We start from the raw sequence: 57167 nt of genomic DNA, 5'->3' as shown, positions 1-57167 counted from the left end.
ATTCAGGGTTTAGGGTTTAATGGATCTTATAACTTCCTTGCACCAGCCTTTAAGCTTTCTGAGTTGAGTTTTAGTGGACGTTCACAGTTTACAGATAAATTCGGGATTACTTATGATGGATCGTTTAACCCTTATGCGGTAGCGGATTCAACAATTAATGGGGTTTATCAAACTAAAAAACTGGTTGACAGGTATACGCTTCCAAGGTTAACAAGGTTTAGTGTTTCTTTTGGCTATAGTTTAAATGCGGAGGCTTTCCGCAAGCGTAATGAGAGTTTGGATAAGACTACTAAAAAAGTACAGCAAAATGGGATGACGCCTGAGCAGGCTGCGCAATTGGCAGAAGTGAGCAAGGATCCTAATGCCTTTGTCGATTTTAAGATTCCATGGAATTTTACTTTTTCTTACCGTTTTGACTATTCCAAGCAAGCAACTGGTTTGTTGCCGACAGCAACCAATACGCTAAACTTTAATGGGGATTTTAATGTTACCCCTAAGTGGAAAGTACAGTTTACCTCTGGATATGATTTTAAAAGTGCGGGTTTGTCACCTACTTCTTTTGCGATATACAGAGATTTACATTGCTGGGATATGAGTATTAACTGGATTCCTATTGGTCCCTACAGAAGTTATAATTTGACAATTAAGGTGAAAGCTTCGATCTTACAAGATTTGAAGCTGAGCAAGCAACAAGCTTATTATACACGTTTTTAACGAATTTTTATGTTAGCTGAGATTATTACGATTGGCGATGAAATATTAATCGGCCAGATTGTGGATACAAATTCTGCATGGATGGCCAAACAACTGAATGCTGCGGGCATTAAAGTGAAACAAATAACCTCAGTGTCTGATGATGCTGATCATATTATAGAGGCGCTGGGACAGGCGGAGCAAAGGGCGAAGATCATTTTAATTACTGGTGGATTAGGACCGACTAAGGACGATATCACCAAATATACATTGGCGAAATACTTTAATATGGGTATGCGCCGTGATGCTGGGGTACTGGCGCAGGTGGAAGAGATTTTCAGACGTTTTAACCGCCCGATGATTGAATCAAATATCAAGCAGGCTGATGTGCCTGATGGTTGTACAGTGATCCCAAATAAAAACGGAACGGCACCTTGCATGTGGTTTGAGCGTGAAGGAACCATTTTTGTTTCTATGCCGGGTGTGCCTTTTGAAATGATGTATTTAATGGATGAAGAAATCCTGCCAAGATTGAAGCAGGCTTTTGAATTGCCTTTTATATATCATAAAACTATACTTACTGCAAATTTAGGGGAGTCTTTCCTGGCACAACAGATTGAGGATATTGAAGATAGTTTGCCGCCTTCTATCAAGCTTGCTTATTTACCGAAACTTGGACAGGTAAGGTTGAGGTTAAGTACATCTGGTACTAATGAGGCTCAATTGAAGGAAGAAGTAGAAGTGTATGCGCAGCGGATTATTGAAAAAATCAAGCCTTATATTGTTGCTGAGGATGATATTGCGATTGAGAAAGCAATTCTTGATCTCATGGATAAAAAGGGATTGACGCTTTCTACTGCGGAGAGCTGTACTGGTGGCTATATTGCACAGTTAATTACCCAGCATCCGGGTTGTTCGTCGGTTTATGCAGGTGGTGCGGTTGTTTATTCTTATGAATTGAAGCAGTCTGTTCTAGGGGTAAAAGCGGAAACGCTGGCAAAATATGGTGCGGTTAGTGAACAAACTGTAAAAGAAATGGCTTCTGGCGCAATTACTCATTTTAATACGGACTATAGTGTTGCGGTAAGCGGCATCGCCGGACCTGATGGCGGAACTGCCGATAAACCAGTCGGAACTGTCTGGATAGCAGTGGCAAACAGGAATGGGGTAGTGGCTAAGTTATTTACTTTTGGTAGTAAAAGAGCACAGAATATTGAGCGTTCAGCTATAGCTGCATTAACAATGATTTTGAATCTGCTGAAAGAAGATAACAATTAACTGCAAAAAAGCCTTACTTTTGCATCCGATAGGAAATACCAAATTTACTGTAAACTAAATGGCACAATACGAATTATTATTACCTAAAATGGGAGAAAGTGTTGCAGAAGCAACCGTCATCAAGTGGTTAAAACAACCTGGTGATATGATCAGTTTGGATGATACCCTGTTAGAAATCGCAACGGATAAAGTGGACTCAGAAGTTCCGTCACCAGTGGCTGGAAAATTGATCCAACAATTATATAAAGAAGATGATGTTGTTCAGGTTGGTGCTGTAATTGCAATAATCGAGACGGACGCTGCTGAAAGTAAAACTGCTGAAAAGCAAGAGCAGCCAGTAATGGCTGAACAGGCTCCTGCAGCTGAGCAATCGGTAAATATTCCGGGAACAGAACAATTGAATGACACGCCGGTAAATTCTGCGCAGCATAGCAGTGATCCGGATCGTTTTTATTCTCCTTTAGTGAAGAGCATTGCTGCTCAGGAGCAGATTAGTGTAACTGAACTTGATGATATTGCTGGTAGTGGTGCTGATGGCCGTTTAACTAAGGATGATCTGTTAAATTATATTCAGAATGGTCGTAAAAGTACGGGAGCTGTATTAGCTAACCGTGCTGCACAAAGCCAGCCTGTTGCTGTTAAAGAAGCGCCAGTTAATACTAGTGCTGCACCGGCGCCTGTTGCGGCTGCAAAGTCTGCCAGTGCGCAGCCGGTAGTGAGTGTAAGTGGTGCTGATGAGATCATTGAAATGGATCGCATGGGTAAAATCATTGCGGATCATATGGTGATGAGTAAGCAGACTTCTGCGCATGTAACTTCATTCGTAGAGGCCGATGTGACGAACATGGTGCTTTGGAGAGATAAAGTGAAGAAAAACTTCGAGAAGAGAGAGAACGAAAAGATCACCTTTACGCCAATCTTTATTGAAGCGGTAACCAAAGCAATCAAAGATTTTCCAATGATCAATGTTTCTGTTAATGGAACTAAGATCATCAAGAAAAAAGATATAAATATTGGTATGGCTGCTGCTTTACCTAGTGGCAACTTGATCGTTCCTGTAATTAAAAATGCAGACCAGCTGAATCTTGTGGGATTGACTAAATCTGTAAATGATCTGGCAAACCGCGCCAGGGGTTCTAAACTGAAACCTGATGAAACGCAGGGTGGTACTTTTACTTTGACTAATGTAGGTTCATTTGGAAACGTAATGGGAACACCTATTATCAATCAGCCTCAGGTAGCAATTCTTGCGGTAGGGGCTATTAAAAAGAAACCAGCTGTTTTGGAGACTGAATACGGTGATGTAATTGCAATCCGCCATATGATGTTCCTTTCGCTGTCTTATGATCACAGAGTGGTTAATGGTGCGCTTGGTGGTACTTTTGTACGCCGGGTGGCAGATTACCTGGAAAACTGGGATATCAACAGAGAGATCTAATTCCTGAAAGGGGAAAATAATTAAAGGGGTATCCGGTTAACCGGATACCCCTTTATCGTGAATTACGTTTGGGCTCAGGCTTCACTCAGTCTGAAGTATTTTCCACCGCTATAAAGTTCCGGATCTACTACCCGGTCTTTTAAGTTAAAGCTGGGCGTGTATTCTTCAAAATCCTGTAGTTTTTTAATTTCTTCAATACGCTGCTTTCCGGTAACGGTATTTTCAATTATTTTCAGGAGTTGGGTGTCATCTTTTTCAAAGTCGGCAGGTGTGATTGCCTTTTCAGTGAGTAGTTGTTTAATTATTGTTGTCAGTTTCCCGTTGGCATAAAGGTGTTCTTTTTTGGCGAAATAGTCCTTGTTCAAAATCTCAAATTTGCTTTTAAACCATTGTGCCGCTGCTGTGGAAGTCAGCATGATTCTTCCTTTATGAATGGAGAGTGCTGAAATAAAGTCGCTAACTTCTTCTTTGTTAATAAACCCGGCATAAAACAGGTCTCTCAAAGCATAATCTACCCGGTCTGCGCAAAGATTAGGGAGGGGTTGCTCCAGAATATTAAAGTCTTGATCCAGCGCTGAAAGTGTGTATCCATGTTTGTTGAGTATTTCCGGGATTTCAGAGTCATTTAAAATTCTCTGATAGATTTCTTCGTGGTAATCTTCTCCGGGATGTTCAAATACATAGTCAATAACGTGAGAAAATGCTGTATGCGAAATATCATGAAGTAGTCCAGCTACTTGTTCTATTTCAGTTCCTCCCAGTAGTTTAATCAATAACATGACCCCGATAGAATGTTCATGCCTGGTCAACGTTAGTTTTGGGTTAACCAAAAATATTCCACCACCCTGATGTATTCCTTTAAGCCTTTCAAAAGGCCTGGAGTTAATTAATTCATTGATAAGGGGAGAAATACTGAATTTGCCGTATAAATTGTCTTCTATCATATCCATAAATAGCTGCTTTTATCTTCGAAAATATCTGCCGTAATTTACGTAAATGAGTGTATAGTCAATATATTTGACTAACCTAAAAAACCATAAAACCATGAGTAATCAGACTAATGCTGCTGTTGTAACTGAAACAGTAGCCCATAATGTATATTTTGAAGGCAAAGTTCAAAGCCTTGGACTGGAAACCGAGAAGGGTAAAGCTACGCTAGGCGTGATGAAGAAAGGAACCTATGTTTTTTCGGCTTCTTCGCCAGAAAGGATGATCGTGATCACAGGTAGTATGAAAGTGAAGTTAACGGATACTTACCAGGTCTACGCTGCGCAAGAAGAATTTGATGTTGCTGCAGGTACTTCATTTGAGGTGATCTGTGATCAGGATGCAGCTTATTTATGTTATTACGGCTAAGTTTGTCTGATAACGGTTAAGTCCCTGTGCTTAGTAAGCTGATGATATTTACGGTCTGCTATGTTTGATTACTATGAACAATTTATTAAGTTTTTCTGAACGTATAAAAGTTTAACTTAAATCACTGATCTTTAATTTATCTATTCATCAATAAATAACCATTAAAAAAAGATCTATGAAAAACTTTAAAATTTTATTCGCGCTGCTAACCTTTGGTTTGCTGTTTTCATCTTTCACGAAAGACAGCAATTCTTCCTTAGCTTTAGTAAACTCGCTGCAAGCAACAACAGTTAGCCTTGCAGGTCATACTACTCAACAGGCAGCGGTAACAGTTCCACAAAAAGCTTATACGGTTGCTGATTATGTAGCTAAAAATGGAAAAGCTCCTCAAGGATATGTGGGAGGGACAGTATTCCAGAATCGTGAAGGTTTGTTGCCACAAGGAGTAGCTTATAAAGAATATGACGTCAATCCAAAAGTGAACGGTCAAAACAGAGGAGCGGAACGTATTGTTCTTGGTAACGATGGCAGCCGATATTATACAGGAGATCACTATGCATCATTTACCGCATTCTAACAGGTAAAAAAACATAAACGAGAAAAGCCTTTCAGAATTAACTGAAAGGCTTTTCTCGTTTATTAATCAGCGGGTTGCTGTGTATATTAACAGGAGCTTTTCTCCTTTAGTGGACAAGAGCTTTTCTCCTCTAATGAACAAGAACTTCTTCTCTTTTAATGAACAGGAGCTTTTCCACTTAATGAACAAGAGCTTCTTCTCCGGCAATCACCTCGATTTGCTTATCTGTATAAGTAAATCTTCCGGTATGTGCTATAAAAACATCTTTTTGCACGAGTAAGTCCTTATTTGCTAACAACGATTTCAAGCTTACACTACCGATCACATATTTAAAGTCATTCCTTGAAAAACGCTCTACAATGTTTTCGATTTTCAATTTTTCAACTGTATATTCATGTGTATATCTTAAATAGACCTCAATATTTACATTATCTGTATGGATCAGTCCGTTTTGCTGATGATACTTTTTGTACTCATATCTGTATCCGTATCTCAATGCAGCGATGTCAGATAAAACTGCTGCACCTGTTGGGTGGCCGCCAGCACCTTTCCCAAAAAAGAATTGCTTGTCTGCAAAAGCTGCCTGAACAGTAACTCCGTTATACTCATTTTCTACGTTAAATAAGAAATCATCAGCTTTCACAAATTTAGGCAATACATAAGTAACGACCTGCTTTGTACTGATTTTGCGGGCTGTAGGTACTAATTTAATCTTGTAATTTTTTTCTCTTGCATATTGAATATCCTGCTCTGATAAATTCTGGATACCAACATTCAGAATCTTATCGGGGTCAATAAATAATCCATAAGCATGGGCTGTTGCAATGGCCAGTTTAAACTTGGGGTCATAGCCGCCAACATCCATAATAGGATCAGTTTCTGCGAAACCAAGTTCCTGAGCTTGTTTTAATGCCACGTCATAAGGCATGTTTTCATTGAATATTTTAGAAAGAATGTAGTTCGATGAACCATTAAAGATTCCGCTTATTCCGTGCAGCAACTCATTGTCATAATATTCTTCCAGGTTTCTGATGATTGGAATACTCCCACATACTGCACCTTCATAAAGTAAAGAAGCGCCGTATTTTGCTTGTAATTCTACTAATTCTGCTAAATGATTGGCAATCATCTTTTTATTAGCAGAGACTACATGTTTTCCACTGGTTAATGCTTTTTTTGCAATGGCAAACGCCGCATCTGCGTCATCTATTAGTTCAACAATCGTGTTAATCTCCGGATTATTTAAAATCTCATCATGATCTGTAGTGAATAGTCCGGCATCCAGACTACGTTTCTTATCCGGATTTTTGATGGCTATTTTAATAATTTCCAGGTTTAAATCCTGGCCACGGATAATGTCATGTAGTCCCTGTCCCACAACTCCAAAACCGAATATTCCAATTTTAAGTTTCTTGCTCATTTATGCTGTTTTATGCAGTTTAACAATTTTTTTATTGACACTTTCTTTTAAGAAATTGCCGATGATATTAGTAAGTATGTCTGTTTCAATTAAGAATCCATCATGGCCATAAGCTGAATTGATACTGTGGAATTCAGCTCCTGGTATGTGTTTGGCTAAAAATTCCTGTTCCACCAAGGGAAAAAGGAAGTCATTTTCAATTCCGATCACCAAGGTGTTGGACTTGATAGTTTTCAGCGCATCAATAACGCTTTTTCTTCCTCTGCCTACATTGTGGCTGTCCATTGCTTTGCTTAAATACCAATAGCTATAGGCATTGTACCTTTTGCAAAGCTTTTCTCCCTGGTAATTCTGATAAGAAGAGGCACGGAAGCCGTCAGTTTTCTCATTAACACTTTCCAGTTGTGTTGCATTATAGGCTTCGTAGGTTCGGTAAGAGAGCAACGCAATGCTTCTTGCTGCTTTCAAGCCTTTCAAACCACCGTCAGGTTGTTGTGCATAAAAGCTACGGTCGGTACTGATGGCCAGGCGCTGGCTTTCGTTGAATGCGATCCCCCATGGAGAATGATAAGCATTGGTTGCCACAAGAATCAGGTTTTCTATTTTGTTGCTTTCCATAATTGCCCATTCACTAGCCTGCTGGCCACCTAAGGACCCACCGATCAATACGCGGATTTTTTGAATGCCTAAATGTTCGGCAAGTAATTGATGCCCGTGAACCAAATCTCTGATGGTAAACTCAGGGAATGATAAATAGTATGGATTTCCTGTCACTGGGTTTATGCTCAGTGGGTTTGTGCTTCCATAATGTGAACCGATAACCGTTGCACAAATGATAAAATGCTCTTCTGGATTAAATAAGTTCTTTTCTCCAAAGAGGCCTTTCCACCAATCCAGGACATCTGCATTGGCGGTTAGTGCGTGACATGCCCAGATCACATTGTCTTTGCTGGCATTTAGCTTTCCAAAAGTCTGATAGCTAATTTGTATCCCGCGCAATTTTTTTCCGTTCTCCAGTTTAAATTGCTTTGGGTAATTATATAGGTGTGTTGATGACATTTTATTTCTATCTTTTTTAAGCTTAAAGCTATTTTCCTGACGACAACTTTTCAAAAGCTTGTTCGAAATCGGCTTTGATGTCATCGATGTGTTCAATTCCTACAGATACTCTAAGTAATTGAGGTGTAATCCCGGCAGCTGCTTGTTCTGCATCACTTAATTGCTGATGGGTAGTTGCTGATGGTTGTATGATCAGTGTTTTGGCGTCACCTACGTTGGCCAGATGGCTAACGAGTTGCAGTTCGTTTACAAACTGTACTGCTTGTTCTTTTCCGCCGTGCAGTTCGAATGACAGCACTGCGCCAAATCCATTCTTTAAATATTTCTTTGCGTTTTGATGGTAAGGGCTGCTTTCCAGTCCTGGGTAAAATACTTGACTCACGGCTTCATGGTTTTCCAGCCAGGTTGCCAGCGCTAAAGCATTGTCAACGTGTCTTTGAACGCGCAGGGATAAGGTTTCCAGTCCCTGAATTAAAAGAAAGGAGTTGAATGGGGAGATAGCAGGGCCGAAGTCTCTTAATCCTTCTACTCTTGCACGGATGATAAACTGAATATTTCCAAAGTCACTTCCAATTCCGAATACATCGTTGAAGACCAGCCCGTGATAACCTTCGGAAGGGGAGGTGAACTGTTTAAATTTACCATTTCCCCAGTTATAGGTTCCGCCATCTATAATTACGCCACCAATGCTTGTGCCGTGTCCGCCAATCCATTTGGTAGCAGATTGTACGACGATGTGCGCACCATGTTCCAAAGGTTTAAATAAATAGCCTGCTGCACCGAAGGTATTGTCTACGATTAAAGGAAGATCATATTTTTGAGCAATCAGGGAAAGCTTTTCGAAATCAGGAATGCTGAAAGATGGGTTGCCAATACTTTCCAGGTAAATTGCTTTGGTGTTTTTATCGATTTTAGCTTCGAAATCTTGTGTGTTATCGCTTTCAGCAAATCTTACTTCTATACCTAAACGTTTAAAAGCAACTTTAAACTGATTGTAGCTACCTCCATATAAATGAGGAGAAGAGACAAAATTATCGCCGGCTTCCAGAATATTGTTTAAGGCAATAAACTGAGCTGCCTGTCCTGAAGCTACTGCCAGTCCCGCAACACCGCCTTCAAGTGCTGCTACACGTTTCTCGAAAACGTCTGTTGTTGGGTTCATTAAGCGGGTGTAAATATTACCGAATTCTTTTAATGCAAAGAGGTTTGCACCATGTTCGGCGCTTTTAAATCCGTAAGAAGTAGTTTGATAAATCGGCACTGCTCTTGAACCTGTTGTAGGGTCAATTTCCTGACCTGCATGAAGTTGTAGTGTTTCGAATCTATAATTAGCTGACATGATTTCGCTGGTTTAAAATGAATAAAATGGATTTTTATAGACAGATACGGGATTTAATGCGATTGCAGAATCCGTATAAGGGATTGCATACCTTTGAAAAAAGGCCTTCCGGTTGAACTAAAACTAATTTTACGTGGAAGATTGTTTTTAGCCGATGCAACAACACATACTTGCAATAGTTTGCAGGTGTTGGGTCGTGTAAGAAACAGGGTCGCCTGATTGCGATAGTTGGTGGTTAATTTTCATTTTGTCTTAATTTATCTTTCCAGAAAGCACTATGCAAACTGGTCAGGAATTGGCACCTTCTCCATTTGGGAGGGTTGCCAGTGGGTCACGGAGCCTGTCTCTCGCCACTTCTTTATAAATCAAACCCAGATTGCGGGTTGACTTGAATAGCTTTCACTATATAATTACAAATGTAGCGTATTTGTGTCTACTTCCAAAATAATATTCTGAAAAATAATTAATATGCTGTTTTTAAGTCATTTAAATTGAATAATCTTTACTGTTCTTGTGGGTTATTCAGACCAAAGCCTGCTCCAGATCGGCAATCAGGTCGTCGATATGCTCTAGTCCAACAGATATCCGAATTAAATTCTGTGGTGTTTTAGTGCCGGGCCCTTCTACGGAGGCTCTGTGTTCAATCAGACTTTCCACACCGCCAAGGCTTGTGGCCTGTGCAAACAACTTGACTTTATTTACTACCTTTTTTGCATTTTCAGCATCGCCCTTAACTAATATAGATAACATGCCGCCGAAAGCACTCATTTGTTTTTTAGCAATTTCATGTTGCGGATGTGAAGGCAGGCCGGGATAATATACCGCCTCAACTTTTGGGTGTGCAGCGAGGTGTTTAGCTAGTGCCATACCATTCTCTGCGTGTCCACGCATTCTGTATGGTAATGTCTTGATACTTCTTAAGAGCAAAAAGCAATCAAAAGGAGAGGGTACTGCGCCTCCGATTTGCTGAATATTCCTGATTTTATCCCAAAACTCATTTTTAATAGCTGTGATCAGGATGCCTCCCAATACGTCACTATGGCCTCCAATGTATTTTGTAGAAGAATGCATCACGATATCTGCTCCTGACAGGATTGGATTCTGGAAACATGGGGAGGCAAATGTACTGTCGCAGGCAAAAATGAGCTGGTGTTTTTTAGCTATAACGGCAATTGCTGCAAGATCGGTGATTTTTAACAGGGGGTTTGAAGGTGTTTCTACCCAGATCATCACAGTATTACTTTTAATATAACTTTCTAGTGTGGCTGTGGTAGTCAGGTCAATAAAATCTATGGTCAGGATACCTTCAAAGATAGATTGCAGTTGTTTTTTAAATCCCCAGTACATGTCGTCTGGTGCGATAATATGACTGCCAGGAGCTAAGGCCTGAAAAAGGGTCATTCCAGCTGTATTTCCAGAAGAAAAAGCACAGGCATCTGCACCTTTTTCCAGATCGGCCATTACTTTTTCCAGTGCAGAACGATTGGGATTGCTGACGCGGCTATACATATGTCCGCCTGGGTAGCCACCTTCTTCGTCTCTGAAAAATGTGGTGGAAAGGCTAATGGGAGGGGTTACATCCCCTGTGGTACTGCGAGTTAAATTTCCGGCATGTATAGCAATGGTTTCAGTCTGCATAGAATTTAGGTTTTCGGGTTTTTTTGGCAGGATTTGTGTAAGCTGTTTTCGAAAATACAAGATATGAAAAGAATATTATTTATAGCAGCCATTTTATGTAGTTCATTGATGGTTTTACAAGGCTGTTCACCTAAGGGTGCATCTGCTGGTGCTAGTTTAAAGAGAGGAAATGTGTCTGGAAATTGGGTACTGAATGACGTCACTTTTGATGGCGTTCCTGCAATGAACGTAAAATCTCTTTTTAGTGAAGCTTCGTACAAATGTTTTATTGGTAGTACCTGGAAATTAACAAACAGTGGAAATGGTTCTTATATGCTACCTGGAACTGCTGATTGTCCAACAAGAACGCAAAGTATTTTCTGGTCAGTAAGTACTGCAGACCAAACTTTCCAGTTTAAGAAATTATATGAAGGTGATAAAGCTAAAAATGTAACAGAAGGCTACAGATTAATTCTTTCTGAAGCAACGGGAGATCGTCTGGTATTGAAATCACCTGTAGATTATGGAAAAAATCCAGCCTATATTATCCTGAACTTTACAAAAGCAATGAAATAGGTTTTCAATCAAACATAACACCTTTAAGCTGCCTCTTCTAAACAAGATGCAGCTTTTTTTATGCGCTGAAGCTGGGTCTGAAAGTGTCAGTCAACTAGCAGTTCAGGCTAGCTTTTACAGGCAGTTTAGTGTAGTCTCTCTATGCAGTTCCGGGTAGCTTTTACATAAAGCTGACAGCTTAAAAGTATTGTTACGCCTTGTTATGTCGATTTTATCTTACTTTTGAGCTATAAATCAATCAAAGATGGATACGACTGCAAAGCTTACTTTTATACTGGACAATGCCGATTTATCTCAGGAACTGAGAGGGATAGCGTTAAAAGTCCAGCAAAAGGAAAGGATCACTTTCGATGAAGGTGTTTACTTATATGAACATGCTGAACTGGGTTTTTTAGGTGTTTTAGCAAATTATATCAGGGAACAGAAGCATGGGGACAAGACTTACTTCAACCGGAATTTTCATATTGAACCTACTAATGTTTGTATCTATACCTGCAATTTCTGTTCTTATTCGCGTCTGATTAAGAATAAAGAAGACGGTTGGGAAATGAGTGTAGACGGGATGATGGATATCCTGAAGAAATATGATAATGAGCCGGTAACTGAAGTACATGTTACGGGTGGGGTAGTACCGAAGCAAAATCTGGAATTCTATGCTGATTTCTTCAGGAGTGTAAAAGCACACCGTCCTTCTCTGCATATTAAAGCATTGACACCGGTTGAGTGTTATTATATCTTTAAAAAGGCAAAACTTAGCCATTATGATGGTTTGAAATATTTCAAAGAGGCCGGTCTGGATTCAATGCCAGGTGGTGGTGCAGAAATTTTCCATCCTGAGGTAAGAGAAAAGATAGCGAATGATAAATGTACGGCTGAACAATGGCTTGACATTCATGAGCAGGCACATAAATTAGGTTTAAAAACTAATGCGACTATGTTATATGGTCATATTGAAGAATTTAAACATAGGGTTGACCACATGGAACGTTTGCGCCAGTTGCAAGATAAAACAGGTGGTTTCCAGGCGTTTATTCCGCTTAAGTTCAGAAATCAGAATAATCAGATGGAAAATGTTCCTGAGGTTTCTGTGGTAGAGGATTTAAGAAATTATGCGATTGCACGTATCTACCTTGATAACTTTGATCATATCAAAGCTTATTGGGCAATGATCAGCCGTCAGACTGCTCAGTTATCTTTAAACTTTGGGGTAGATGATATTGATGGTACGCTGGATGATACGACAAAGATTTATTCGATGGCGGGTGCTGAAGAACAGACTCCTGGTATGAGTACGCGTGAGTTGGCTAATTTGATTAAACAGGTGAACCGTCAGCCGATAGAAAGAGATACCTTTTATAATGTAGTGACAGATTATACAGATTTTGTTTTTGAGGAAGATGTGAAGCCTCAGTATTATAAGCTCCCGGTGATTAATTAATGGATAAAGAAATATATATCATCCGCCATGGCGAGACGGAGTTGAATAAACAAGGAATTATACAGGGCAGAGGCATAGATAGCGATTTGAATGCTACTGGCAGAGCTCAGGCTGCTGCATTTTATAAGTTATACAAAGATGTCCCTTTTGATAAGGTTTATACTTCAGTGCTTAAACGTACGCAGCAAACTGTTCAGCAGTTTATTGATGCGGGACTTCCCTGGGAGAAACATACGGAGCTGGATGAGCTTGCCTGGGGAGAGTTTGAAGGGCAGCATACGAGTGAACTGGTTATCGGAGCTTTCAAAGATATCACTGAAAAGTGGCAGGCAGGAGATTATGATGCGCATTTTGCAGGTGGCGAAAGCCCGGCAGATGTAGCGATCAGGTTAAAAGAAATTGTTGAGGTCATTAAGTCCAGAACAGCCGAAAAGCTGATCTTGATTTGTATGCATGGACGTTCCTTACGCTTGCTGATGTGTTTGTTGACGAATAAGCCTTTGTCTGAAATGTATGATTTTCCGCATCAGAATACAGGTCTTTACAGACTTGATTTAACGGGTGATACCTTTACGGTTCTGACCCAGAACAATACCGACCATTTAAACGTATAACATTGAATAAGATCAGAATTTCTGCTGTTGCCTATACCAATACCAAGCCTTTTATTTATGGAATCAATCATTCCGAAGTATTAAACCAAATAGATTTAAGTTTAGATATTCCTTCAGATTGTGCTGCCAAGTTAATTGATGGTACTGTTGATGTGGGTTTGATCCCTGTTGCGGCGATTCCGCATGTGCCGAATGCAAATATTATCTCTGATTACTGTATCGGATCTGTAGGCGCTGTAAACTCTGTATTTATATTTAGTAATGTTCCTGTGACTGAAATCAGGACTTTGCGTTTGGATAGTCATTCCAGAACTTCTAATAATTTAGCTAAAGTGTTGCTGAAATTCCATTTTAAGCAGGAAGTAAGCTATACCACAGACGTCAATGCGCAAACTGATGCGATCGTTTTAATAGGTGACCGGACTTTTGGTAAAAAGGACGATTATGCCTTTGCTTACGATATGGGAGAGGAGTGGATGAATTTTACGGGTCTTCCTTTTGTATATGCGGCCTGGGTAGCAAATAAAGTTATTCCTGAAGCCTTTATAAATGAGTTCAATACAGCTTTGAAAGCTGGGCTGGAAGCCAGAAAAGAATTACTGAAAACATTACCGGTAAATCCTGTTTTTGATCTGGATGATTACCTGATGCATAAGCTGGATTTTGAGCTGACTGTTCAGAAAAGAGAAGCCTTATCATTGTTTTTATCCTATATAGAACAGTTGTAGGTCATATTAGTGGTGATTCTTCCTCCTTATTTTTCAAAAAAAAACCTAAAGCTAATCCTTAGATAGTATATTTACATTTTTGTAACGTAACATATATTTTGGCTAAAGATAAGACGAAAGAAACACCATTAATGCAACAGCACAGTGCGATCAAGGCAAAGTATCCTGGTGCATTATTATTGTTTAGGGTTGGGGATTTTTATGAGACATTTGGCGAAGATGCCATTAAAACTTCTCAGATACTGGGTATTGTTTTAACAAGGAGGGCAAACGGAACAGCTGCTTATATAGAGCTTGCTGGTTTTCCGCATCATTCGCTGGATACTTACCTCTCTAAATTAGTCCGTGCAGGTCAGCGGGTGGCAATTTGTGATCAGCTGGAAGATCCTAAAACGACTAAGACTATTGTTAAACGCGGGGTTACCGAATTGGTGACACCGGGAGTGGCTTATAATGATAATATTCTTAGCCAGAAATCCAATAATTATTTAGGCGCAGTATACTTTGATAAGTCAATGATTGGCGTCTCATTTCTGGATATTTCCACAGGTGAGTTCCATGTTGCACAGGGGAATGCGGAGTATATAGATAAGCTTTTGCAAGGCTTTAAGCCGACTGAGGTTATCTTTCAAAAAAGTAAACGTCAGGAATTTTTTGAGTTATTCGGTGATAAGTTCTATACTTTCCCAATGGATGACTGGGCTTTTACTACTGATTATGCCAACGAAACTTTAAATAAACATTTTGAAGTGAGTTCCTTAAAGGGTTTTGGTGTAGACAAGATTCAAACTGGTATTATTGCTGCGGGTATTGTATTACATTACCTGAATGAAACTGAACACCGGAATTTAAAGCATATCACAGCTATCTCCCGCCTGGAAGAGGATAATTATATGTGGCTGGATCGTTTTACAGTCCGCAATCTTGAATTGGTGAGTTCTGCCAATGAAAATGCAATGACGCTTTTCAATGTGCTGGATCAGACTTCAACTCCTATGGGGGCCAGGATGCTTCATAAATGGATTGTGATGCCGTTAAAGGAAATCAAACCGATTCAGGAACGCTTAGGTACAGTTGAGTTCATGGTAGCGCATGAAGGCTTGATCGAAGAATTTTTAACACATATTAAGTTGATTGGTGACCTGGAAAGGTTGATTTCTAAAGTTGGATTGCAGAAATGCGGGCCAAGAGAGTTAAGTCAGCTTAAAAAGGCATTATACCATATTGAAGAAATAAAGGATACGGCGCTGACTTCGGATAATCCGTACCTGATTCAGCTTGCAGAGCAATTGGATCCTTGTGTGAGTATCCGTGAGAAATTACAAAGAGAACTTCAGGAAGATCCGCCAGCTTTATTAATCAAAGGAAATGTAATTGCGGATGGGATTGATGAAGAGCTGGACAGGCTCCGTCAGATTTCATCGGGTGGAAAAGACTTTCTGGTAGAAATTCAGAAGCGGGAAGCTGCAAAAACTGGTATTCCTTCGCTGAAGATATCATTTAATAACGTTTTCGGTTATTATCTGGAAGTAACTCATACGCATAAAGATAAAGTGCCTGCAGAATGGAGCCGTAAACAGACGCTTGTGAATGCGGAAAGATATATTACTCCGGAACTTAAAGAGTACGAAGAACAGATTTTAGGGGCGGAAGATAAGATACAGCAGATAGAAGTAAGACTTTATGAGGCATTGATGCAACAGGTAGCTGCGTATATCAGGCCGATTCAGTTGAATGCTTTCCTTGTCGCACAACTTGATGTTTTGTTATGTTTTGCGCAGTTAGCGATTAAAAATCATTACGTTAAGCCGGTAATGAATGTTTCCAAAGTACTTGATATTAAAGGTGGCAGACATCCGGTAATTGAGAAACGTTTGCCGGTAGGAGAAGAGTATATTACGAATGATGTTTACCTGGATAATGATACGCAACAGATTATTATCATTACAGGGCCCAATATGTCGGGTAAGTCGGCTATTTTAAGACAAACGGGTATCATCGTGTTAATGGCGCAGATGGGTTGTTTTGTTCCTGCTAAAGCTGCGCATATCGGTTTGGTGGACAAGATTTTCACCAGGGTAGGTGCTTCTGATAACCTTTCTTCGGGAGAGAGTACGTTCATGGTAGAAATGAATGAGACAGCGAGTATCCTGAACAATATTTCTGACAGAAGTTTAATCTTGCTGGATGAGATTGGCCGTGGTACAAGTACCTATGATGGTATTTCTATTGCCTGGGCGATTGCTGAGTTTTTACATACGCATCCTTCGGCAAGACCTAAGACATTATTTGCTACACATTATCATGAGTTGAATGAGCTGGCGGGAACAATGAACCGGATTAAGAATTTCAACGTGTCAATTAAAGAGGTTGGCAACAAGATTATCTTTTTGCGTAAGCTGATTCCTGGTGGAAGTGAACACAGTTTTGGTATTCATGTCGCAAAGATTGCGGGTATGCCTCCGAAATTGATCAACAGGGCTAATGAGATCCTTAAAAAGCTGGAAATAGACAGAACTGAGGGACAGAGTATTAAAGATAGTTTCAAAAAGGTTCAGAACCAGGCGTACCAGTTGCATATGTTTGCTGTTGATGACCCTGTTCTGGTACAAATAAGAGATATGCTGAACAATCTGGATGTGAATGTACTGACTCCTGTAGAGGCTTTACTGAAACTGGATGAAATTCAGCGATTAATTAAACAATAAAATAAGGCTTATGACTTTACGCAGTATCCGCGCCTCTCACCTGATCATATTGTTGGCCGCAATGGCTTTTCTTTCTTCCTGTGGAAGCAGAAGATCAACAGTTTACAAAGAAAGCAGAGGTGCAAAAGCTGCTGAAGCAATGTCGAATGTTAAAAGTAAGGAATTGTACCGTTTCATTACCGATTGGACTGGAGTGAGGTACAGGCTTGGTGGATTAGATAAAAGAGGGATAGATTGTTCAGGATTTGCCTTACTTTTGAATAAGGAGATTTATGGGGTAAAGTTACCCAGACGATCTAAAGACCAGGCCGACGTGATTAAAGAGAAAAATGTTTCGCAGCTCAAAGAGGGAGATCTGATCTTTTTCTCTTTCGGGGGCAATGGAATAGACCATGTAGGCGTTTATCTTAATCACGGGTTCTTTGTACATGCTTCTACAACACATGGTGTGATTGTAGATGACTTAAGCCTGCCTGCTTACCAGCGTGTACTGGTTAAAGCCGGACCTGTAAAAGATTAAAAAGACGCAATATATAAATAGATGGAAGAGAAAGGTTACGAGATATCATTTTGGAATAAGTATAAGAAATTCGCTACTACCGAAATATTAATGTATCTTATTATGATAATTGGTATAGGATTAGGTATTGTTTTTCTTAGCTAAAAATTAGTTTTCCCTGCCAGGGATTTAAATCGTATCATTGACTACACTATTTGACACCTTAAAAAAAATAAAATAAATAGATGAACTTGACATCATTAAAATAATTATCAGACCCGAAGGGCAATAATAATTTTAATAACCAAAGGCTCCATCTGACCATTAAAAAAATTAAAAATACTAATGAAATTAAATCTAATCCGTCCTCTTGCTTTTTTTGATTTGGAAACCACAGGAATTAACGTTGGTTCTGATCGTATCGTTGAAATTGCAATTTTAAAAGCCATGCCAGATGGATCTGAGCTGGTAAAAACATTACGTGTCCACCCGGATATGCCAATCCCTTTGCAATCTTCATTGATTCATGGAATTTACGATAAGGATATTGCTGATGCGCCTAAGTTTAATGAAGTAGCAGCAGAAATTGCTGAATTTATTGGTGATGCGGATCTTGCAGGTTACAATTCTAATCGTTTTGATATTCCTGTGTTACTTGAAGAATTTTTACGGGCAGGTGTAGACTTTGATATGACTGGAAGAAGATTTGTAGATGTGCAAAATGTGTTTCATCAGATGGAGCAACGTACTTTGCGTGCGGCTTATAAATTCTACTGTAATCAGGATATTATCAATGCACACTCTGCAGAGGCAGATATTAAGGCTACGTATCATGTTTTGCTTGCACAGCTTGACCGTTATGAAAATGTAGATTTTGAAGATAAACAAGGTAATATTTCTCAACCGGTTAAAAATGATGTAGATGCACTTCATGCTTTTACAAACATGAACAAACCTGTTGATTTTGCAGGCAGAATGGTCTTCAATGAGAATGGAGAGGAAGTGTTTAATTTCGGAAAGCATAAAAATAAAACTGTTGAGCAGGTATTTGATACTGAGCCAAGTTATTATGCCTGGATGAAACAGGGAGATTTTCCTTTATATACTAAAAAGAAACTGGAAGAAATCTGGACACGCTGGAACAAGAAAAAAGAATTAAACAGAGCAGCAAAAATGCCTGCAACGCCTAGACCAGCGGAATCTGCCGGGAATCCTGTAAAATCTAAACCTGCAGTGGCACAACCAAGGCCACAACAGGCTGGAGGAGAACCAAGACAACCCGCTCCACAACCTAAAAAAGAGAAACCAGCAGTTAATGTTACACCGGACATGCTGGAACAGTTAAAAATGAAATTCGGTAAATAGCCAGCAAAAACCTGCATATGATATGAATATGCAGGTTTTTTTAAAAAAGGAAATAAAATATATAGTCGATGAAGAAAATAACAATGCTCAGTCTATTCAGTATGATAGGTCTGAGCGTTTTTGCTCAACAAGGTTTGCCGGTTCCTGCGGATATTCAGCAAGCTTACAACAAAGGAACAAGGGCTGTGAATGGCAAGCCAGGATTAAAATACTGGCAGAATACAGCAGATTACGATCTGAAAGTAGATTTCGATCCTGTTTCAGGATTGCTGAAAGGTACTGTTGATGTAGTTTATAAGAATCAAAGTCCTGATACTTTAAAGGAAGTTTGGTTTAAATTATATCCAAACTTATACAAAGATGGCAGTCCGCGTGCAAGTAAGGTGGCGGACAGAGATTTGGGTGAAGGGGTGAAAATTGGTTCCTTATCAATTAATGATAAAACTGTTTCGGCTGATGCACTTCAGATTGATGGAACAAATATGCACACTGCTATTGCTGGATTGGCTCCTGGAAAAAGTATAAAAGTTAAAATTGCTTATCAGTATACTTTAAATAAGGGATCTCATAACAGAACTGGTATGGTCGATGAAGGTTCTTATTTTGTAGCCTATTTTTTCCCGCGTATCACTGTTTATGATGATGTTGATGGTTGGAACAAGTATCCTTATCTTGGAGATGCTGAGTTTTATAATGACTTCTGTACTTTCAAAGCAGCGGTAACTGTGCCTAAAAACTACGTGATCTGGGCAACGGGAGATCTGATGAATGCTAAAAGCGTGTTTCAAAAGAAAATTGCGGATAAGCTGGCTTTAGCAGAGCAGGTGGATAGTGTTGTCAATGTAATCAATGATAATGACCTTGCAACACAGACGGTTACTAAAAACCAGGATTTTAATACCTGGAAATTTGAAGCAAAAAATGTAACTGACTTTGTTTTTGCAACTAGTAACCACTATTTGTGGAAGTCAACGAGTTTAGTCGTTGATCCGAAAACTAATAGAAGGACCCGTGTAGATGCTGCATTTAATCCAATTCATAAAGATTATTATGAAGTGATAGATTTTGCACGTAAATCAGTACATGCAATGAGTTATGAATTCCCGAAATGGCCATATCCTTATGCACATGAGACTATCTTTGATGGCCTTGATCAGATGGAATATCCAATGATGGTGAATGATAACCCGGTTGAAAAACGCGAGAATTCAATTACACTGACTATTCATGAGATTTTTCATACGATGTTCCCTTTTTACATGGGAACCAATGAAACAAAATATGGCTGGATGGACGAAGGGTGGGCAACTATAGGCGAGTGGTTAATTTCTCCGATGATTGACTCTACTATGATTGATGAATATGGAATACAGCCTACAGCATTTAATTCTGGTAAAAAAGATGACACGCCAATCATGACCCTTACTCCGGATCTGGTTGGTTCAGGTTCTTTTACCAATTCTTATCCTAAACCCGCATTGGGCTATTTATTTGTGAAGGATTATTTGGGTGATGAGTTGTTTACCAAAGCTTTACATCATTACATTGAGCAATGGAACGGTAAACACCCGATGCCATTTGATTTCTTTTACAGTATGAACGAGGGTTCAGGTAAAAATATGGATTGGTTCTGGAACAGGTGGTTCTTTGGCGAAGGAGATATTGATCTGGGCATTACTGGTGCGGATAAAACTGCTGATGGTTATGTTTTCAAAATAGAGAACAAAAGTCTTAAACCATTACCGGTTGACCTGACTTTGACTTATGATGATGGTTCTACAGAAAAAGCGCATTGGAATATTGGTGTCTGGGAGAAACCTGAACTGAATATTTCCCTTCCGTTCAAGACCAGTAAGAAAATAAAGAAAGCTGTGCTTGGAAGTACTTATGTACCGGATAAAAATGACTACAATAACATTCTGTTTGTTAAGTAAGCTTTTTTGAGCGTAGTCAATTCTTAACTTTCATCAGGAATCTGCCTGATGAAATCAATATTGCGGGTTAAGCCTTTAAACTTAGTCCGCTTTACTGCCGAATTCTTAAAGATCTGTTTAAATACATCTTCGGTAATATCCAGCCAATCTTCTCTTTTCATCCCCAGTAAATTCTCATTCGGTTTGAATTTTGGTTCGGTATGCGGAACTGAAAATCTGTTCCATGGACAAACGTCCTGACAAATGTCACAGCCAAACATCCAGTTTTCCATCTTGTCATCAAAGCTTTTAGGGATTTCGTCTCTGAGCTCAATAGTGAGGTAAGAAATACATTTGTTAGCGTCAATGATAAAAGGGGACAGGATCGCATCTGTTGGACAGGCGTCTATACATTTGGTACAGGTACCACAGTGGTCAGTAGCAAAGGGTTCGTCATAGACCAGGTCAAGGTTAATGATCAGCTCTGCTAAAAAAAAGAAGGAACCGCTTTTTTTGCTGATGATGTTGCTGTTTTTACCAGTCCAGCCTATACCTGCACGTTTTGCCCAGGCTCTGTCCAGTACTGGTGCTGAATCTACAAAAGCTCTTCCGCTTACTTCACCTATGTTTTCTTCAATAAAACTGAGTAATAAGAATAATTTATCCTTAATGACCGTGTGATAGTCTGCTCCATAGGCATATTTGGAGATTTTTGGTGCATTTGGGTCCGTTTGCCTTTCTTCTGGAAAGTAGTTTAAAGTCAAAGAGATAACAGATTTTGCATCGTCTACCAATAGGGTTGGATCCAACCTTTTGTCAAAGTGATTTTCCATATAGCTCATCTGTCCGTGACGATTATCTTTGAGCCATTTTTCCAATCTTGGCGCTTCTTCTTCGAGAAAGCCAGCTTTAGCAATACCGCACTGCATAAAGCCTAGTCTTAGGGCTTCATCCTTGATAAGCTGGCTGTATTTTGAAGGGTTGTTATACATTTCTCACCGCAAAGGTACGCTTCTGTTATCTATAAAAAAATTGATGCAGGGTGTTACATGATATTCAAGTAGCATTTTTTGAGACATATGACCCTATGAAATGAGCTGATTAAGCCATAAGTTGGTGCAATAAAAAATATAGAGGAGAAAGCCGAAAATCCTTAAAAGAGTAGGTGTTAATTAAAGTTTTTGATGCTTTTTGATAAATAAAAGTATTATTGATTATGGCTAATTCCTGGTATGCTTATTTAGGTGGGGATGTGACTTTGAGATCAAGTTACAGAAGAACAAATGTGACGCCAACCTTTAAAAAAGATGGCAATACACTATCTGCAGTTTATTTACCCGATACCGAAGACGAAGATGGAAATGTATGTAGTGTTTATCCTGCTCATATTCCCTCTAGTGCATTGGATTATATTGCGGAAGCACTCATAACTGGCCGGGCACAATCTTTAGATGGCCAACCTTATATTTGTTTAAGGTAAACTTAGCGCTGATAGAATACAGGCGGGAAATAGTGTGTACTGCTTTGAAGGAAACTTTTGAGTCCTTTCTTTGTTGTCTATGTATCGACCAAAATAATTGTCTGAAATTAACTTAACACTGTCAATCATGGAAAATACAGAATCTGATTTTAAAGAGAACCCAGAAAATAACCCCAGAGAAGTAGAAACTGATTATCCAAAACATCAGGATGACCCGGGACCATCGCCACAGGCCGTAAATGAAGATAATGATAAAGGAGCAGGACCAGTAATCAAGTGGGGAGTGCCCATTATTATACTGATCCTGCTCATTTATTGGTTGTTTTTACGAAAATAATCTGCCTGTTATTCTAAGCAATTATTATTTAAGCAGCTTAACTTCGTACAGATCTGTACGACGGTCTTTCAATATTTTAACGGTACCAAAATGGTGCAATTCATCAAGTAAATGCAGGTCTACGTCTACAACAAGCATCATTTCGGTGTTTGGCGTAGTTTCTGCCTTTACTGCATTTGTTGGAAATGCGAAATCTGAGGGTGTAAATACTGCAGACTGTGCAAATTGTATATCCATGTTATTAACTTTTGGAAGGTTACCTACGCAACCTGCAATAGCTACATAACATTCGTTTTCTATCGCTCTGGCTTGTGCGCATCTTCTCACCCTGGTATATCCATTCTGTGTATCAGTTAAGAAAGGGACGAACAGGATTTGCATCCCCTGGTCTGCATAAATTCTGCTTAATTCCGGGAATTCAACGTCATAACAGATCAGGATACCTATTTTACCACAATCTGTATCAAATACCTGGATTTTATCACCCCCAACCATACCATAGTATTTCAGTTCATTCGGTGTAATATGAATCTTTCTGTATTCTTCAGTTTTTCCACTTCTATGGCATAAATAAGTAGCATTATACAACTTATTGTTCTCTAAAATTGGCATACTGCCCGAAATAACATTCACATTATAAGAAACAGCATAGCTCTGGATTTTCTCTACGATCTCTGGCGTAAGCTCTGCCAGTTTACGCATAGCCTCCATTTCTGGCAAATGATTATAGGGCTGTAATAATGGCGTGTTAAAAAGTTCGGGGAACATGATAAAATCAGATTTGTAACCACTTACAGCGTCTACAAAAAACTCCACCTGCTCATAAAAGGCATCCATATCCGGGAAAAGCCGCATTTGCCATTGTACCAATCCGATTCTGATTGTTTTGGCCGAGCGTGCTGAAGCATCCACTCCTTGATAATAGATATTATTCCATTCAATTAATGTGGCGAATTCTTTAGATTCATGGTCTCCCGGAAGGTAATTCTTTAATACTTTCCTGACGTGAAAGTCATTAGATATTTGAAAAGTAAGGGTAGGGTCATAGATTTCTTTGGCTTTAACCTTATCTATATATTGTCTTGGACTTAATTGATCGGCATGCTCATGATAACCGGGGATCCGTCCGCCTGCAATAATACTTTTTAAGTTAAGGCTTTCGCAAAGTTCTTTTCTGGCTTCATATAACCTGCGGCCTAATCTCAATCCTCTGTATTCGGGAGAAACAAAGATCTCAATCCCGTATAAGGTATCTCCGTTAGGATCGTGTGTAGAAAACGTATAGCCACCAGTAATCATTTCATAGGTGTGTTTATCACCATATTCATCGTAGTTTACGATTAATGCCAGTGAGCAGGCCACTACTTTATCATCTACTGCGATGCAAAGCTGGCCTTCGGGAAATAGTTTGAGTAGTTTGGCGATGGTCTGTTTACTCCAGATTTGTCCTCCAAGGGTATCATATGCCTGTAACATTGACTCTTTCAGATCGTCATAGTCTTCCAGGGTCAGTTTTCTTGTTTCAATATTCATGTGCGTTATTTTATAGCCAGTTATTGCTTATAAATGGTCATTAAAACCATTTGCAAGCAATAACTGGCATGAAAGGTATGTAATACCTGTTCCTACACATAAATGATGCCTCAAAAATATATTTCTTAAAATAACTTGCCAGACTGTGCCTGGTATTGTCTTTTAAGGTGTTTGTAAGCCGCTTCTGTAACTTCTCTGCCGCGGGAGGTACGCATCATATAGCCTTCCTGAATCAGGAAAGGCTCATATACTTCTTCGATTGTTCCTTCATCTTCACCGACAGCAGTCGCAATGGTTTTTAAACCAACCGGGCCACCTTTAAACTTATCAATAATGGTCAGCAGGATTTTGTTATCCATCTCGTCAAGTCCATGTTCATCAACATTTAAGGCTGTTAACGCATATTTGGCTATAGTGGTGTCAATGGTGCCATTTCCTTTGATCTGTGCAAAATCTCTTGTCCTTCTTAATAAAGCATTGGCAATCCTTGGCGTACCACGGCTGCGCCTTGCAATTTCATATGCGCCTTCTTCTGTAATTGGTGTTTTAAGGATTTCTGAAGAGCGCAGAACGATGGTTGTTAGTAGTTTAGCATCGTAATAGGCCAGTCTGGAGTTAATACCAAATCTTGCTCTTAATGGTGCAGTTAACAGACCGGAACGAGTAGTGGCACCAACTAATGTAAACGGATTCAATGTAATCTGAACAGAGCGGGCATTAGGCCCGCTTTCCAGCATAATATCAATTTTAAAGTCTTCCATAGCAGAATACAGATATTCTTCTACCAGGGGGCTTAAACGGTGTATCTCGTCAATGAAAAGGATGTCTCCGGTTTCCAGGTTAGTTAGAAGTCCTGCCAGATCACCCGGTTTATCCAGTACCGGGCCGGAAGTCACTTTAATACCAACACCCATTTCATTGGCGATAATATAAGAAAGCGTGGTTTTTCCCAATCCCGGTGGGCCGTGGAGTAATACATGGTCTAAAGGTTCGCCCCGCAGTTTGGCTGCTTTAACGAAAATCTTCAGGTTCTCCATGATTTTTTCCTGACCAGTAAAATCTTCAAAAGCCTGGGGACGCAGTACTTTCTCTATATCCCTTTCATTAGGAGATAAGCTTTCTGAAGAGGGGTCAAGGTTTTCGTTCATGTGGTAAAGTTAAGATAAAAACTTAGCTGCTGGTTTCGCCTCTTTGACGCCCGCACTGTAATCATAAAATCCTTCTCCGGATTTTACACCTTTTTTGCCTGCCATGACCATATTCACTAATAACGGACATGGTGCATATTTAGCATTACCGAATCCTTTGTGCAATACGTTCATAATAGCCAGACAAACATCAAGTCCAATAAAGTCTGCAAGCTGCAGTGGACCCATTGGATGTGCCATACCCAGTTTCATTACGGTATCGATTTCTGAAACACCTGCAACACCTTCAAATAAAGTGTAAATCGCTTCATTGATCATTGGCATTAAAATGCGGTTTGCTACAAAACCAGGATAGTCATTTACCTCAACAGGAACTTTACCTAATTTTTCTGATAAGTTCATTACCATTGAAGTAGTTTCATCAGAGGTTGCATATCCACGAATTACTTCTACCAATTTCATTACTGGTACAGGGTTCATGAAGTGCATTCCAATAACCTTTTCTCCTCTGGTAGTGACAGATGCAATATGGGTAATTGAAATAGAAGAGGTATTACTTGCTAATATAGCTTCGGGTTTTGCATAGGCATCCAGATCTCTGAAGATCTTCAGCTTAAGTTCAAGATTCTCTGTAGCGGCCTCAACGATAAGACCGGCTTCGGCAACGCCCGATTTTAAATCTGTAAATGTGGTTATGTTTTGTAATGTTTTTGCTTTATCGTCTTCAGTTATGGTTCCTTTAGTGACTTGTCTGTCAAGGTTTTTACTAACTGTATCTAATCCTTTATTTAATGCTTCCTGGTTAATGTCAACCAGATTTACCTGGTAGCCAAATTGTGCAAAAGTATGCGCGATACCATTTCCCATGGTACCAGATCCTATTACTGCTATTTTAGTCATTTTTTATGTTTAAGGTGCTAGTCTGTTAATTGTCCATACGCCGTTAACGCTGGTATAAGTGATCCTGTCATGTAAACGGCTTGGACGGCCCTGCCAGAACTCTATATGGGATGGTTTCAATACATAACCTCCCCAATGCTCAGGACGCGGGACTTCTGTTTCCTGATAGCTGGCAGTCAATTCTTTTACACGGTCTTCTAAAATTTCGCGGTTTGGAATAACAGTACTTTGAGGGGAGGCGCTGGCTCCAATCTGGCTGCCTTTGGGGCGGGAGTGAAAATAAGTTGTAGAAGCTTCTGCCGTCGCTTTGGTTACCATACCTTCAATTCTGACTTGTCTTTCCAGTTCCGGCCAGAAAAATTGCATTGCAGCTTGTGGATTTTCCTGAAGATCTTTACCTTTTTTACTGTTGTAATTGGTAAAAAAAACGAAACCTTCTTCATCAAATCCCTTTAAAAGGAGAATTCTGGAAGATGGTTTGCCTGTTAAGTCGGCTGTAGCTAAAGTCATTACATTAGGCTCATACAATTTAGCCTCTAACGCGTCTTTGAACCATTTTGCGAATTGTGCAATTGGATTTTTGTCGATATCCGCCTCTGAAAGTTCAGCAGCGCGGTAATCTTGTCTTAGGTTTTGAATATTTTCTTTGGTCAGCTCCATTTGACAAAAATAGTCTTTAGTTTTTTTAAAATTATAAGTAATTTTCCGAAATGATAAGTCGATTAACACCCTCAGCCGGTAAACTGCTTGTTTCCGAACCATTTTTAAATGATCCTAATTTTGCCCGGTCGGTAGTTTTTCTAACCGAACACAGCGAACTGGGGACGCTTGGTTTTGTAATTAACCAGCCAAGTCTCTTGTTATTAGGAGATCTGATTGAGGATATTGGAGGGCCTGCTTTTGCGGTGTGCTATGGTGGCCCGGTAGCGACCGATACGATTCACTTTATCCACCGCTGTCCTGAAAAAATTTCAGGTGGCGAGGAAATCGCTAAAGGAATTTTCTGGGGAGGAAACTTCGAGAGCTTCAAAGCGTTAATGGGGAAAGGAGAACTGACTAAAGATGAGGTGAAAGTTTTTGTCGGCTATTCTGGCTGGGAGGGGCCTCAGCTCAAAGCTGAGATGGAAGAAAATACCTGGATTGTTTCTGACCAGTACGACGCTGATATGGTCTTTTCTGCTGATGAAGAGCAGCTTTGGAAAGAAGTGATTATTCATTTGGGCCCAAAATATGCGCATATCAGCAATTTCCCTAAAAATCCTAACCTGAACTAAACCTCTATAAAGTTAAAGGCATAAAAAAACGCCCTGCTAAATATAGCAGGGCGTTTTTTTGTATTATTTAAGACTCTAACTCTGCAGCAGATTCTTCTACCTTTTTTCTCAATTCATCCTTGTATTGCTGCATTTTGACAGCTAGTGAATGCTCTGCAGTGGACAAAATCTGAACGGCAAGTAAACCTGCATTTTTAGCTGCATTCAATGCTACAGTAGCTACAGGAATCCCATTTGGCATTTGTAAAATAGATAAAATCGAATCCCATCCATCAATACTATTAGAACTTTTTACAGGAACTCCAATAACTGGTAAAACAGTAATGGAGGCTACCATGCCCGGTAAATGTGCAGCACCACCAGCACCAGCAATAATAACCTTAATTCCTCTTGAAGCAGCTTCTTTCGCATAGCTGAACATTCTATCTGGTGTACGGTGTGCCGAAACAACCGTCATTTCAAATTCTACTCCAAATTCCTTTAAAATATCAGCAGCGTCGTTCATGATATTTAAATCAGACTTGCTGCCCATAATTATGCCTACTTGTGCGCTCATTAAGATATTACTTTTAGTGTTTCTTTGATTAAATTTGCCTTTTCAATAGCAGCTTCCCTGTTTTGATCCACAATAGTGATGTGGCCCATCTTGCGGAAAGGCTTTGTATATTTTTTACCGTAAAGGTGTACGTAAACACCATCGATAGCCATTATCTTTTCTAAACCCTGGTATTTTGCAACGCCATCATGGCCTTTTTCGCCCAATACATTCAACATAACCGCGTTATTGATGGCACGTGTATCGCCTAAAGGCAAATTGAACACCGAACGTAAGTGCTGATCAAATTGTGATACGTAATTACCTTCTATAGTGTGGTGACCGCTATTGTGAGGTCTAGGTGCCAGTTCATTGACTAATATTTGTCCATCTTTGGTAATAAACATTTCTACGGCCAAAAGACCTGTAATATTTAAAGCTGCAGCAATGTTTTTCGCAATTGTTTCTGCTCTTTCCTGAACATGTTCAGGGTAGGTAGAAGGAGAGATCAAAAACTCTACAAGATTTGCTTCTGCATTGAATTCCATTTCTACCATTGGAAAGGTTTTGACCTCTCCATTAGAGTTCCTGGATACAATTACTGCGATTTCTTTTTCGAAATCAACAAGTTCTTCGATTAAACAAGGGCTGTCGAACGCATTGTCCAGATCTGCGATCGTATTAATCCGCATTACGCCTTTACCATCATAACCGTCTTTGCGTTGTTTAAGCATGTATGGGAATGGGAAGCTGGAATTCAACAAGTCTTCTTTGGTATTGGCTAGCTGAAAGGGAGCTGTAGGAATATCATTCTCTTTGAAAAATTGTTTCTGAATACCTTTGTCCTGGATTAAACGAATAACCCTGGCTTGTGGAAATACCATTTTACCTTCTTTTTCCAATTGCTCTAAAGCTTCGATATTTACCTTTTCAATTTCGATAGTAATTACATCTGCTTTTTTACCGAATTTATAGACTGTATCGAAATCAGTGATAGATCCACACTCAAAGTAGTTTGCAAGATGTTTGCAGGGAGCTTCATGATCAGGATCCAAAACCAGCGTAGTCAGGTTATAATTAATCGCTTCCTGAATTAACATTCGCCCTAATTGTCCACCACCCAGAATCCCTAATTTTAACTCACTTATTTGTTTTGCCATGTCAATATGAAAATATATGCTTTTACGCCTGTTTAAAGTTACCTGATAATTTGTTTATGCTTCTTTTTAGCTGCAACTTCGTCAAATTCAAATTGGGTAGGAAAGCTACCGAAATTGATTTTAACTTTGTTTCACTCAAAAATAAGCTGTAAACAATTTTATCCTATAAATTTAAACAGGCTTTATTTTGCACAAAAATAACAATATAAACGGATTTGATGGAGGCTGATGCTATAATAATTGGGGCGGGTGCATGCGGATTGATGTGTGCAGTACAAGCTGGATACCTTGGTAAGAAGGTGATTATACTGGAAAAAGGAAGTAAGGCGGGAGCCAAAATATTAATCTCCGGAGGCGGTAGATGCAACTATACCAATATGTTCGCTACCGACGAACAGTTCATTTCGGGAAACAAGCATTTTAGTAAATCGGCCTTTACACAGTGGACGGTCGCAGATACAATCAGCTTTTTTGAAACTTACGGAATCAATGGCAAGGAAAAAACATTGGGACAATTATTTCCGGAGGATAAGAATGCTAAGGACATTGTAGAGGTATTTACTACGATATGTTCAGACTTTGGACAAGAGATCAAATGCAATGCTGATGTAACTGATATTATACAAAGCGACGGTTCTTATAGTATCACTTATCAGCAATCTGGTAAAACATATACTTTGAATACTCCGAAACTGGTCATTGCTACAGGAGGATTACCGATTCCAAAAATGGGGGCAACGGATTTTGCATTGCGTTTTGCGCGTAAAAATGGATTAAAGATCATAGATACTGCGCCAGCATTAGTTCCGTTGACGATTACCGGAAAAGAGGAAGACTGGTATGCGCAACTTTCTGGAAATTCAGTTTTCTGTGAAGTCAGCAATGATAAAATCTCATTCGAGGAAAATATTTTGTTTACCCACTGGGGATTAAGTGGCCCGGCTGTTTTGCAAATATCTTCATATTGGCAGCCTGGTGAAAGTATCAATATCAATCTGTTGCCACATGAAGATATTACTGCATTGCTTGAAGAAGAAAGAAAATACAATGGAAAGACATTATTGTCTACCTTACTGAACAGATTTTATGCGAAAAAGTTCACCGATGCGTTGCATAAATACCTGCCAGTTGACAAGCAGGTAGCTTCTTTGACGAAAACTGAGTTAGAATTAATTCATCAGACTATTCATTTGTTTAAAGTGAAGCCAGCAGGCGACAAGGGCTATGATAAAGCTGAAGTTATGCGCGGTGGAATTGATACCAGCGAGTTATCTTCTAAGACGCTTGAGTGTAAAAAAATGCCAGGTTTGTATTTTGGCGGGGAATGTGTAGATGTTACTGGCTGGCTAGGTGGATATAATTTTCAATGGGCGTGGGCTTGTGGCTTTGTGATTGCACAAGGGATATAGCGCATTTTTTATGAACGAAACAGAAGTATTAAAACAATATTGGGGATTTAATTCATTCAGGCCCTTACAGCAGGATATTATCCAGGCCGTATTGGAGGGGAAGGATGTGATGGCGCTTTTACCAACAGGAGGCGGGAAATCTTTATGTTTCCAGGTTCCTGCGCTGGTCAAAGAGGGCATTTGTATTGTTGTTTCTCCGCTGATTGCCCTAATGAAAGATCAGGTAGAGAATTTAAAAGCAAAAGGGATCAATGCCGTCGCTATTTATGCCGGAATGGGCAAAAGAGAAATAGATATTTTGCTCGATAACTGTATTTACGGACCGGTCAAATTTCTTTATTTGTCTCCTGAACGCTTATTGTCTGATCTGGTGAGAACCCGGATTTCCTATATGAATGTTAACCTGATTGCGATAGATGAAGCGCATTGTATTTCGCAGTGGGGTTATGATTTCAGGCCTTCTTATATGCAGATCACCGCTTTGAGGGAAATCCACCCGGAAGTACCTTTTATCGCCTTGACGGCAACTGCTACAGCTTTTGTAAGGGAAGATATTGTAGATAAGCTGACCCTGAGAGATCCGCAGATTTTTGTGCAGAGCTTTGCCCGTAAAAATCTGAGCTATGTGGTTTTTGGCCTGGAAGATAAGCACAAAAAGCTGATTGATATTGTGACGAACGTAAAGGGCAGCGGGCTTGTTTATGTCCGTAACAGACGTGAAACTTCAGAAATCGCTCTTTTTTTAAAGAGAAATCAGATTGCTGCTGATTTTTATCATGCAGGAATAGAAAAAGATGAACGTTCCAAAAAACAAGAGGCGTGGAAGCAGAATAAGATCAGGGTAATGGTCGCGACCAATGCTTTTGGGATGGGAATAGATAAGCCTGATGTCCGTTTTGTAGTCCATCTGGATCTCCCTGAGAGTCTGGAGGCTTATTATCAGGAAGCGGGCCGTGGGGGCAGAGACGGAAAACGAGCTTTTGCTGTTTTGTTGGCTAATGCAGCAGATCAATTGGCGTTGAAAGCGAAATACACGGATAGTTTTCCATCTGTAGAAGAAATTAAAAAGACCTATCACTATTTAGGAACCTATTTTCAACTTGCTTATGGGGCAGGAGCGGGCATCAACTTTAGTTTTGATCTGGCTGATTTCTGCAAACGTTTTAAGCTGGGCGTAATCAAAACTATGGGGGCTTTAAAGTTTTTGGAACATGACGGTTATATCACGCTGTCGGAAAACATATTCCTGCCTTCCCGTGTATTATTTACTGCGGGCAATGAAGATGTTTATCGTTTTCAAATTGAGAATTCGGGCTATGATCCGTTGATTAAAACGATATTGAGGTCTTATGGGGGAATGTTTGACCATTATGCTAATATTAGTGAAAGTGATATTGCGACAAAATTGAAGATTTCATTTAATAGTGTGGTGCGGCAGCTCAATAATTTGCAGGATCAGGGCTTGATTTCTTATCTTCCGCAAACAGATCAGCCTCAAATGCAGTTTGTAGTAGCGAGAGTAGACTTGCTGCATCTGGATACAGATGTGAAATATATAGAATTGAGAAAAAAGATCCAGTCTGAACAGATTCGTGCTGTATTAGCTTATGCGGATACATTTGTTTGCAGAAGTATCCAGTTATTATCTTATTTTGATGAGCCGAATGCTGATCAGTGCGGGGTATGCGATGTTTGTTTAGCGCAAAAAAGGAATGAAGATCTTGCAGAACTGGAGGATAAGATAGATTTTGAAATTGCAACGCTGGTTCAAACGGATGCTCAGACGCTGGATGCACTGATTAATCAGATCAGAACTGGTACTGATCAGGACAAGCTAAACCGCATTCGCGAGCTATTGGATGCAGGTAAAATTAAAACAGACGGCAAAAACTATTACCTTTGACAAACCTTGAAAAATTATGATGAAGAAATTATTCCTATTTAGCTTAGCTCTACCGTTGCTTTTTACAGCATGTGAAACTAAATGCGTAGAAGATTCAGGTCTGCACTCCAGTAAAGAATTTACAGTGAAGCCTTATAATGAAATTGTGGTAAGTGGCCCTGTTAAGTTATTGATGCGTCAGGATAGCAGTTTTAAAGTCAATATACAAGCGGATTCTAACGTGATTGGACTGATTAAAGCTGAGGTTAACAAAAACGGACTGGTTATTGAACTTGATCCGAAGAAATATTGCGGAAAGGACTCCATCATTGTAAGTGCTGGAATTGGAGAGCTTAAAACGCTTGAAGCAAAAGGGGCAAGCCATATTTATACTTCATCCCGGATCAATGTAAATGACCTGGATATCAAATCATCTGGTGCAACAACGATCAACCTGGAGTTGAACGCTGGTAAGCTGACTACTACTACAGATGGTGAAGCACATATTAACCTGATTGGACAGGCAGGCGTACACCAGGTGAAAAGTAAAGGTGTGATACAAATGAATGCATTTGATTTTATTACAGGTATTTACAGCCTTGATGTTGAAGGAGTAGGTAAGCTGAATATCAATGTACTGAATGAGCTTAAGGCGAAAACTTCAGGCGCTACGACGATCTATTATAAAGGAAATCCTAAAAAGGTAGATGAAAATAAATCTGGCGTCGCTAAACTGGAAAAAGTAAACTAGTACACCATACGATCCTAATATTTATTAATGAAAGTAGAATTATTTATCCCCTGTTTTGTCGATCAGTTATATCCTGAAACAGCTTTTAGTACTGTTAAACTTTTAGAAAAAGCAGGTTGTGAGGTGAGTTACAATCCCGGACAAACTTGCTGCGGGCAACCAGCCTACAATGCTGGTTATTGGGAAGAGGCAAAAGATACTGGTACAAAGTTTTTGAACGACTTTTCGGGTGCTAACTATATTGTAGCTCCTTCTGCTTCTTGTGTTGGAATGGTGAAAAATGGTTTTAACGATCTTTTTACCAATTCTAATGTTCATAATAAATGCAGGACGCTGCAAGGGAATATTTTTGAACTTTCTGATTTTCTGATTAATGTGCTTAAAAAGGATTATTTCGGTGCAGAATTGGAGGGGAAGGCTGTTTATCATGATTCATGCAGCGGTTTAAGAGAGTGTAAGATTAAAGAAGAACCGCGTTTATTACTGGAAAAGGTTCATGGACTGGAAATGATGGAAATGAAAGATACCGACATGTGCTGTGGCTTTGGTGGTACTTTTGCCGTTAAGTTTGATGCCATTTCTTCTGCTATGGCAGAACAGAAAGTGAACAATGCTCTTGATCAGGATGCAGATTATATTATTTCTACAGATTTATCTTGTTTGATGCATTTGCAGGGATATATCGATAAAAACAAACTTTCTATTAAAACGATGCATCTGGCCGACGTACTAGCGAATGGATGGCTTGAATATTAGTTTATGCTTCTTTTTAGCTGCAACATTGTCATATTTTATTTCTGGTAGAAAACCTACCAGAAATAAAATAGGCTCGTTTCGTTTAAAAATACGCGATAAACAGTTTTTCCATCCAAAGCCATTGCAAGAGAAACAGATACAAAAACTGGTAAAGCTTTTTAGATGACTATAGCGAAGTAATCAGTCTTGCCAGGTTGCGGTAAAAAGGTTTCACATCAATGAGTGTACCTATGCCGATAATAGCGGCGTGATCGTAACCGTTATATACGCCAAGGTGATTCCAGACCCCTTTTTGTAACATGGAATTTGCATCGTATTCCCTGAGTATTCCATTGGAGGGACCATTTTCACCATAAACATTTACGATTCCGTCATTAGGCCACCATTTACTGTCAAAATTGGTTTTCCCCGGTTCATTGCTCGTATAATTACCCATTGATAAGGCCAGAGGATATAAAACAGGGAAAGTGAATGGACTGGGATATTCGCGGCCGGTCAGGATTCCGGGGCTTGTACATCTGGTGGTTACAGAGAAATAGTAAACATCTTTTGAATCAAGGTCAACCTGGTTTCGTTCCTGAGATAGAGCGGGCGACAAATCGTAAGGCGCACTATCTTTAGTAGTCCATAATCTGCTTTGTTTTACCTGGTCGTAATAGGTGAAAAAGTCAGTTGTTTTTGGGTTTCTTTCCAATCCCCATTGGTCCAGATCAAAATCGTAAAGGCTGTTGCTCCCAAATCCACCAGCTAATGAAGCGACGCTATTTAAAGCGTCCAGCATGAAAGCAGAGCTGCCTACTCCAAAAATATTCGTTAATGAGGTGCCGTTATGTGGGGTGCTGATGGAGACAGCTGATTTTATCCATCCTCTTTTGTTTCCGGCGAATAAAGAACTTGATCCGGTATCACCTTGTTCCTGACTGTCACCTTTTTCCAATAAAGTGATTAGTTTTCTGATGGTAGTTCCTCCCATACTATGTCCCACCAGGCTGATTGGATGTTTGTCATCCCATTGTGGGTAAACTCCTTTATAACTTCGTGTAATATGCTGTTTATGGCCAAATTTAGTGCTGTGCAGTTTACCATAGTCAGGAGTACCTCCTTTGATGTAATAATACAATTCCACAGCGCGGTCCCAATTGCTGCTGATTGGGCCTACTGTAGCTGCGTAAGCTACATATCCCTGATTGTTGAGGTCTTTTACGACATCAGTGAGCCCGCCCCAGTAATGAAAAGCATTAAAGGCTTCGTCAGGGCCAAATCCTAAAAAGCCATGTACAAAGATAATAGGTGTCTGTGTGCTTGCTAATAAGGTGACTGAGGACGGCAAATTGATGGCCTTTGCCATTGAGGTGGTGGATAACTCTTTAACCTGTTCTTTTGTTGTTGAATTTGATAGGGTTGAGGTGGGTTGTTCCTGTGTTTTTTTACAGGATACAGCAGTCAGCAAAAACAAGCTGATTGTGGTCAGTGTGAATAGTCCGTTTTTCATACATTGATTTGGTTAGTAAATGTTGGTTTTTGTTTTTCATACTGAAGCTACTGAAAATTAAAGAGTTATTGTGATTGGTGTATCGTTTCAGCTTTAACTTTTTTTAACATTTCAAAGCTATAGTTAGCACTGTTTTTGCAGAAGCAGGTTAGTTATGAAACAATTATTTATTGTGATCTTCTGCCTGATTGCATTTTCAATCCGGGTGGATGCACAGCCTGTGAAATCAGGAACTATACTATTTGAAAGTACTTTTGACCCGGCAATACTGGCTGCCGCAAATGGCATTAAGCTAAGTAGTGAGGCTACTGCGCGGATACCAAAAAGTTCTGTGACCAATTTTGAATTGAAGTTTGATCAGCTGCATGCCAGTTATAAACAACAGAATACTCCGGATAACGGTACACAAAGGGGGCGTTATAATGGTCTGGGTGTTTTTGGCGGAGGTTTCAGCCGGGATTATTATTACGATTTCCAGGAGCACCGGTTGATTCAGGCATTTGATTTAAATGATACACTCTTTTTGATGGAGGATAAAATGGGATTGCTGCCTGAAATGAGATTCGGAACTGGTCAGATTGTTCCTGTAATTGAATATATTAAGTCTGATGAGATCAAACAGATATTAGGATTTACTTGTCATCAGGTCATTGCTAAAACTACAGTCAGGCATAAAGTTATGGGCGTAGAAAAAGAAACTACTGAAGAGCTTATCTTGTGGTATACCAATGAGTTGGGTTTCGATTTTTCTCCAAATCCAGTATTATGGACGGCGGGGGCAGTGCTCGCAATTGAAAGTAAAGGGACTCATATACAGGCAAAAAAAATCCAGTATAAAGAGATCAATGCCGAAGATATTGATTTACCCCGCAGGGGTATTCTGATTAGTCAGCAGCAGCTCCATATCAAATTGGATTTACGCAGAAAATTAACACGTATTTCCAGAAATGGATCATGGAATTGATAACTTTCAACACTCCGTTTTAATTCACAAAGATGAATTGAATTTGATCAAATAAATCGCAATACTCTTCCTGCTAGTGAATTGCGAAAAAACGTTTACAAAGTCTAACTAATTTAATTGGTTTTTCAGTAAATAATCAGTCATAATTATTACCCTCTTTTCCACCAGTGTTGATAACATTTAGAATCTGTCTAAGCAGAATTTTGCATTTTTGAGCTCCGCTAAAATAGGTCGGCAAGAGGGCTGATTTACATAAAAACCTTCAAAATGAGTACAAAAAGAATAATCAAATTCGAAAAAGACGATTGCAGTCCATGCAATATGGTTTCAGAATATCTTGATAGAAAAGGTGTTGTCTATGAAACTATCAATCCTTTCAACGAGCCAGAGCTGGCAATGCAGTTCCGGGTACGCTCTGTACCTACGGTAATTTTATTAGAACAAGAGCAGGAGCTATCCCGCGTTATAGGTTTTAAGCCGGATGAATTGTCTGTGCTGGTCGCAGTTTAAATTCATCAATTATAAGCAGCGCTGATGACCTGGATTTATTATGACAGTAAAACCGGTAATGTGGAGCGATTTGTAAACCGTTTGAAGTTACACCGTGACTGGACGATTCAAAAGATAGATGAGGCTTTAAAGCCATTACATGAAGGACACCTGATTACGTATACTACAGGATTCGGAGAAGTTCCGGTTTCTACTTTACGTTTTCTGGACGAAAACAGCAGTATGATAAAATCTATCTCTTCCAGCGGAAACAAAAACTGGGGACCGAATTACGCGATGGCAGCTACAAGAATCTCAAATCAGTTTAAATTACCCATCCTGATGCAGTTTGAGCTTTCAGGAACAATGGCAGATATCCAAAAATTTATAGAAAAAATAGAGGGCTAATGATATGGTAACGAAAAAGTGGATCTTATTAAATAATGAGATCATGATTAAAAATGACGACGAGTTCAGCCTTCATAAAGATAAAGAAGCTGTTCGTTCCTATTTTTTGGATTATGTAAACAAGAATACTGTCTTTTTTTATACTTTAAAAGAGAAGATAGATTACCTGATAGAGCAGGAATATTACGTTGATTTTTATCAATGGTATACTTTTGAACAAATGGAAGAGGTTTATGACCTTGTCTATGCTAAGAAATTCAGATTCCAGTCTTTCATGAGTGCTTTTAAATTCTTTCAGAGTTATGCCTTAAGAGATGACAGCGGAGAGAAATTCCTGGAACGTTATGAAGACCGTGTTGTTGCAGTGTCCTTGTTTTTAGCAAGAGGAGATGTTGCTGAGGCTAAATCTTATGCAGAAATGCTGATTAATCAAGAGTATCAGCCGGCAACACCAACATTTTTGAACTCAGGTAAGAAACGCTCCGGCGAATTGGTTTCCTGTTTTCTTGATGAAATAGGTGATAACCTGAATGGTATCGGTTATGCTATCGATTCTGCGATGAAATTATCTTCAATTGGTGGTGGTGTATCTTTTAATTTATCGAAGATCCGTGCCAGAGGAGAATCAATTAAAGATGTGGAAGGCCGTGCGGGGGGTGTATTGCCGATTATGAAAATACTGGAAGATACTTTCTCTTATGCCAATCAGTTAGGGCAGCGTCCGGGAGCGGGAGCGGTTTACCTGAACGTTTTTCACACGGACATTGAAGAATTCCTGGATTGTAAAAAGATCAATGTCGATGAAAAAGTAAGGATTAAATCACTGTCAATTGGTGTGGTTGTTCCGGACAAATTCATGGAACTGGCCGAAAAAGACGAAGCCTGTTACTTATTCCATCCACATACAGTGTTGAAACAATACGGTAAATACCTGGATGAGATGGATATGGATGAAATGTACGAAGAACTCGTAACCAATCCGCTGGTCAAAAAGAAAAAGATTAATGCACGTCACCTGATGGTGAAAATTGCGCAAACCCAGAAAGAAAGCGGTTATCCTTACCTGTTCTTTAAAGGGAATGCAAACAGGGCACATGCCCTGAAAGATCTTGGGAATGTTAAATTCTCCAACCTATGTACCGAAATTATGCAGATCTCTGAAGTTTCAGATATTGAGATTTACGGTAAAGAAGATAAAATCCGTTATGGTATTTCCTGCAACCTGGGCTCTTTGAATATTGCGACGGTGATGGACAATAAAAGGATCAAAGAGGCAGTTAAAACTGCTATGAGATCACTTACAGTGGTTTCAGATCTGACCAATATCGCTATGGTGCCTTCTGTGCAAAAAGCGAATAAAGAATTACATAGTGTCGGTTTGGGTGCGATGAACCTGCATGGTTTCCTGGCTAAGAATTTCATTATGTATGAAAGTAAAGAAGCGCTCGATTTCTGTAATGTCTTCTTTATGATGGTCAATTTCTATTCTATTCAGAGCTCAATGGAGATTGCAAAAGAGAAAAATGAAACTTTTGTAGGATTTGAGGCTTCTGAATATGCAAACGGAAATTATTTTGCCTCTTATGTGGCTCAGGATATTGTTCCTTTAAATGCTAAAATTGCAACCTTATTCGAAGGGATGACTATTCCTTCTGCAGCGGACTGGACTGATCTGATGAATCAAGTGAAGCAGCATGGTTTATATCACGCTTACAGGCTCGCTATAGCCCCAAATCAATCTACATCATACATTATGAACGCTACGGCCTCAGTAATGCCTGTGGTGGATGTAATTGAGGTTAGAGAGTATGGTGATAGTACGACTTACTATCCTATGCCTTACCTGGACAATGATAACTATTTCTTCTACAAATCTGCTTATGATATGGATCAGAAGAATGTGTTGCGGTTAATCTCGGTTATTCAGAAGCATGTGGATCAGGGAATTTCAACTATTCTGCATACCAACACAAAAGATAGTACACGTGATATCGCAAAGTATTATATCTATGCACATAAAATGGGCTTGAAGTCCTTGTATTATACCCGTACCCGTAAGGCTTCGATTGACGAATGTGTTTCTTGTTCGGTATAATCAGTTTTTAATTAATTTATAAGATTTAAATCAGACCTCAATGAGTCACTATAAAGCAGTAAACTGGAATACACCGGAAAATGACTATGCCGGCATGTTCTGGGAGCAGAACCTGCGTCAGTTCTGGATCGATACAGAGTATATCCCTTCCAAAGATATAGATAGCTGGAAATCTTTAAGCCCTGAAATTCAGGAGGCTTATAAAAAGGCCCTGGGTGGTTTAACCCTGTTGGACACTATTCAGAGTCATACTGGTATGCCGAAATTACTGGATCATATCGATGGCCTGCAGAATAAAGCCGTATTATCCTTCATGTGTATGATGGAAGCTATTCATGCGAAATCATATTCTACTATTTTTACTACGGTAAATAGTACCGCAGAGATTAACGAATTATTTGATTGGGTAGAAAATAATAAGCTGCTTCAATTTAAAGCATCAACGATCGATAAATATTACAGGAACCTGGATGCAGCTAAAGTAAGCAACGAAGTATTGTTTATGGGGCTTGCAGCCTCAGTATTGCTGGAATCATTTCTATTTTATAGCGGATTTTTTATGCCGCTATGGCTTGCCGGACAGGGGCAGATGGTAGCAAGTGCAGATATTATCAAAAAGATTGTTGCTGATGAATCCATCCATGGTGTGTTTGTTGGCCTGCTTGCTCAGGATGTATACAAAAAATTACCAAATCCTGAAAAGAGTAAAACAGAATTAGTAGAACTTTTAATGGAGTTGTATGAGAATGAGTTGAAATATACTGATGAATTATACACTGAAGTTGGTTTGACTGCTGATGTAAAAGAATACGTTCGTTACAATGCAAATAAAGCAATGATGAATCTTGGATTTGAAGAGTTATTTGAGATAAAAGCTGTCAACTCTATTGTTTTGAATGGATTAAATGGTGAAACTACGCAGCATGACTTCTTTTCTAAGAAATCGACTAACTATGAAAAAAGCACGGAAATTCTTTATTTAAGAGATGAAGACTTTCAAATGGATACAAATCCTGTTTTCTAAGAAATAAGATAAGTCCAACATTGTTTCAGCGCCAGTTTTTTCTATATACGATAATTGGCTGCTTGTTGCGGTGTTGGACTTTTATTTTGATTTGAGTTTTTATAATGACATAGGTAGTTCTTTCATAGCTATTTATGTTCTTTATGTTTAGCGTTGTTTTAATTCAGTTAGCCCATCCTGTTGCCTGAATAGTGCTGATATTCTATTCCTGTTTAAATCTAATTACCCTATATTTGTTGGATAGAATAATTAATGCGCTCCTTACTCTTTTTACTTCTTTTTTTTATATCAGCCGCTGCTTACAGCCAGGTAATTACTGTAAACAAAGATTTGCCTTATTTAAGCCTTGGTAAGTCTATAAGTTATTTGATTGACACTAGTGGCCGGTTAACCGTAGATCAGGTCGTAGAGAAGGAGAAAACGGGCAGATTTTTAAGATCAAATACTGACATCCTTAATTTTGGAAATTCATCTTCCACCTTCTGGATAAAAGTTTCTTATAGAAACCAGAGCCGGCACAAGGCATATCTGGTACTTGATGTATCCAGTATAGAATCAATTGATTTTTATAGTCGTACTGCTGCTGGTTCATTTACTAAGATTCATACTGGTAGTCTTGCTCCGGAAAACCCTGAATTAATAGCTGCTAATAATTATATTTTTACTTTACCTGACTATAATTATAGTGCTGTACCACAAGATGTTTATTTACGGTTAAGAACTGATAATATTCTTCTTGTTCCTTTGAAAATGGCAGTTTCAGAACGATTGGTAGAGGGGCTTAATTCAACAGAGCGCGTGGAGTCAATTTATATCGGGATTCTGACGGCGCTGTTTTTCTTCAATATTTTTGTGTTTATCCGCTCAAAGGATAAGGCCTATTTTTATTATAGTGTTTATATCCTTTCCTTATTTATCTATATGGTTTGCTACTTTAGGGGGTATAGCTATTATTTGGGATATGATTTCAGGATATTTGTCAATACCTATCCCTATCTGTTTCTTGGAATGGGAAGCGTTGCCGGTATTGCATTCTCCCGTAGTTTTCTAAACTTAAAGGTGCTGTTGCCCCAGTCAAAACACTTCATCCAATTGCTGATTGGTTGCTGGATTTTTACGATGATCTTATGTTTGCTTGGCTATAAGTCTTATTGTTCCATGCTGGTTCAGGTTTTAACAGGGACCTCTTCTTTAGTCATATGGCTGTTAGGTGTTGTCGTTTATTATAAGGGGTACAAGCCAGCATTGTATTATATCATTGCCTGGGCATTTGTATGTTTAACTTCAGTTTGGGTTGTACTGAGCTTGTCTAATGTGTTTGTTTATAGTGAGGTATCTTTTAAGTTCGCTCCGTTAGGTTTTATCTTGGAACTGCTTTTGTTATCCCTGGCTATGGGAGACAGGTTGAAAAATCTAACCACTGAACAACTGGTTGTTCAGTCTGAAAAGATGAGGATTCAGGAAGAGAACCTTTATTTGATCAGTACCCAGAATGAGCGGCTCGAAAAAATAGTAGAGTCCAGAACAAAATCGCTGCGGAAGATGGTGAAGTCTCTTGAGGAGGCGAATGCGGATAAAAGCAGGCTCTTTTCTATTATAGCACACGACTTGCGAAGCCCTTTTAATAGTCTGATTAGTTTGTATTCTCTGAATGATCTGGATTTGTTATCACTTGAAGAAGTGAAAATGTTGCTGAATGATAGTCGTAAAAGCTTTGATCATATCCATAATACACTAAATAACCTTTTGTATTGGGCGCAAAGCCAGCTTAAAGGTATCAACACTGTACCTTCACGGTTCAATATGCGGGTTTTAACGAATGATCTGATGTTGGTTTATCAACCACTTATTAAGCGGAAGAATATGACTACTGAAATTATCATAACTGATGAAGAGGATGTTTATGCGGATTTAAATCAGATTAACCTGGTGATGCGTAATCTCATTGATAATGCGATTAAATTTACACCATTAGGTGGCCATATCCACCTAAAAATATGGGGTAATCATAACTTCATCTATATAGATGTCTGCAATCCGGTAGTTGGTGTTCTGGATATAAATCAGTTGGCCGAAGATTCAGGTTCGGAGCCTTCTTATGGCACGTCTAATGAACGGGGAGTCGGATTGGGATTACAGTTGTGCCGTGATTTTGTGGAAAAGAATAATGGCTTGCTTAAGGCAAGTAAAGAGGAGGGCCGTGTTGTACTTCGTTTCAATTTACCCAAGTTCAAAGCAGGTATTGCTCCCACTTTAAATAAATAATTTCTGCTGATTTGTTTCTGATCAGGTGCTTTTTTTCTTAGCTTGGCTCAGGCCATAAAAACCCGTATTTATAGAAAAACAATATTATATTTTGTGGCTTTTAGTGACAGAATATAATATTGTTTATAATTTTAATTTGCTGTTATTCTTTATGTTACTTGTTTAGTGTTGAAGTAATGATGCATTCACAAGAATAATTAGTGGTAATGTTGGGCTTTAAATCTGTCAAATTGCAAAATATTATTTTGTATTGATATTGGGAATGCTGTTGTACAGTTAGTTATGGTTATGATGTCAACTAATACTCTTGTCTTTTGTAAGCTGCTGAAAAATCCGAACGCATCGTCTTGAAACGCGCTACTACTGTGGCAATAAATATCTCATCAAGCATTTGGAATATCTCATTTGCTCCTCCTCCGGTCAGGTCAAGCTCAGACAACTTGTAACTCTGCTCAAAAGTTCCCTGTTCAAATTTTACAATATATTTTTGGTTCATATTGAACAAAGTGATCTTACATTCAGGATGGGGCAGTTCGGCGATTACTCTCATAATAGAATTAAATTAGTGTATTAAAATCCAGTGAAGTTGCAGCTAAAAAGAAACACAAGCAAATAATTTGGTTAAATTTTAAAGTGACCGTAAGAATATTACCTATGCTTTACATCGATATGCAGCTGATTGTTTAATTTTAGAGTCTCATTAAACAGCATCAAAATTTAAAATAAACCAGAATTATGGCAGAAGATCTCCTGATTATAAAAACAGAAAGCAAAGAAGAACAATATCAATCATTGATTCCACAAATTCAAGCCTTAATAAGCGGTGAAGATGATTTGATTGCGAATCTTGCGAATATCAGTGCAGCACTGAAAGAACAGTTCGGGTGGCTATGGGTTGGCTTTTATCTGGTTAAAGACGAAGAGCTTGTTTTAGGCCCATTTCAAGGACCAGTAGCCTGTACGAGAATAAAATCCGGTAAAGGTGTGTGTGGAAGATCATGGCAGGAAGCTAAAACATTCATTGTAGAGGATGTAGATAAATTTCCGGGACATATTGCTTGCAGCTCGGCCTCAAGATCAGAGATTGTATTGCCCATTCTTATAGATGGAGTTGTACTTGGTGTATTAGATGCAGATAGTGCTGAATTGGCTCAATTTGATGAGGTAGATGAAAAATACCTGAGCCAGGTAATCAGCTTGATCAGTGCCTGATAGATTGTCATTAGAATGTAACAAAGATTTAATTAGTATAGAATCATTCTAAATAGCATATCTTTGTTTTACCAAAGCAGCAAATTCATACTGTTCAGTAATATTTATTAAATCCTGGTTACCCGTACAAAAGAGTACGGGTAATACAGGTACAAATCACGACATCCTCCAATAAAAAACTGCTAATCTTATACTTATGTCCGATCACCTTGATAAACCCGATTTTAAAGAAATAGCTGGTCAATTAAGTTGCCCAAGCGGGGATAAAGGAATAAAGACTGCTGAAATGATGGCTGTCAATAATGGTCATATGATTGCGCTTACCATCGCGGCGCTGGATCCGAAATCCAATGACGTAGTTTTGGAAATAGGGCCTGGAAATGGCTCACATGTTGTTTCACTCCTGGCAGCAACCAAACATTTGCTCTATTATGGGGTGGATATCTCAACATTGATGGTTCAGGAAGCCATCAAATTCAATAGTGAAGCTGTATCTTCAGGAAGAGCCGATTTCTCCTTATCAGACGGAATGCAACTCAACTTTGCAGCCGGCTTTTTTACTAAAGTATTTACTGTAAATACACTCTATTTCTGGAAAGATCCAAAAGCTTATGCTACTGAAATACGAAGGGTACTTAGACCAGGTGGTCTTTTCAGTCTTACTTTCGCTCCGCGTGAATTCATGGAGAAACTGCCGTTTACCCAATATGACTTTCACTTATACAGCAGAGAAGAAGCTGAAGAATTACTGATTACCAGTGGTTTTGAGATTGAAGAAGTACATTTTCACAAAGAAATGGTCAGGAGCAATGCTGCCGGTATGGAAGTGGAGCGTGACATTATCATTATCAATGCGGTTAAATCTGCTGATTAGCCATTAAAAGCTGATTAACCATTAAAAGATAAGCTGTTTCCAAAAGGAAGGAGTGCATCTTTGCCAATACCCAGGTTGCTGATTTTAAGTTGCTGAAATCCAGTATAACCGGAAGTTAACAGGAATCTAAGAGCTGGAATTTGTTTGAGACAGGGGTAATCCGGATAGGTCTGTAACTGGTAATCTATTTTTAAGCCAGAGAAGGCTTTTACGGCCTTCTCTGGCATTTTTCTATTGAAACCATACAACATTGCCACATCCCTGAGAGAATGCGTGTAGCAGTCTGCTAATGCATTTTGCAACCTGTCTTCTGCAAGTGTACCTTCGTTATATTTAACAATGGCATCTAAAACAGGTTTTACAACTTCTCTGGTAATCGTTCCTGTAGGAAAAATAGTGTCATCCAAATCATAAATTATGGCATCGGATTTCTTCATCAACGGAGCTATATGATCTGGTGAAGTTTTACATATTGCAGCAACATAATTGTTTTTCCATCTTTAATCTCTCCATTAGCTATCATAGCCATTGCCTGATCAATAGAGAGCTCCAGCACTTCGATATTTTCCTGCTCATGCGCTAACCCACCACCTTCATGTATTTTCATGTCTTTAGTGTAAGCAGCAATAAAGAAATACAAGATTTCTGTCACTGAACCCGGGGACATGTAAGCTTCAAATATTTTACGTACTTCAGTTACCTGATATCCTGTTTCTTCTTCTGTTTCTCTTTTGATACAATCTTCTGCATTGTCTTTATCTAATAATCCGGCACAGGCCTCAATCAGTAATCCGGATTCATTTCCATTGATATAAGTAGGCAATCTGAATTGCCTGGTCAGGATAACAGTTTGTTGTTCTTTGTTATAAAGTAAAATTACTGCGCCATTTCCACGATCATATGCTTCTCTGTCTTGTGTCTGAATTGTACCGTCTTTCAATGAATATTGGTAAGTTATCTTTTTAAGTGTATACCAGTTATCAGAAAGTAGTTCTGTGTTTATTATTTTTACGTTATCAATCATTATGTATATCCTGTTACAAGCGCAAATTAGGCAGAAATGGGCATATTCTGTTAATTTTCAGGAAATAATATTGACAAATTTTAACATTGCTCTTATTCTGCTCTCAACGCTACCACTTTTCCAGACCCAGCAATTTTTTGCCCAAAAGGGTAAGTTCCGCAACTGGATTTTTCTTTTCGCGTTCCAATGGATCGCCCGGAAAAGCATAGCCTTGCATCGCTTCTCTGTTTTTCCAGCTGCCAATTCTCCATTGCCTCAAATCTTCATCCTCTTGCTGAGCAGGCATCATGGCGATATATTGAGCAACCCTTACCTGATCTGTACTTGTATTTGCTCTAATACCATGCGGTTGTGAACTATTGAAAATGAGTAAATCTCCTGCTTCCAGCTTGATTTTTTCCAGTTTAAACCCTGTGGTATCTGGCTTATAATGATCACGGTCTGCCGGCTGGGTCAATTTCCAGGTCTCATAAGTGCGGAATAATTCAGGAATACATTGAAAACCTCCCATATTTTCATCTGTCTGGTCGGCTAATGCCAATACCCCCTGTACATTTTGAGGTTTTGTTTCCGGATCATAATCCCAGTGAATAAATCCTTTATATTCAAAACCCGGACGCAATGGGAAATTCAGATTTGCCCTGTCAATAGTTACCCATAACTTTTCCGTTCCCCAGATGTCGGCAAAAGCCTGGTGAACTTTTGGATACATCCTGTTATCCCATAATAGCTGGTGGTTATAAATTTCTACCATGCCAGTATTGTTTAATTCTGACATCTGCATTTGTGCATTTGGTTTTTTATACCAGCTCTCCATCACATCCGGATCTTTTCCTTCATATGTCCACAGATAATCCGCAGTCTTTTTAATCTGATCTTTAGGAACTGCATTTTTGATCACTACATATCCATTTGTAATCCAGAAAATCCAGTCTTGCTCAGTCAGCAAACGTAATGTTTTATCCTGACTGCGATCGTTCAAGCGGATTCCACTAGATTTTGCGGTAGAAGGGTTTCCAGGTATGTCCTTATGCGCCATTGTATTCATTGTTTGATTTTCCATTTGAGTTTTGATTTGCTAATTCAAAAGTATCCGGATCTGGAGCATCGTTTCTTCTTTGTAATGATCAATGTTTGCTCTGCATTGATTTAATCGGTATGTTTAGGAATAGAGATATAGCAATAGAGCGTTTGTCCGGGTAAAAAACAATAATATCAAATGAATGAAATACAGCTGGAGAAAATAAACTTTGACTTGGGGAAGTCTTTCAAATATTTCTCCCCGAGACTAAGAAATACGTTCTTCTGGCATTTCCACGCTGAGTATGAGCTTGTTTATGTGGAAGCCGATGCTGGAATCCGTCATGTTGGCTCTCATATTTCCGGTTATACGCAAAGTGACCTCGTTTTTATTGGAAGAAATCTTCCGCATCTTAACTTTGATTATAGATTGAGAAATGATTATCATCAGATAGTGGTGCAGCTCAGAACTGATTTCCTGGGATCGGCTATTGGTATTTCGCCAGAGTTTTCGGCAATTGATCAGTTGTTTAAGAAAGCAGCTTTAGGTATTGCCTTCCATGGAGAAACAAAAACTATCGCAGTCAGCAAACTAAAAGAACTGGCTGCGCTGGATTCTTTTCAGCAATTGATTGGGTTAATTGAAATTTTTCAGCTCTTAGCGCATTCAACAGAAACAGAAGTACTAAATGATGAGCAGATGAGTATATCTTTCTTTTTGAAAGATAAAGTAAGGATGGGGGCTATTTATGAATACATTGATACACATTATAATCAAAAGCCCGATGTAAACGTAGTTGCTTCAAAAGTGAATTTAACTACTGCTGCATTTTGCCGCTACTTTAAGAAACAGACCAATATGACTTTTACAGACTTTGTCAATCAATACCGGATTGATCTGGCAAAGAATCTGTTAATGCAGGATAAGAATGTAACCGAAACCTGTTATGCGGTAGGCTTTGAAAGTTTGTCCTATTTCAATAAGCTATTCAATAAAATCACAGGACAGAATCCATCTGCCTTTAAAAAGAACTGGTTCCAGTCTTTTTCTTCCTAAACACTCAGCTGCAACACCCAGCCGTCTCCAGCTAAATTACCTTTTGTCAAAACGATATAGCAGCTCGTCAATTAGTTTTCCTTAAAAGTTTATAGCATACGTTCTTCGTGAAGATTTATAAATCAAATCACAGTTAAAAAAGAAATATGAAAATTTTACATTATTGCCTGATTATCGTTGGATTGGGCTTAAACTTGAAGGCAGCTGCCCAAACGGGGATTTCTGGTACAATTAAGGCAGATTATGTTCCTTTCTCTAATTACATAAGACCAGACAGTGTTAAGACAGGTTCTACCAGTAATTTTAAACGAATGCAGGTAGGACTCAGTATCCCTTTTTCTGTTAAAATTGATTCTTCAGGACGGCCAAAAATGTGGGCTGTGAACCTGGCAGGATCTTACGCGAAGATGGAAAACCGGGACTACGAAACAAAATTGTTTCCTGCAGAACTATTAAATGCCCAGGTGGGATTAGTCCACATGCGGCCGATTAGCAGAACATGGTCAATTATGGCGATGGCATCTGTTGGAGTATATACCGATCTGGAGGAGGTTAATTATAATGATGTTTTACTACAAGGAGGAGTCTTGTTTATTAAAAATTTCAATCCCCGTATGGCTTTGGGATTTGGCCCCGTAGTCACCAATACTTTTGGTGTTCCTATGATATTACCTGGTATTTACTTTAACTGGGTTACTAATGGTCGTTACCGTTTGCATGTTAATTTTCCTGAAAACATAGAGTTTGGTGCTCAAATGAGTCCTGCTTTTGAACTTAAGGCAGTTGTTGAATTAGGTGGGATGACAGCCGAAGTAAAGCGGGATGACAAGTCTATGTTATTAGGTTATATGCAGATTATAGCAGGCTTGAGACCGGAATTTAAACTGGGGAAGTCAGTGACACTACAGTTAACAGGTGGTACAACGCTAACCAGAACTTTCTCTGCATCGAGCAGAAAACTTAAGGATTTCTTTAAACCAAAAAAAGAAGCAGATCCAAGCTTTTCCACAACTGCCTATGGAGCTGTGGCTATCAAATGGAATCTGAGCAAAATCAAGAAATAGGGTATAAAAAACCTCTTGAAAGAGGTAAATTAACGGTGGTCTATATCAAATCAGCTTATCTGCTAAGCAATTTGGTATAGACCACTTCTTTTAACAGGTCTTCCCGGCGGTTTCTTGAAATAGGAAGTTCATTGCCATTGATATATATTCTGCCACCTGAAACGGAATCGATATGAGAAATGTTAATCAGGTACGACTTATGAATCCTGAAAAAGTTATCACCAGGCAAGGTCTCTTCCAACGAGATCATGGTTTGATGAATGATCAGTTCACGATCTTTAAAATGGAGTTTTGCATAATTCTGCATTCCTTCGATATATAAGATGTCTACCCAGGATATCTTTTGAAAACTATCTCCCTGTCGTACATATAAAAAAGTATCAATTGATTGGGGGTGCTTAGGTGTTATAGTCATCAAATGATGCTGTCTGGCCTTTAAAGCAGCCTGATAGAATCTTTTAAAAGTGATAGGTTTCAGCAGGTAGTCTACAATTGAAAGTCTGTAACCTTCCAGCGCGTGCTCAGAATAAGCTGTGGTCAGGATAGTTAGTGGGGGGTGTTCCAGAGATTCCAAAAACTCGAGTCCTGATAAGTAAGGCATATTGATATCCAGAAATAACAGGTCGATATTTCCTTGTTGTATATAATTTGCTGCTTCCATGGCATTAGCACAAGTACCAACAACTTGCAAAAAATCCAGTTTACTGCAAAAATCCATGATGCCTTCTCTTGCAACAGGTTCATCGTCAGTTACCAGGCATTGTAAGGGTGCGTCATATATAGGATTTGGTGGGATAGGTGGCATATTTATTTCTTTTGCGATAATTGGATGGTCAATGCGACTTTGAATGTGTTAGTTGTTTTATCAATACTTAGGTGATGCTGCTGCGGATACAATAGTGCAAGTCTTTTTCTTACATTTTCAAGTCCAAGTCCATGACTATTTCCCTGCCTGGGCTGTTGTATCGAACTAGAATTCTCCAAGGTAAAAGTCAGCTCATTATTTTGTTGTTTCAGCATCAGGGTTACATATCCCTTTTCCATAGGCAATCGGGAGACGTGTTTAAATGCATTCTCGACAAAAGGAACCAGCAAAAGAGGAACAATGTCCCTCTTTCCGTCTTTGATATTCCAAATACAATCTACTCTTAATTCATCTCCCCAACGGATTTTCTCCACAGCGACCAGGTCTTTCAGATATTGTACTTCACGTTCCAATAATACAGTTTCTCTGTTACATTCATAAAGCTGGTATCGCAGGATGTCCGAAAATTTGATTAAAAGTACAGAAGCCAGTTCAACATTTTTCTGCATCAGGATATGAATGTGGTTTAATACATTGAACATTAAATGTGGATTAATCTGATCCTGAAGTATCCTTAATTGTGCTTCGAGGTGGGCCTGTTGTAATAGTGCATGATTTTTTTCTATTTTTCCATGTTCCTGGTAAAAGCGTATACCACAGGCAGTGGCGTTGATGAGTATAGCTGAAGGAATTGCACTTCCTAATTTCAGCCAGAAGTCACTATACGCAAGCATCCTTCCGACGGTGTCATACTTTGTGCCATGTAAGAATAGCCAGTAACATCCTACTGCTGCACCGGCGAATACTGAAGAGAGCAAGAGTGTTATACAAACACATTGAATAGCGAAAACCTTCATTTTTCCGGTTGCCATTGCCTTTGGCAGTAAAAAGTCACTTAAAGTATGAGCAGATATTATAGCGCTAACCATTATAACAGCTGAAACGGATGTCGCTAAAATTAGTGGATAATCTCTGATCATTTGTGTCCAGAAAGCAATTTCAAGGATGATCCAGAAGATGGCTACGATAAGCCAGTGTTTATTGAAAATGCGGATTTTCATGGAGTTGTTATGGCGTTTAGCTTATAAATTGTTTTCGATCACGCAAGAAGATCATGACCTTCTGCATAAAAAAGCTTGCAAGAGCATAAGCTGGCTCTTGAAGCTTTTCTGTATTTTTCAAATGGCCCTAAATTAGTAAGAATTTTTAGAAGATCATGAAACCAACAGTGGCCTGAAAGGTAAGGGGACGCGATTTAAAGTCACTGCTCATTTTGGTTAAAGAACCCTGAGCGCTTAAATCAAAGGTTATTTTACCCAGATCAACTCCAACACCCGCTACATAACCAATGTTTGATTTGCCGAACTTTTTAAATGACTCTTTAACTTCCTGTAAGATGTGGGCTTTATCATTTAATATATAAGAGTAAACACCACCGCCGAATACTCTAAGGCTGAGGTTATCAGATTTTAATATTTTATAACCAATAGTGACAGGGACATCAATACTGTTCCATGAAGTTTTTTCGGAACCCAATGTATTGGATTCTACTTTTGAAGATTTGTGTGAGTACAACAGCTCTCCTTGTATATACAGTTTAGCAATATCTACTCTTGTAAAAGCACCTGCAGAATAACCAGCTGAATATTTGTTTTTTAAGTCACCATAATTAAGACTTAAGTCAGTGAAATTTGCTCCGCCTTTTAAACCAAGGTGGATAGGGTTGGCGCTCTGTGATTTTGCCTGGGTTGTGATTAAGGCAAGCGATACCATAGGGATCAGAAACAGACTTCTTTTGTTGAATTGAATTTTCATATTTATATATTTTCAACAAAAAAAGGGAATACCGGCAGGGTTTAAGAAACAATTTGACCAATTGCAATCCGGTAATGACAGCTGGTTATTTCAAAGGGGTGTTTAGTAATGAGAATTACCATTTAATCAGTTTTCCGGGAATGAATTGTTTTACAGAAAACGTGATTCAGGCCCCGTCAGTTCATGAAGATTCTCTGTGATTCTTTCAATTTTCCAGTCCCACCATTTCAATTCCAGAAGCTCTTCTATTTTTTCTTCCGAAAAACGCTTTCTGATTTCCTTACCTGGATTGCCACCTACAACAGTGTAAGGGGGCACATCTTTGGTTACTGTCGTATTTGTCGCGATGATTGCACCATCTCCAATATGGACTCCCGGCATAATCGTCGCATTTGAACCAATCCAAACATCATTGCCAACAATGGTATCTCCTTTAAAAGGTAGTTCTTCCATTTTAGGAGTGACCTTTTCCCAGCCATTACCAAAAATATTAAATGGATAAGCTGTGATCCCGTCCATTTTGTGATTAGCACCGTTCATGATAAAGGTTACGCCCGAAGCAATCATACAGAATTTACCGATAATCAATTTATCCCCGATAAAATCAAAATGGTACTTGACATTCCTTTCGAAATTATAAACGTCCTTAAAATCATCATAATAGGTATAATCGCCTACAATTATATTAGGGCTGGTGATGATATTCTTCAAAAAACAGAGTCTGTTATAGTGACTTATCGGGTATTTCTCGTCTTTATCGGGTCCTTTCATCATCATGTGTTTTTCTTGCAACTTAGTTTGACCTGAGCTGCGGAGCGTTTGAAATCACGCTAAATTAATAGAAAAACTAATTAAATAAAAATCCTGACCTTTATCATTTCATAACCCCGTATATAAAACAGATGTTTTCAGATAAATTGTACCAGCATTTGCTGGATAATGCAGCTACCCTGGTCAGCTTAACAGCTGCAGATACTGCACTCTGCATAAAGTACTTTGAGCCTGTACTGTTCGCTAAGGATACTATTATTGAGCAAGAAAACGAAGTCCCAAAATATCTTTACTATGTCGTTTCGGGTTTTGTCAGGTTATTTCATTACAATGAAGAAGGAAACCAAATTACTACACATCTAAATTGTCCTCCAGGGTTTATTACTTCTTACACAGCATTTAATAACTGTACCAAATCTGCTGAATATGTAGCCTGTATCACTGCTTGTGAATTGCTAAGAATTACGAAAACTGATCTGGATATTATTTGTAAGCAAAGCATCGCCTTTAAAGATTATAGTATCCTGGTGTTCCAAATGGCACTTGCCTACAATGAAACCCGGTCTCGTGAATTAGCCAGTTTAACGGCAGAACAGCGGTATGTGAAATTTATAGCTGACCACCCGGCTATTCTTCAACATGTCCCTTTACTATATATTGCTTCATTTTTAGGAATGAAACCAGAAAGCCTGAGCCGTATCCGCAGAAAGATCTTTAGTTGATCAATTAACTAACAAATGTCAAGTGTAAGCCAGGTTGTCAGTGCACAAATTTGTATGCTTAACAAATAAGAATATGATGCATCAAAATTTAGCCCTGGTTACAGGGGCAAACGGACATTTAGGAAATAACCTGGTGAGATTACTTTTGACTAAAGGCATTCAGGTAAGAGGATCAGTCAGAAATCTGAAAAATAACGGCTCTTTTGCCGACCTGGAATGTGAAATGGTACAGGCAGATATTACAGATAAATCTTCATTGATCTCAGCGATGCAAAACGTACAAGTTGTGTATGCTGTTGGAGCTGCCTTCAAATTATGGGCAAAAGATCCACTTAAGGAAATTTATGAAGTTAACCTTCAAGGCACCAGGAACCTGATTGAAGCAGCCGCCGCGGCGGGAGTAAAGAGAATCGTTTATGTGAGTTCTATAGCTGCTTTAAACTATACCCAGTTACCAACTAAAGAGGACAACGGACAAAATCCAGATCGCAGGGATATGTATTATAACTCTAAAAATGATGGCGAAAAGCTGGCTTTTGAACTCGCAAAGCTTCACAATATAGAGTTAGTAGCAGTATTGCCCTCTGCTATGATCGGGAGTGAAGCTTTTGGGAACCTAAGTGTTTCTTATCAAATCATCAAGCTAATTCTGAATAAAGAAATTCCAATAGAAACCGGGATTGCGCTGAACTGGGTTGATGTCAAAGATGTAGCTGAAGGATGTTATCTGGCTGCTATTAAAGGCAGGAATGGAGAACGGTATATCCTGGCTAATGAAAAATGTATTTCTATTCAAAAAACTACAGAGATTGCACAAGAACTTTTTCCTGAGTTGAAGATCAAACTCCCTGTTCAAGTGCCAAAGTCTATTTTGTACCTGGTGGCCTGGTTCATGGAAATGGGAAGTAGATTAACGGGTAAAGCTCCTTTATTAACCCCAAAAGACATTGCTATGTTTTCTGGATTACAACAGGATTTTGATATTTCAAAAGCAAGAAACGAACTCGGATTTAATCCTAAAAAACCAGAGCAAGCTGTTCAGGAAGCTATGTTATACCTTATCGCTCATCGTAATAGGCTCCTCAATGTTTAAAATATAGTGCAGATGAAATACCCGCTAGTTTAAATCGCTGTACTCCAGGTATAAAACCTGATGCGTTGAGAACTTGAAGGGTTCATGTGTCTGCTTGCTATAACCAGTAGGTTGCGCCCAGGAAAAAGGTTTGCGCAAATCCTTTTCCGGGAATTCTATCGTAATATATAGGTTGTCAGCGAGTGCCTTCAGGTTCTTTCTATCATGAATTTGTATTGCGATATTTTCATCGAAATCTGGTCTGGCGCTGATTCTATGGACTAAAAATTGTTCTTTCGCATTGCCAAAAAGGAGATATTGGAGGTTTTTGGGTTTTATACTTTTTTTATCAAACTGCTTATAATAGATAACCTGGCTGATTTTAACCATGATATTTTCCAGAAACTTTTCTCCTCCTCTTTCAAAATGACCGCGATAGATATTGGCCTTGAAAGTTTTGGTATGGTTGATCATTTCAGGAAGAACAAAAGTTTCAGGTTCAATTGTGTAAATCAGTTCGTCGGGATGCTTCTTTTTGTCCAGGATATATTTTGCCTGGTCATCTTTTGATAATTCCAGAACGGATATAATTTGATAATCATGCGGACTATGAAACATGGGCAAATGAGAGGCGTAGATGATCTCACTTCCCATCAGCATCATGCCATGAGTTGACGGTTTATCCTGATAATGCACAGATTGCGCAACTGCAAAGGTTGACAGATAAAGAAACAAAAAGGTAAAAATCAACTTCATAAGTGCTCAATTTGGTATGAGGCCGCAAAATTAGCTAAAAATACAATGGGATGTTAAACTTAACATCCCATTGTATTTTTAAAGTTTTCTTTCTGCTGGTACGAAATCCGTTAATACGGCTTCCCTGATTAATGCAGGCGGAAGTAAGCCTTGTGACAAGATGAAATCATGAAAACGAAGGGCATTGAATTTTGCACCTAATGCATCCTCGGTATCTTTTCTTAAAGCAATCATCTTTGTGAAACCATAAAAATAACTGTTTGCTTGTCCGGGCGCCTTAATGGTGTAACGCTCTACTTCTTGTTGTGCCATGGCTGATGATTGTACTACCTCTTCCATCAGTACTTTTTTAACCTCTGCTGGTGTGATCTTTCCAGCTTGTACTTCAGGGTCAAGAAAAGCACGGGCGGCCCTCAATAATCTGTAATCCAAAGAGACTAGCTGACCTTCAAGTGGCATGTAAGGTCTGATTATATATTCAGCATATAAACCCCATCCTTCAGCATTAGTTGAATTAAAGGCATATAAACTACGCGCCTGAGAAACTCCTTCCTCTACCATTTTGTCAAATTGTAATTCATGACCCGGACGGGCTTCATGTGCAATTAATGTCCAGGAAGCGGCTTCAAAAGTAAAATCATCATATTTATCGGTTACTTTTTCTCCGGGAGCAGGCGGCATATTTAATGGCAATACAAAGACACCACGCTGACCTGTATTATTCAGAAATGGAGGAGGAACCATATGCGGGGCGGGAGAACGTGCCGTTTCAGCGGTACTAGCCAGACGGATGATTGCAGGGCGCGAAGGCAAAGTTATCAATTGCTTTTCACGAATGATAGCTTCGATATCTTTCAGATGTCTTTCGTAAACAGGAATGATAGAATCTCCTAATATCTGTTCTTTTTTCAGGTTGCGGATTACATCACGATAATCTGAAGAAGGCCAGTTCCTTTGTTTGGCTATCTGTTCTGCAATGGGTTTCATTTCCTGCTGAATTTCTGTAAAGGCCTGATGTGCCATTTTTGCCAATTGATCAGGGGCGATATCAACTCCATACTCTTCTAACTGTAAGGCATATTCCTGCTTGGTCAACTTAAAATCTTTCCGGGCTTTAGGCATTACATTTTTCTGTGTCCACAGGTCGTATTCCTCCACTTGTTTCTTAAGTACAGCATATGGTTTTTCCCATCCTTTAAGCTTGTGTTTCTTAAACAAGTCCGCAATACCATCAATAATACTTGCGTTACGTGATAAAGTAACCTCCATTTGCTGAAGGGAAGGATAAATCATATCCTTACCTTCCATTTGGTGTAAAACACGTGCTTTCAGAATGGAAGTTAAAGGTTGATAGCCAGGTTTGAGGCCAGCGTATTTCTGCAACCGGATCACAGCAGCAGCACGTCTTGGCTCAGGTGTCTGGTCATCCAGTAAAATTTGCAAGCCTTCATAGATAGAGCTCGCTGCATTTAAGAAGGGTATTTTTCTTTCAGTTTCAAAATCCTGATTCTTGAAACCCATGGTTAAGTGTGAAATCAGGATATTCAGATCTTGCTTAACAGAAATGTTATTTTCTGTTTGTAAAGCAGCTTTATATTTTGAGGCCAGCAGTTCTCCTTCTTTTCTTTCTGCAAGTTCATTGGCAAGGGTAGGCACAACGATTAGTGTATCGTACGCTGCCAAACCTTGGGAAGAGCCGTATTCAGGGGTGTACTTTTTGTCAAGATTGATAAGCTCCTCTGTATATTTATTTGATTGAATTACCCATGCTTTAGTGGGATGGGATATTTTGGTTTGTGAATTTGCTGCAAAGGGGATTGCAGCAAATAAACATACACTTAACCCATAAATTATGGTCTGTGGTTTAGTCATATGATAATGGTAAAATGAATTTAGTCCATTATCGGAAGAAAATATCACATATAGTACAACCAGAGTGAATTTAATTATTCACTAATTTTTTCATTGCCCCTTCACTATAACGTTCGCCGCTCACTGGAAAACGTGTAATAAGTTCATCAATAGCTTTTAAATCGGCTGCTAATAAATCAACATCAACGGAAGCCGCATTTTCTTCTAAATATTTCCTTTTTTTAGTGCCGGGAATAGGAATAATATCATCACCCTGTGCCAATACCCATGCAAGTGCAAGCTGTGCCGGTGTGCAGTTTTTATCCTGCGCTATAGCGGCAAATCCATCAAGCAATTTTGCATTATTATCCAGGTTTTCCTGCTGATAACGTGGTAAGGATTTTCGGAAATCATTGTCTGCTAATGCATTTATGTCCAGTGTATTGGTTACCAGGCCTCGTGCTAATGGCGAATAAGGAATCAGAGAAATACCCAGTTCTCTTACTGTACCTAATATTTCTGCTTCAACATCTCTGGTTAGCAAAGAATATTCACTTTGTAAAGCGGCAATAGGGTGTACTGCATGTGCTTTTCGGATGGAAGC

General features: G+C 39.1%; 56 protein-coding genes and 1 riboswitch (2 of these 57 running past the window's edge). Of the genes, 32 read left to right on the top strand and 24 right to left on the bottom strand.

Annotated elements, in window-relative coordinates; all coding sequences use genetic code 11:
• The 3 genes in view from ABIB30_RS02205 to ABIB30_RS02195 are tightly spaced (at most 58 nt apart) and all read left to right on the top strand, a layout consistent with a single transcriptional unit that may run on beyond the window.
• Positions 1 to 714 carry the 3' portion of a putative LPS assembly protein LptD gene (locus ABIB30_RS02205; RefSeq protein ID WP_354299116.1) on the top strand. Its footprint begins 2046 nt before the window's first position, so 714 of the gene's 2760 nt are visible here — the last part of the coding sequence; its start codon lies off the left edge, out of view; it ends in the stop codon at positions 712 to 714.
• Positions 715 to 723: 9 nt separating this feature from the next.
• Positions 724 to 1971, top strand: a complete 1248-nt coding sequence (locus tag ABIB30_RS02200) for a competence/damage-inducible protein A (protein ID WP_354299115.1) — start codon at positions 724 to 726, stop codon at positions 1969 to 1971.
• Between the two features lie 58 nt (positions 1972 to 2029).
• Positions 2030 to 3409 carry a dihydrolipoamide acetyltransferase family protein gene (locus ABIB30_RS02195; RefSeq protein ID WP_354299114.1) on the top strand — a complete coding sequence of 460 codons (1380 nt, stop codon included), beginning with the start codon at positions 2030 to 2032 and terminating at the stop codon, positions 3407 to 3409.
• A gap of 74 nt (positions 3410 to 3483) precedes the next feature.
• Here the strand turns inward: ABIB30_RS02195 and ABIB30_RS02190 are convergent, their stop codons facing one another.
• The gene (locus ABIB30_RS02190; protein ID WP_354299113.1) at positions 3484 to 4359 is read right to left on the bottom strand and encodes an HD domain-containing protein; all 876 of its coding nucleotides are present in this window, start codon (positions 4357 to 4359) and stop codon (positions 3484 to 3486) included.
• Positions 4360 to 4453: 94 nt separating this feature from the next.
• Here ABIB30_RS02190 and ppnP point away from each other — a divergent pair, with 94 nt between their 5' ends.
• Positions 4454 to 4765 (top strand): pyrimidine/purine nucleoside phosphorylase, encoded by a 312-nt coding sequence (gene ppnP / locus ABIB30_RS02185; protein WP_354299112.1) that lies wholly within the window; start codon positions 4454 to 4456, stop codon positions 4763 to 4765.
• A gap of 175 nt (positions 4766 to 4940) precedes the next feature.
• Positions 4941 to 5342 (top strand): guanyl-specific ribonuclease, encoded by a 402-nt coding sequence (locus tag ABIB30_RS02180; protein ID WP_354299111.1) that lies wholly within the window; start codon positions 4941 to 4943, stop codon positions 5340 to 5342.
• Positions 5343 to 5520: 178 nt separating this feature from the next.
• Here the strand turns inward: ABIB30_RS02180 and ABIB30_RS02175 are convergent, their stop codons facing one another.
• The 4 genes from ABIB30_RS02175 to ABIB30_RS02160 form a co-directional block, all read right to left on the bottom strand.
• Positions 5521 to 6762: a homoserine dehydrogenase gene (locus tag ABIB30_RS02175; RefSeq protein ID WP_354299110.1), complete on the bottom strand. Its 1242-nt coding sequence runs from the start codon at positions 6760 to 6762 to the stop codon at positions 5521 to 5523.
• Positions 6763 to 7821, bottom strand: a complete 1059-nt coding sequence (locus ABIB30_RS02170; protein ID WP_354299109.1) for a homoserine O-acetyltransferase family protein — start codon at positions 7819 to 7821, stop codon at positions 6763 to 6765.
• Positions 7822 to 7849: 28 nt separating this feature from the next.
• Positions 7850 to 9160 carry an O-acetylhomoserine aminocarboxypropyltransferase/cysteine synthase family protein gene (locus ABIB30_RS02165; RefSeq protein WP_354299108.1) on the bottom strand — a complete coding sequence of 437 codons (1311 nt, stop codon included), beginning with the start codon at positions 9158 to 9160 and terminating at the stop codon, positions 7850 to 7852.
• A 254-nt stretch (positions 9161 to 9414) separates the two neighbouring features.
• Positions 9415 to 9527: riboswitch (SAM riboswitch) on the bottom strand.
• Between the two features lie 155 nt (positions 9528 to 9682).
• Positions 9683 to 10798: a trans-sulfuration enzyme family protein gene (locus ABIB30_RS02160; RefSeq protein ID WP_354299107.1), complete on the bottom strand. Its 1116-nt coding sequence runs from the start codon at positions 10796 to 10798 to the stop codon at positions 9683 to 9685.
• Positions 10799 to 10861: 63 nt separating this feature from the next.
• Between ABIB30_RS02160 and ABIB30_RS02155 the strand changes: the two genes are divergently transcribed.
• The 8 genes from ABIB30_RS02155 (at position 10862) to ABIB30_RS02120 (ending at position 20639) form a co-directional block, all read left to right on the top strand.
• Positions 10862 to 11353, top strand: a complete 492-nt coding sequence (locus tag ABIB30_RS02155; RefSeq protein WP_354299106.1) for a hypothetical protein — start codon at positions 10862 to 10864, stop codon at positions 11351 to 11353.
• A 244-nt stretch (positions 11354 to 11597) separates the two neighbouring features.
• Entirely contained in the window at positions 11598 to 12791 is a 1194-nt protein-coding gene (gene mqnE / locus ABIB30_RS02150) for an aminofutalosine synthase MqnE (protein WP_354299105.1), read from the top strand.
• Positions 12791 to 13405: a histidine phosphatase family protein gene (locus ABIB30_RS02145; protein WP_354299104.1), complete on the top strand. Its 615-nt coding sequence runs from the start codon at positions 12791 to 12793 to the stop codon at positions 13403 to 13405. Before mqnE ends, ABIB30_RS02145 begins: the two co-directional genes overlap by 1 nt.
• Before the next feature lie 2 nt (positions 13406 to 13407).
• The gene (locus ABIB30_RS02140; protein WP_354299103.1) at positions 13408 to 14133 is read left to right on the top strand and encodes a menaquinone biosynthetic enzyme MqnA/MqnD family protein; all 726 of its coding nucleotides are present in this window, start codon (positions 13408 to 13410) and stop codon (positions 14131 to 14133) included.
• A gap of 98 nt (positions 14134 to 14231) precedes the next feature.
• Positions 14232 to 16841: a DNA mismatch repair protein MutS gene (mutS, locus tag ABIB30_RS02135; protein WP_354299102.1), complete on the top strand. Its 2610-nt coding sequence runs from the start codon at positions 14232 to 14234 to the stop codon at positions 16839 to 16841.
• A 10-nt stretch (positions 16842 to 16851) separates the two neighbouring features.
• Positions 16852 to 17361: a C40 family peptidase gene (locus tag ABIB30_RS02130; RefSeq protein WP_354299101.1), complete on the top strand. Its 510-nt coding sequence runs from the start codon at positions 16852 to 16854 to the stop codon at positions 17359 to 17361.
• Between the two features lie 324 nt (positions 17362 to 17685).
• The gene (locus ABIB30_RS02125) at positions 17686 to 18705 is read left to right on the top strand and encodes an exonuclease domain-containing protein (protein WP_354299100.1); all 1020 of its coding nucleotides are present in this window, start codon (positions 17686 to 17688) and stop codon (positions 18703 to 18705) included.
• A gap of 68 nt (positions 18706 to 18773) precedes the next feature.
• Entirely contained in the window at positions 18774 to 20639 is a 1866-nt protein-coding gene (locus ABIB30_RS02120; protein WP_354299099.1) for a M1 family metallopeptidase, read from the top strand.
• 23 nt (positions 20640 to 20662) lie between these two features.
• Here the strand turns inward: ABIB30_RS02120 and queG are convergent, their stop codons facing one another.
• Positions 20663 to 21610 (bottom strand): tRNA epoxyqueuosine(34) reductase QueG, encoded by a 948-nt coding sequence (gene queG, locus ABIB30_RS02115; protein ID WP_354299098.1) that lies wholly within the window; start codon positions 21608 to 21610, stop codon positions 20663 to 20665.
• 224 nt (positions 21611 to 21834) lie between these two features.
• On the opposite strand from queG, the gene ABIB30_RS02110 reads away from it, so the two are divergent.
• A complete protein-coding gene (locus ABIB30_RS02110; RefSeq protein ID WP_354299097.1) occupies positions 21835 to 22098 on the top strand; it encodes a hypothetical protein in 264 nt (87 codons plus the stop codon).
• A gap of 127 nt (positions 22099 to 22225) precedes the next feature.
• Positions 22226 to 22435, top strand: coding sequence for a hypothetical protein (locus ABIB30_RS02105; protein ID WP_183869875.1), 210 nt, complete (start codon positions 22226 to 22228; stop codon positions 22433 to 22435).
• A gap of 24 nt (positions 22436 to 22459) precedes the next feature.
• Here ABIB30_RS02105 and ABIB30_RS02100 read toward each other — a convergent pair whose 3' ends face one another.
• The 4 genes from ABIB30_RS02100 to pdxH form a co-directional block, all read right to left on the bottom strand.
• Positions 22460 to 23968: a carbon-nitrogen hydrolase family protein gene (locus ABIB30_RS02100; RefSeq protein ID WP_354299096.1), complete on the bottom strand. Its 1509-nt coding sequence runs from the start codon at positions 23966 to 23968 to the stop codon at positions 22460 to 22462.
• Positions 23969 to 24093: 125 nt separating this feature from the next.
• Complete coding sequence (gene ruvB / locus ABIB30_RS02095; RefSeq protein ID WP_354299094.1) at positions 24094 to 25116, bottom strand: Holliday junction branch migration DNA helicase RuvB; 1023 nt, start codon at positions 25114 to 25116, stop codon at positions 24094 to 24096.
• A gap of 9 nt (positions 25117 to 25125) precedes the next feature.
• Positions 25126 to 26016 carry a 3-hydroxybutyryl-CoA dehydrogenase gene (locus ABIB30_RS02090; RefSeq protein WP_354299092.1) on the bottom strand — a complete coding sequence of 297 codons (891 nt, stop codon included), beginning with the start codon at positions 26014 to 26016 and terminating at the stop codon, positions 25126 to 25128.
• A gap of 9 nt (positions 26017 to 26025) precedes the next feature.
• On the bottom strand, positions 26026 to 26676 hold the full coding sequence (gene pdxH, locus ABIB30_RS02085; RefSeq protein ID WP_354299091.1) for a pyridoxamine 5'-phosphate oxidase: 651 nt from the start codon (positions 26674 to 26676) through the stop codon (positions 26026 to 26028).
• Between the two features lie 50 nt (positions 26677 to 26726).
• Here pdxH and ABIB30_RS02080 point away from each other — a divergent pair, with 50 nt between their 5' ends.
• A complete protein-coding gene (locus ABIB30_RS02080) occupies positions 26727 to 27290 on the top strand; it encodes a YqgE/AlgH family protein (RefSeq protein WP_354299090.1) in 564 nt (187 codons plus the stop codon).
• Between the two features lie 67 nt (positions 27291 to 27357).
• On the opposite strand, the gene purE is transcribed toward ABIB30_RS02080, so the two are convergent.
• Both purE and ABIB30_RS02070 read right to left on the bottom strand, forming a co-directional pair.
• Positions 27358 to 27846 (bottom strand): 5-(carboxyamino)imidazole ribonucleotide mutase, encoded by a 489-nt coding sequence (purE, locus tag ABIB30_RS02075; protein WP_354299089.1) that lies wholly within the window; start codon positions 27844 to 27846, stop codon positions 27358 to 27360.
• Positions 27846 to 28985: a 5-(carboxyamino)imidazole ribonucleotide synthase gene (locus tag ABIB30_RS02070; protein ID WP_354299088.1), complete on the bottom strand. Its 1140-nt coding sequence runs from the start codon at positions 28983 to 28985 to the stop codon at positions 27846 to 27848. Before ABIB30_RS02070 ends, purE begins: the two co-directional genes overlap by 1 nt.
• Before the next feature lie 218 nt (positions 28986 to 29203).
• Here ABIB30_RS02070 and ABIB30_RS02065 point away from each other — a divergent pair, with 218 nt between their 5' ends.
• From ABIB30_RS02065 to ABIB30_RS02050, 4 genes are read left to right on the top strand one after another with little or no spacing between them, the layout of a single operon-like run.
• A complete protein-coding gene (locus tag ABIB30_RS02065) occupies positions 29204 to 30394 on the top strand; it encodes a BaiN/RdsA family NAD(P)/FAD-dependent oxidoreductase (RefSeq protein WP_354299087.1) in 1191 nt (396 codons plus the stop codon).
• Positions 30395 to 30404: 10 nt separating this feature from the next.
• The gene (locus tag ABIB30_RS02060; protein WP_354299086.1) at positions 30405 to 32297 is read left to right on the top strand and encodes a RecQ family ATP-dependent DNA helicase; all 1893 of its coding nucleotides are present in this window, start codon (positions 30405 to 30407) and stop codon (positions 32295 to 32297) included.
• A gap of 16 nt (positions 32298 to 32313) precedes the next feature.
• Positions 32314 to 33027: a head GIN domain-containing protein gene (locus ABIB30_RS02055; RefSeq protein WP_354299085.1), complete on the top strand. Its 714-nt coding sequence runs from the start codon at positions 32314 to 32316 to the stop codon at positions 33025 to 33027.
• 27 nt (positions 33028 to 33054) lie between these two features.
• The gene (locus tag ABIB30_RS02050) at positions 33055 to 33783 is read left to right on the top strand and encodes a (Fe-S)-binding protein (RefSeq protein WP_354299084.1); all 729 of its coding nucleotides are present in this window, start codon (positions 33055 to 33057) and stop codon (positions 33781 to 33783) included.
• A gap of 166 nt (positions 33784 to 33949) precedes the next feature.
• Here ABIB30_RS02050 and ABIB30_RS02045 read toward each other — a convergent pair whose 3' ends face one another.
• Positions 33950 to 35275 carry an esterase/lipase family protein gene (locus tag ABIB30_RS02045; protein WP_354299083.1) on the bottom strand — a complete coding sequence of 442 codons (1326 nt, stop codon included), beginning with the start codon at positions 35273 to 35275 and terminating at the stop codon, positions 33950 to 33952.
• A gap of 154 nt (positions 35276 to 35429) precedes the next feature.
• Here ABIB30_RS02045 and ABIB30_RS02040 point away from each other — a divergent pair, with 154 nt between their 5' ends.
• The 6 genes from ABIB30_RS02040 to ABIB30_RS02015 all read left to right on the top strand — a co-directional run bounded on the left by ABIB30_RS02040 (position 35430) and on the right by ABIB30_RS02015 (position 42520).
• The gene (locus ABIB30_RS02040) at positions 35430 to 36239 is read left to right on the top strand and encodes a hypothetical protein (RefSeq protein WP_354299082.1); all 810 of its coding nucleotides are present in this window, start codon (positions 35430 to 35432) and stop codon (positions 36237 to 36239) included.
• A gap of 267 nt (positions 36240 to 36506) precedes the next feature.
• Entirely contained in the window at positions 36507 to 36749 is a 243-nt protein-coding gene (locus ABIB30_RS02035; RefSeq protein WP_354299081.1) for a thioredoxin family protein, read from the top strand.
• A gap of 24 nt (positions 36750 to 36773) precedes the next feature.
• Positions 36774 to 37136: a class Ib ribonucleoside-diphosphate reductase assembly flavoprotein NrdI gene (nrdI, locus tag ABIB30_RS02030; RefSeq protein WP_354299080.1), complete on the top strand. Its 363-nt coding sequence runs from the start codon at positions 36774 to 36776 to the stop codon at positions 37134 to 37136.
• Between the two features lie 4 nt (positions 37137 to 37140).
• The gene (gene nrdE / locus ABIB30_RS02025) at positions 37141 to 39231 is read left to right on the top strand and encodes a class 1b ribonucleoside-diphosphate reductase subunit alpha (protein WP_354299079.1); all 2091 of its coding nucleotides are present in this window, start codon (positions 37141 to 37143) and stop codon (positions 39229 to 39231) included.
• 40 nt (positions 39232 to 39271) lie between these two features.
• Complete coding sequence (gene nrdF / locus ABIB30_RS02020; RefSeq protein ID WP_354299078.1) at positions 39272 to 40255, top strand: class 1b ribonucleoside-diphosphate reductase subunit beta; 984 nt, start codon at positions 39272 to 39274, stop codon at positions 40253 to 40255.
• A gap of 252 nt (positions 40256 to 40507) precedes the next feature.
• Positions 40508 to 42520: a sensor histidine kinase gene (locus ABIB30_RS02015; RefSeq protein ID WP_354299077.1), complete on the top strand. Its 2013-nt coding sequence runs from the start codon at positions 40508 to 40510 to the stop codon at positions 42518 to 42520.
• Between the two features lie 298 nt (positions 42521 to 42818).
• On the opposite strand, the gene ABIB30_RS02010 is transcribed toward ABIB30_RS02015, so the two are convergent.
• Entirely contained in the window at positions 42819 to 43070 is a 252-nt protein-coding gene (locus ABIB30_RS02010) for a hypothetical protein (RefSeq protein WP_354299076.1), read from the bottom strand.
• Between the two features lie 185 nt (positions 43071 to 43255).
• Here ABIB30_RS02010 and msrC point away from each other — a divergent pair, with 185 nt between their 5' ends.
• Together msrC and ABIB30_RS02000 are read left to right on the top strand one after the other, a co-directional pair.
• Complete coding sequence (gene msrC, locus ABIB30_RS02005; RefSeq protein WP_354299075.1) at positions 43256 to 43732, top strand: free L-methionine (R)-S-oxide reductase MsrC; 477 nt, start codon at positions 43256 to 43258, stop codon at positions 43730 to 43732.
• Between the two features lie 196 nt (positions 43733 to 43928).
• Positions 43929 to 44606: a class I SAM-dependent methyltransferase gene (locus ABIB30_RS02000; protein ID WP_354299074.1), complete on the top strand. Its 678-nt coding sequence runs from the start codon at positions 43929 to 43931 to the stop codon at positions 44604 to 44606.
• Positions 44607 to 44620: 14 nt separating this feature from the next.
• Here the strand turns inward: ABIB30_RS02000 and ABIB30_RS01995 are convergent, their stop codons facing one another.
• The 3 genes from ABIB30_RS01995 to ABIB30_RS01985 all read right to left on the bottom strand — a co-directional run bounded on the left by ABIB30_RS01995 (position 44621) and on the right by ABIB30_RS01985 (position 46693).
• Entirely contained in the window at positions 44621 to 45043 is a 423-nt protein-coding gene (locus ABIB30_RS01995) for a hypothetical protein (protein WP_354299073.1), read from the bottom strand.
• An 8-nt stretch (positions 45044 to 45051) separates the two neighbouring features.
• Positions 45052 to 45630, bottom strand: a complete 579-nt coding sequence (gene nudK / locus ABIB30_RS01990; protein WP_354299072.1) for a GDP-mannose pyrophosphatase NudK — start codon at positions 45628 to 45630, stop codon at positions 45052 to 45054.
• A gap of 109 nt (positions 45631 to 45739) precedes the next feature.
• Positions 45740 to 46693 carry a phytanoyl-CoA dioxygenase family protein gene (locus ABIB30_RS01985; RefSeq protein WP_354299071.1) on the bottom strand — a complete coding sequence of 318 codons (954 nt, stop codon included), beginning with the start codon at positions 46691 to 46693 and terminating at the stop codon, positions 45740 to 45742.
• 156 nt (positions 46694 to 46849) lie between these two features.
• Here ABIB30_RS01985 and ABIB30_RS01980 point away from each other — a divergent pair, with 156 nt between their 5' ends.
• Together ABIB30_RS01980 and ABIB30_RS01975 are read left to right on the top strand one after the other, a co-directional pair.
• Entirely contained in the window at positions 46850 to 47707 is an 858-nt protein-coding gene (locus tag ABIB30_RS01980; protein ID WP_354299070.1) for a helix-turn-helix domain-containing protein, read from the top strand.
• Positions 47708 to 47853: 146 nt separating this feature from the next.
• Positions 47854 to 48771: a DUF6268 family outer membrane beta-barrel protein gene (locus ABIB30_RS01975; RefSeq protein ID WP_354299069.1), complete on the top strand. Its 918-nt coding sequence runs from the start codon at positions 47854 to 47856 to the stop codon at positions 48769 to 48771.
• A 55-nt stretch (positions 48772 to 48826) separates the two neighbouring features.
• Here the strand turns inward: ABIB30_RS01975 and ABIB30_RS01970 are convergent, their stop codons facing one another.
• The 4 genes from ABIB30_RS01970 to ABIB30_RS01955 all read right to left on the bottom strand — a co-directional run bounded on the left by ABIB30_RS01970 (position 48827) and on the right by ABIB30_RS01955 (position 52165).
• Complete coding sequence (locus ABIB30_RS01970; protein ID WP_354299068.1) at positions 48827 to 49576, bottom strand: LytR/AlgR family response regulator transcription factor; 750 nt, start codon at positions 49574 to 49576, stop codon at positions 48827 to 48829.
• 2 nt (positions 49577 to 49578) lie between these two features.
• Entirely contained in the window at positions 49579 to 50637 is a 1059-nt protein-coding gene (locus ABIB30_RS01965) for a sensor histidine kinase (protein WP_354299067.1), read from the bottom strand.
• Between the two features lie 145 nt (positions 50638 to 50782).
• Positions 50783 to 51391, bottom strand: coding sequence for a porin family protein (locus tag ABIB30_RS01960; RefSeq protein WP_354299066.1), 609 nt, complete (start codon positions 51389 to 51391; stop codon positions 50783 to 50785).
• 150 nt (positions 51392 to 51541) lie between these two features.
• Positions 51542 to 52165: a Vat family streptogramin A O-acetyltransferase gene (locus tag ABIB30_RS01955; protein ID WP_502931080.1), complete on the bottom strand. Its 624-nt coding sequence runs from the start codon at positions 52163 to 52165 to the stop codon at positions 51542 to 51544.
• Between the two features lie 128 nt (positions 52166 to 52293).
• Here ABIB30_RS01955 and ABIB30_RS01950 point away from each other — a divergent pair, with 128 nt between their 5' ends.
• A complete protein-coding gene (locus ABIB30_RS01950; RefSeq protein ID WP_354299064.1) occupies positions 52294 to 52884 on the top strand; it encodes a Crp/Fnr family transcriptional regulator in 591 nt (196 codons plus the stop codon).
• A gap of 73 nt (positions 52885 to 52957) precedes the next feature.
• The gene (locus ABIB30_RS01945) at positions 52958 to 53977 is read left to right on the top strand and encodes an NAD-dependent epimerase/dehydratase family protein (protein WP_354299063.1); all 1020 of its coding nucleotides are present in this window, start codon (positions 52958 to 52960) and stop codon (positions 53975 to 53977) included.
• Between the two features lie 24 nt (positions 53978 to 54001).
• Here ABIB30_RS01945 and ABIB30_RS01940 read toward each other — a convergent pair whose 3' ends face one another.
• From ABIB30_RS01940 to ABIB30_RS01930, 3 genes are all read right to left on the bottom strand, one after another.
• Positions 54002 to 54712: a hypothetical protein gene (locus tag ABIB30_RS01940; RefSeq protein WP_354299062.1), complete on the bottom strand. Its 711-nt coding sequence runs from the start codon at positions 54710 to 54712 to the stop codon at positions 54002 to 54004.
• 78 nt (positions 54713 to 54790) lie between these two features.
• Positions 54791 to 56584, bottom strand: coding sequence for a DUF885 domain-containing protein (locus tag ABIB30_RS01935; RefSeq protein WP_354299061.1), 1794 nt, complete (start codon positions 56582 to 56584; stop codon positions 54791 to 54793).
• 70 nt (positions 56585 to 56654) lie between these two features.
• Positions 56655 to 57167: the 3' portion of an aldo/keto reductase gene (locus ABIB30_RS01930; RefSeq protein ID WP_354299060.1), read on the bottom strand. It continues 492 nt past the right edge of the window; the window shows 513 of its 1005 coding nt (coding positions 493-1005); its start codon lies beyond the right edge, outside the window; it ends in the stop codon at positions 56655 to 56657.

The sequence above is a fragment of the Pedobacter sp. UYP1 genome (assembly GCF_040547305.1).
Taxonomy (GTDB): domain Bacteria; phylum Bacteroidota; class Bacteroidia; order Sphingobacteriales; family Sphingobacteriaceae; genus Pedobacter.
Note: the sequence above shows the minus strand (reverse complement) of the source record. Positions and strands in the feature narration are given on the sequence as shown.

Bases quoted from the DNA above. Each gene is read 5' to 3' on its own strand.
- ABIB30_RS02200 (WP_354299115.1), top strand. From the start codon at position 724: ATGTTAGCTGAGATTATTACGATTGGCGATGAAATATTAATCGGCCAG.
- ABIB30_RS02195 (WP_354299114.1), top strand. From the start codon at position 2,030: ATGGCACAATACGAATTATTATTACCTAAAATGGGAGAAAGTGTTGCA.
- ABIB30_RS02190 (WP_354299113.1), bottom strand. From the start codon at position 4,359: ATGGATATGATAGAAGACAATTTATACGGCAAATTCAGTATTTCTCCC.
- ppnP (WP_354299112.1), top strand. From the start codon at position 4,454: ATGAGTAATCAGACTAATGCTGCTGTTGTAACTGAAACAGTAGCCCAT.
- ABIB30_RS02180 (WP_354299111.1), top strand. From the start codon at position 4,941: ATGAAAAACTTTAAAATTTTATTCGCGCTGCTAACCTTTGGTTTGCTG.
- ABIB30_RS02175 (WP_354299110.1), bottom strand. From the start codon at position 6,762: ATGAGCAAGAAACTTAAAATTGGAATATTCGGTTTTGGAGTTGTGGGA.
- ABIB30_RS02170 (WP_354299109.1), bottom strand. From the start codon at position 7,821: ATGTCATCAACACACCTATATAATTACCCAAAGCAATTTAAACTGGAG.
- ABIB30_RS02165 (WP_354299108.1), bottom strand. From the start codon at position 9,160: ATGTCAGCTAATTATAGATTCGAAACACTACAACTTCATGCAGGTCAG.
- ABIB30_RS02160 (WP_354299107.1), bottom strand. From the start codon at position 10,798: ATGCAGACTGAAACCATTGCTATACATGCCGGAAATTTAACTCGCAGT.
- ABIB30_RS02155 (WP_354299106.1), top strand. From the start codon at position 10,862: ATGAAAAGAATATTATTTATAGCAGCCATTTTATGTAGTTCATTGATG.
- mqnE (WP_354299105.1), top strand. From the start codon at position 11,598: ATGGATACGACTGCAAAGCTTACTTTTATACTGGACAATGCCGATTTA.
- ABIB30_RS02145 (WP_354299104.1), top strand. From the start codon at position 12,791: ATGGATAAAGAAATATATATCATCCGCCATGGCGAGACGGAGTTGAAT.
- ABIB30_RS02130 (WP_354299101.1), top strand. From the start codon at position 16,852: ATGACTTTACGCAGTATCCGCGCCTCTCACCTGATCATATTGTTGGCC.
- ABIB30_RS02125 (WP_354299100.1), top strand. From the start codon at position 17,686: ATGAAATTAAATCTAATCCGTCCTCTTGCTTTTTTTGATTTGGAAACC.
- ABIB30_RS02120 (WP_354299099.1), top strand. From the start codon at position 18,774: ATGAAGAAAATAACAATGCTCAGTCTATTCAGTATGATAGGTCTGAGC.
- queG (WP_354299098.1), bottom strand. From the start codon at position 21,610: ATGTATAACAACCCTTCAAAATACAGCCAGCTTATCAAGGATGAAGCC.
- ABIB30_RS02110 (WP_354299097.1), top strand. From the start codon at position 21,835: ATGGCTAATTCCTGGTATGCTTATTTAGGTGGGGATGTGACTTTGAGA.
- ABIB30_RS02105 (WP_183869875.1), top strand. From the start codon at position 22,226: ATGGAAAATACAGAATCTGATTTTAAAGAGAACCCAGAAAATAACCCC.
- ABIB30_RS02100 (WP_354299096.1), bottom strand. From the start codon at position 23,968: ATGAATATTGAAACAAGAAAACTGACCCTGGAAGACTATGACGATCTG.
- ruvB (WP_354299094.1), bottom strand. From the start codon at position 25,116: ATGAACGAAAACCTTGACCCCTCTTCAGAAAGCTTATCTCCTAATGAA.
- ABIB30_RS02090 (WP_354299092.1), bottom strand. From the start codon at position 26,016: ATGACTAAAATAGCAGTAATAGGATCTGGTACCATGGGAAATGGTATC.
- pdxH (WP_354299091.1), bottom strand. From the start codon at position 26,676: ATGGAGCTGACCAAAGAAAATATTCAAAACCTAAGACAAGATTACCGC.
- ABIB30_RS02080 (WP_354299090.1), top strand. From the start codon at position 26,727: ATGATAAGTCGATTAACACCCTCAGCCGGTAAACTGCTTGTTTCCGAA.
- purE (WP_354299089.1), bottom strand. From the start codon at position 27,846: ATGAGCGCACAAGTAGGCATAATTATGGGCAGCAAGTCTGATTTAAAT.
- ABIB30_RS02070 (WP_354299088.1), bottom strand. From the start codon at position 28,985: ATGGCAAAACAAATAAGTGAGTTAAAATTAGGGATTCTGGGTGGTGGA.
- ABIB30_RS02065 (WP_354299087.1), top strand. From the start codon at position 29,204: ATGGAGGCTGATGCTATAATAATTGGGGCGGGTGCATGCGGATTGATG.
- ABIB30_RS02060 (WP_354299086.1), top strand. From the start codon at position 30,405: ATGAACGAAACAGAAGTATTAAAACAATATTGGGGATTTAATTCATTC.
- ABIB30_RS02055 (WP_354299085.1), top strand. From the start codon at position 32,314: ATGATGAAGAAATTATTCCTATTTAGCTTAGCTCTACCGTTGCTTTTT.
- ABIB30_RS02050 (WP_354299084.1), top strand. From the start codon at position 33,055: ATGAAAGTAGAATTATTTATCCCCTGTTTTGTCGATCAGTTATATCCT.
- ABIB30_RS02045 (WP_354299083.1), bottom strand. From the start codon at position 35,275: ATGAAAAACGGACTATTCACACTGACCACAATCAGCTTGTTTTTGCTG.
- ABIB30_RS02040 (WP_354299082.1), top strand. From the start codon at position 35,430: ATGAAACAATTATTTATTGTGATCTTCTGCCTGATTGCATTTTCAATC.
- ABIB30_RS02035 (WP_354299081.1), top strand. From the start codon at position 36,507: ATGAGTACAAAAAGAATAATCAAATTCGAAAAAGACGATTGCAGTCCA.
- nrdI (WP_354299080.1), top strand. From the start codon at position 36,774: ATGACCTGGATTTATTATGACAGTAAAACCGGTAATGTGGAGCGATTT.
- nrdE (WP_354299079.1), top strand. From the start codon at position 37,141: ATGGTAACGAAAAAGTGGATCTTATTAAATAATGAGATCATGATTAAA.
- nrdF (WP_354299078.1), top strand. From the start codon at position 39,272: ATGAGTCACTATAAAGCAGTAAACTGGAATACACCGGAAAATGACTAT.
- ABIB30_RS02015 (WP_354299077.1), top strand. From the start codon at position 40,508: ATGCGCTCCTTACTCTTTTTACTTCTTTTTTTTATATCAGCCGCTGCT.
- ABIB30_RS02010 (WP_354299076.1), bottom strand. From the start codon at position 43,070: ATGAGAGTAATCGCCGAACTGCCCCATCCTGAATGTAAGATCACTTTG.
- msrC (WP_354299075.1), top strand. From the start codon at position 43,256: ATGGCAGAAGATCTCCTGATTATAAAAACAGAAAGCAAAGAAGAACAA.
- ABIB30_RS02000 (WP_354299074.1), top strand. From the start codon at position 43,929: ATGTCCGATCACCTTGATAAACCCGATTTTAAAGAAATAGCTGGTCAA.
- ABIB30_RS01995 (WP_354299073.1), bottom strand. From the start codon at position 45,043: ATGAAGAAATCCGATGCCATAATTTATGATTTGGATGACACTATTTTT.
- nudK (WP_354299072.1), bottom strand. From the start codon at position 45,630: ATGATTGATAACGTAAAAATAATAAACACAGAACTACTTTCTGATAAC.
- ABIB30_RS01985 (WP_354299071.1), bottom strand. From the start codon at position 46,693: ATGGAAAATCAAACAATGAATACAATGGCGCATAAGGACATACCTGGA.
- ABIB30_RS01980 (WP_354299070.1), top strand. From the start codon at position 46,850: ATGAATGAAATACAGCTGGAGAAAATAAACTTTGACTTGGGGAAGTCT.
- ABIB30_RS01975 (WP_354299069.1), top strand. From the start codon at position 47,854: ATGAAAATTTTACATTATTGCCTGATTATCGTTGGATTGGGCTTAAAC.
- ABIB30_RS01970 (WP_354299068.1), bottom strand. From the start codon at position 49,576: ATGCCACCTATCCCACCAAATCCTATATATGACGCACCCTTACAATGC.
- ABIB30_RS01965 (WP_354299067.1), bottom strand. From the start codon at position 50,637: ATGAAAATCCGCATTTTCAATAAACACTGGCTTATCGTAGCCATCTTC.
- ABIB30_RS01960 (WP_354299066.1), bottom strand. From the start codon at position 51,391: ATGAAAATTCAATTCAACAAAAGAAGTCTGTTTCTGATCCCTATGGTA.
- ABIB30_RS01955 (WP_502931080.1), bottom strand. From the start codon at position 52,165: ATGATGAAAGGACCCGATAAAGACGAGAAATACCCGATAAGTCACTAT.
- ABIB30_RS01950 (WP_354299064.1), top strand. From the start codon at position 52,294: ATGTTTTCAGATAAATTGTACCAGCATTTGCTGGATAATGCAGCTACC.
- ABIB30_RS01945 (WP_354299063.1), top strand. From the start codon at position 52,958: ATGATGCATCAAAATTTAGCCCTGGTTACAGGGGCAAACGGACATTTA.
- ABIB30_RS01940 (WP_354299062.1), bottom strand. From the start codon at position 54,712: ATGAAGTTGATTTTTACCTTTTTGTTTCTTTATCTGTCAACCTTTGCA.
- ABIB30_RS01935 (WP_354299061.1), bottom strand. From the start codon at position 56,584: ATGACTAAACCACAGACCATAATTTATGGGTTAAGTGTATGTTTATTT.